The following is a 41,630-nucleotide window of genomic DNA, read 5'->3' as shown; positions in this document are numbered from 1 at the left end:
ACAAACGCCCATGTCAACACCCAATTTTGCGAAATAATCCGTTTTGATGTTAAGAGTCGCGTTCGCCCCACGCGACCAGCAGCGGCTGCAATTGCCGCCCCGCGAGGGCCGCCCCCGCCGCCTCCTGTAACCGCGATGCGTGGAACACCATCGAACTCGGCTTGGCCGCCGGGTCATCCTGACCAAGTGGGATAAAATATATCTGTTTGCGCGCCATCAGCACGCCCATGTTGCGCGCGCCGGCCGCCAGCGCGTCGTTGGTGGCCAGGCCGATCAGCACCGGCCGCTGGTTTCTGAGCTGTGATTTGCAGGCCATGGTCACCGAGGTGTCGGCGATACCCAGCGACAGCTTGGCGCAGGTGTTGCCGGTGCAGGGCGCGACGACGATCAGGTCGAACATCCTTTTTGGCCCGATGGGTTCCACCTCGGGAATCGTAGTCAGCGCGGCCCGCCCGCATATGTCCTCGATCGTTTCGCGCACCTTACGCGCGGTAAAGAACCGCGTGTCCATGGTGACGACAGCGCCTGACAGAATGGGCGTGAGCTCGGCGCCCGCCGCCCGCAGCGCAGGCAACACGTCGAACACCGCCTGCAGCGTGCAGAATGAGCCGGTGAGCGCAATCGCGATGCGCGCACCCGACAGGTTACCCATCATACCCCTCTCCTTTCATCGCCCGGCGCACCGCGGTAAGCAACGCCGCGCCCGCGCTCTCGGGACAATGCCGACCGGGCAGCGCCGGCTCGCGCCAGGCGTCGACGCCGCGCGCCAGCGCCGCCTCCAGATCTACGCCGTAGGGCGGGCTAGACAAATCGACGAGCAGCGAATCCGGGCGCAGACGCTGAACACGCGCGCCGTCCAGCACCCGCTCGGGCGGCGTGGAAAACACCATGCGCGCGCCGGGCAGCAGCGCCTCCATTTGCATAAGGTCAACCGCCCGCGCGCCCGCCGTGCGCGCCTGCGCACGCGCCTCCTCCCGGCGCGCCGCAACGGTGACCAGCGCGCCGTAACCCGAGAGCATCTTATGTAGCGACCGGGCGATCCGCCCATAGCCCACGATCAGCACCGGACAGCCGTAAAGTTCGTAATCGGCGCGCCGGACGGCCGAGGCAATCGCCCCCTCGGCGGTCTGCCGCGCCAGCGCGCAGGTCAGCGCCTCGTCGCGGCACAGCCGCACGATCGGGTGGCGCGCGCGGATCGCCTCAGGCGCTTCGCCCGGTCCAAACAGCATAAGCGTCGTACCGGCGCGCAGGTGCCCCTCAAGCTCGATCCACGGAAAGACTCTGGCGGAAAACGGCAGCACCAACCCCTTGGCAAAGGGGTTGGGCATCACAATCGACGCGGCGCGTTCGACGTCCGCCCAATCGGCCGCCGGTACGCCGGTCACCTCCGAGCGCTCCAGTCCCAGCGCTTTTGCCTCCATCCCTTCTCGGCGCGCCAGGCGTACCATATGCGCGTAGCGCAAATCACCGCCGATCGCCACCAGTTCCATCGTTCTTCCCTCCCCCCGACGCGGCATCCTATGTCCGACGCGCGGAACGGGTGCCGCCGCGCGGCAAAACGAACGCCCGGCCGCGTAGGCCGGGCATAGGGGGTGCTTTTCTATGTTTATGAAAGGAATCCGGAAGCGGGCATGGGCCATCGGCCCTCGCGCTCAAAGGTGGCCGCCGATTCTTTGGCCTCGCGGACAATATCTCCCGCGAAACCCATCTGCTCGAGCAGCTTAAGGGCATTGCGGGTTGTTGAGGAGCCATGGTGCAACTGATAGGTGAAGACGATGCCCCGCTCAGTCACTTCCTCGCGGAAGTGCCAGTTTTCATAGACGTCGGCCAACATGCGCGTGAGTTCGATGTCGTGGGTGGCCGCCATGCAGAGCAAATTGTGATCGGCGAGGGCGCGCAGCACAGCGCTCGATGCGGCGACGCGCTCGACGGTGTTGGTGCCGCGCAGGATCTCGTCCACGAACGCGAGCAGCATGCCGCCCTCGGTCGCCGCGTCCAGCAGGCGCTTGATGCGCTTGATTTCGGCCACAAAATAGCTCTCGCCGTCCACCACGCTGTCGCACACGGCCATCGAGCTCATCACCCGCGCGCGCGGCAACTGAAAGCGCTCGGCAAAACAACTGTATATCGTCTGGGCCAAAATGCAGTTGATCGCCATCGCCTTGACGAAGGTGGACTTGCCCGAGGCGTTCGAGCCGGTGAGCAGTGCGCAGCCTTGCCAATCGACGTCGTTGCGCACCGGCTCTACGATCAGCGGATGCGCGAGCCCCTTTCCTTGAACGCGCAAGTCGGATGTGAATTCGGGAACGCAATGAACAGGCGTCACTTCGCGCAACTGCGTGATCGCGAGCGCGGCGTCCAGCTCGCCCACCAACTGGTACAGGTCGCGCAATGCCTGTTCATGGCGCTGAGTGCCGCGCGCGATGGCGCACAGGCTGACCATATCCAACAGGAACATGATCTTGAGGTAATTGGTCAGGAAATCCAGATCGCCCGCGCGCTCCATCGCAAACATCGGCAGCCAGAACCGCACCGCGCGCAGTTCGTGCACGCGCGCCTTGATGCGCGCGATGTCGGCTGCCAGCTCAGGCGCGTCGATCTTCGAGAGTTGCCGCGCGGCACTGAGCACCGAAGCGATGTGCTTGAGCGCGCACTTTTCCCGGCCCCAGCGCCGCTCGGTCGCGGCATAAACCGCTATATTGACGATGAGCAGCCCCATCATGGCCAGCAACGCCTGCGGAAAGAAGGGACTGGCCGCGATCAGCAGCACCATCGACAGCGATAGTGCGTAGTAGATGCCCCGACGCTCGGGCACCTGGAATCCGGCGCGAAACAGGTAGCGCGGCGCGCCGTGGAACGACGGCTTGAGCACGCGGGTGAGCGCCATCTGCACGCGCAGACGCAGGTTTTCGTCGCGGCCGAACGCCTGGGCGCGCACATCGCGCGCCTTGAGCGCCTCCGCCGAAGCGCCGGTATCGCGCAGTATGTCGTACAGCACCTCGCGCCCGGCCGCGCTCATCGTGCGGTTGAGGCGCAAAAACAGCACGTCCATGTCGAGGTCGTCCCAGGTGGCGTCGTCTACCAAGGCGGTGTCCGGCATGGCCGCGCGCCGCATCCGGTGGTAGCCGGCTGCGTCCTCGAGGATGTCCCGCTCGAGCGGTTCGGCGTCCGCGCACCAGCGCAGTTTCAGTTGTTTTTCCATCCGCCGCCGCCGAAAAAAGCGCGCGCAGAGGGCCAGCGCGGGCAGGGCGATCAGGGCGAGAGGGAGCCATACGTGAACCGGCATGATGCTGCCTCCTTTGTTGCGTTACAGCTTCGCCGGGGGTAGTTGCCCCCCGGCGCATGTTATCCGCACGAATGCGATTTACACAAATTGACGGCGGTTTGCAGGGCGGCCGGTGGCCGCCCCTACGGCGCGCCCGCATCTCATGCCTTCACTCGGGCTCGTCCTCTACTTCATACCCTTTCTTCTCCGACCGGCCGTGCTGGCGGTCGAAGTTCTCCTGGTTCTTGCGCAGATAGCGTTCGTAGAGCTCGTCGGCGGTCATGCCGGCGCTCAGGCACATGCCGATGAAGAAGTGGAACACGTCGACCAGTTCTTCCTTTAAATTATCGGAATTGACCGGCCTCGGGTTTTTCCACCACTTGAAGTTGACCTCGCCCAGCACTTCGGAGAGCTCGGACATCATCGCCAGCACTTGTTTTTGAATCCACTGCTCGTCCGAAATGCCCTCCAGATGGCGGCGCGCGACCAGCTCTTCGTTGAATGCCTGCTGCCGTTCGAAAACCTTTTGTAAGCGGTCCATGTTACGCCTCCATTGCGTCCACACCGCGCCCGACCAACGCCAGCGCGGCCTCCCCGGAGAGCATCTCGAGCGCGACCGATTGCACCTGATCGTAGGTGATTGAGTCGATCTTGCGGATCACGGCCTGTTCATCCTGGGTGTCGTTGAGCAACAGCAACCGCCGGCCCATGGCGTTCATCCGGCTGGAGGTGGACTCGAGCCCCAAAATGTAGTTGCCCTTGAGCTGGTCGCGCGCCTTGGTAAACTCGTCCATGGTCATGCCCTCGCGCGCCATGCTGTCGGCCTCACGGCGGATCAGCGACAAAACCTCGGGGCCGTTTTGCATGCTGGTGCCGGCATATACGATCAGGATGCCGGTGTCCTTGTAAGACGTCGGATATGAGTAGACCGAGTAGACCATGCCCTTTTCCTCGCGAATCGTCTGGAACAGCCGCGAACTCATCGCGCCGCCGAATACGCTGTTGACGACCGAGGCCGGGTAAAGCATGTCGCTGCCCTGATTGGCGCACGGATAGCCCACGCACAGGTGCAACTGCTCGATCTCCTTCTCGCGCCTGAGCACCTGCGGCGCGGGCGGCAACGACAGATAGGTGGGCAATGCGCCCTCGGGCCGCGCCCACGCGCCCAGATACCGCTTTGCCAACTCGACCAGCGCCTGCCAGTCGTAGTTGCCGGCCACCGCCAACACGCAGTTGTCGGGCCGGTACAGCTTGTGATGGTAATCGAGCACACCTGCCCGCGTGAAGGCCGACACGGTCGCCGTCTCCCCCAGGATCGGGCGAGAAAGCGGCTGATCGCCGTAGCGCGCCAGCATGATAAGCTCGCTGACCACGTCTTCGGGCGTGTCCTCAGCCATGTTGATCTCCTCGAGCACCACGCCCTTTTCCTTTTCGAGGTCGGACGGATCGAATGTGGAACCCAGCACCAGGTCGCTGAGCACGTCCATCGCGAGCGGCAGGTGCTCGTCGACCACTTTGGCGTAGAAGCAGGTGCACTCCTTGGCGGTGAAGGCGTTGAGCTGACCGCCGACGGCGTCCATCACCTCGGCGATCTGACGCGCGCTGCGCTTCTCAGTCCCCTTAAACAGCATGTGCTCGATGAAGTGGCTGATGCCTCCCTGCTCGAGAGTTTCGTACTGCGAACCCGCGCCCAGCCACAGCCCGACCGACACCGAGCGGAAATGGGGAATGCGCTCGGCGACGATGCGCAGTCCGTTGTTCAGGGTCAATTGGTCAAACATTGAAAATCGCTCCAAAATGCGCGAGGAATGAGCCTTGCCCACTTCCTCGCGCGTAATGATCTACCGATTATCTGCGGAACCCGCCGGGCCGACCGCCGCGATCCCCGCCCGGACGCGGGGGCCGGCGCACCGGCATGGCCTCGTTGTCGTACTGGATGTCGTTGCGCACTAGGTTGATGCGCCCCTGGCCGTCAACCTCGGCCACGCGGCACTCGAGCGTGTCGCCGATGCCGACTACGTCCTCTACCTTCTCCACGCGCTCGTTTGCGAGCTTGGAGATGTGGATCATGCCGTCCTTGCCGGGCGCGTACTCGACGAACGCGCCGAAGGGCATGATGCGCACGACCGTGCCTACGAACACGTCGCCGATCTGCAGCTCCTTCGCGATGCCCTCTACGATGCGCTTGGCCTTGAGCGCGGCGGCCTCGTCGCTGGTCGCGATGTACACGCTACCGTCGTCCTCGATGTCGATCTTGACGCCGGTCTGCTCGATGATCTTGTTGATCGTCTTGCCGCGCGGGCCGACCACCTCGCCGATCTTCTCGGGGTTGATCTTGAAGGTGATGATCTTGGGCGCGTACTTCGACAGGCTCGGGCGCGGCGCGGGCAGCGCTTCGAGCATCTTGCCGAGTATGTGCATGCGCCCGTCGAACGCCTGGGCCAGCGCCTGGCGCAGGATCGGCTCGTCGATGCCCTTGATCTTGATGTCCATCTGGATCGCGGTGATGCCGAGCGCGGTGCCGGCCACCTTGAAGTCCATATCGCCCAGGAAGTCCTCGAGGCCCTGGATGTCGGTCAGCACCGCCACCTTGCCGCTGCCCTCGGCGTCCTTAATCAAGCCCATCGCCACGCCGGCGACCGGGCGCTTGATCGGCACGCCCGCGTCCATCAGCGACAGCGTCGATCCGCACACCGAGGCCTGCGAGGTGGAGCCGTTGGACGAGAGCACCTCGCTGACCAGGCGCAGGCAGTAGGGGAACTCCTCGGTCGAGGGGATCATGGGCTCGAGCGCACGCTCGGCCAGCGCGCCGTGGCCGATTTCGCGGCGGCCGGGGCTGCGCATGGGCTTGGCTTCACCGGTCGAGTAGCCGGGGAAGTTGTATTGATGCATGTAGCGCTTGGTCTCCTCGGGGCTGATGCTGTCAAGAATCTGCTGCTCGCTGACCGGGGCCAGCGTGGTCACGGTCATGACCTGGGTCTGGCCGCGCGTGAACACCGCCGAGCCATGCGGGCGCGGCAGGATGCTCGTCTCGCACCAGATCGGGCGCACCTCGGTCAGCGACCGGCCGTCGGGGCGCACGCCCTCGTCGAGGATGCGCCGACGCATGACTTCCTTATTCAGCGCGTACAGCGCGTCGCCGATCTCGCCTTCGCGGCCGGCGAACTGCTCGGCGAAGCGGGCGATCGTCTCCTGCTTGACCGCATCTTCGCGCGCCTGGCGCTCCTGGCGGTCGAAGGTTTCAAAGCAATAGCGCACCTTTTCAAGCGCGAATTCGCGCACGGCGGCCTTCACGTCATCGCCCGGCAGCGTCAGCGGGAACTCCTGCTTGGGCTTGCCGATCTCTGAGACGATCTTCTCCTGGAGCGCGACCAGCTTCTTGATCTCCTCGTGGGCGAACAGGATGCCGTTTAGCATGACCTCTTCGCTGACTTCCTTCGCGCCTGCCTCGACCATCAGCACGGCTTCCTTGGTGCCGGCCACGGTCAGGTCGAGCGTGGATTGCTCCTTCTCGCGCGTCGTGGGGTTGACGACGAACCGTCCGTCGATGTATCCGATATTGACCGCGCCGGTCGGGCCGGCGAACGGGATCTGCGACACGCACAGCGCCGCGGACGAGCCGATCATCGCGGGGATGTCGGGGCTGTTGTCCTGATCGACCGACATCACGGTGGCCACCACGTTCACGTCGTTGCGCATCCCCTTGGGAAACAGCGGGCGCAGCGGGCGGTCGATCAGCCGACTGGTCAGAGTGGCCTTCTCCGACGGGCGGCCCTCGCGGCGGATCCAGCCGCCGGGGATGCGCCCGACCGAGTACAGCTTCTCCTCAAAATCGACGCCGAGCGGGAAAAAGTCGATGCCGGGGCGCTGAGACGCCGATACGGTCGCGTTGACCAGTACGCAGGTGTCTCCGTAGCGGACAAAGCAAGAACCGGACGCCTGGTCGCAGTACTTGCCGAACTCCAGCACCAGTGTCCGTCCGCCGAGCTCTGTTTCGTAGCGATTCATGTCATTCCCTCCTTCGTGGGCATTCTCTATCTTCATTTTAATTGCTACCAATTCATTATGCGCCAAAATAGCGCCACGCAAACGCCGCCGCTTGGGCTTTCCCCAAGCGACGGCGGCCAATTCATCTCTGGGGTCCGGATGAAGGTGACATTACTTGCGCAGACCCAGCTTGGCGATCAGGTTACGATAGCTCTCGATGTCGGTGCTCTTCAGGTAGTCGAGCAGGCCGCGGCGCTGACCGACCATCAGCAACAGCCCCCGGCGCGAGTGGTGATCCTTCTTGTTGAGCTTGAGGTGCTCGTTTAGGTGGTTGATGCGCGCGGTGAGCAGCGCGATTTGAACCTCGGGCGAACCGGTGTCGCCCTCGTGGCGGCCATATTCGGCCATGATTTCCTGCTTGGTCTGCATGAGTATCCCTCCATACGTCTTATTGCCGCAAACCAGGCGAGCCGTCGGAGCGTCGGCAGACCGAGCAAGCGGTTGAACGGCATTTGCCGTAACAATTATATTACCACAACCCTCGCGCATTGTAAATGAGGTTTTGGCGGTTTTGTGTGAATTTTTGGCGATCATTCGATCGGCTCGTTGAGCTTGGGCAGTTCGATGCGTATGCGCGGGTCGATCGGCTGGTCGTTCTCGCGCATTTCGAACAGCAGCCCCACCGAGCCGGTCGAGCCGGTCGCGCCGGATCTTCCGATCATGCTGCCCTTGCGCACCGTCGCGCCCGCCTCGACATAGACCTCACTGAGGTGCGCGTACAGCGCGGTGATGCCGCCGCCGTGGTCGATGACCACATAGTTGCCGAGGCTCGCCCGGTCGGTGGTGCAGGGATCGGCAAAGCCGCCCTGCGCGGCCGGCCGCTTGGGGTCGTCGTGCGGGCAGGTGTCCACCGCCTCGAGCACCGTGCCGCGCGCCGCCGCCAGCACGAACGTTCGCCGGCCGTTGGTCTCGAACCAGATGCCTTCCTGCCCGGCCGCGTCACCGTGCTCGCGGGCGATATAGCTCATGCCGTCGCTCGGCAGCGGGCGGTCGAACGCGTCGGCGTCTTTATCCACCTTGACCAACACCCAGCGGTCGAGCCGCTCGAGCTCGTCGAGCATGGCTTCCACCCGCACGTTGTTGCCGGCCTCAAGCGGCTCGGCCCCCAGCGTAAGCTCCGGGGCGGCCCGGGGATAGATGATGTAGCTGCCGTCGGGCACGTAGATCGCGCGCCAGTACTGCGAGGTGCGGTCGCGCTTTTGGTGGGTCTGCACATTGCCGCCCACCTGCAGGCCCTGCTTGCCGCGCCGGATGTCCACGTACCACTTGCGGTCCTTGAGCGGGTGCAGCATAAAGGTCTTCTTGCCCACGGCGCCGAGCAGGAACTTCTGCGCTCGCTCGCCGGCGTACGGAGCCGCGACCAGGTTATCGCTCTTCTTGGTGAGCCGGCGGCCCACGGTCAGCGCCCGGTCGGTGCCGTGCAGCCGCAGCGTGTACAGCCCCTCGGGCGGCATCGCGCCCTTCTCGCACACCAGCGCCCAGACGTCCACCACCCGGCCCTTTTTTGATCGCACGCGGATGCGCGCCGCGCCGACCGATATTCCGTTGACATTGCCCGCGGCGTCGACGGTGGCGACCGAGGGATTGTCGCTCGCAAAGCTTTGCTCGGATCCGTCGAACAGGTTGACCGCCAGGCGGCGGCTGTCGCCCTCAAACAGCAGCAGCTCCTTGGCCGACACCTCGCAGGTGATGCGCCTGACCGCGCGCGAGCGGTACATCGTAGCTTTGCGTTCGCTCGGCTTTGCGACTTGCTGCTCGTTGTACCAGCCGCCCTCGTACAGCGGCCGGCCGTCCTGCTCGCCCACCGCCTTGAGCGGGGCCGCTTCCTCGCGCTCGGCCCAATGCCCGCTGCCTGCGCGCACGTGCGCGCCCGCCTGCTCGGTGGGCGCGGCGTACGCCTTCCCCTCGAGCTCGTTGAAGTACTCGTAGCGGGTATAGCGCCAGGCCGGTTTGTCCTCATCCGCGGCGCGCTCGGCGGCCTCCACCTCGGCGCCCTCCGCGGGCGCGATCATATCTTCCCGCCACGCGCTCCACGCGCCGTATTCGGTCGCCAGCGTCGACTGCATCGCCTCGCCCGCCAGAACCCGCGAACAGGCGCAAAGAAGGAGGGTCACCAGCAGCGCAAGCGTCCGCTTCGCCAATCGGTTCCCCTCCCATCTCGCCAGGATTAGACCAGTAACATGGCGCGAAAGCGCAGCTGTCCCTGATCGCCGACCTCGCCGATACCGGCGAAGGCGTCCTCCAAGTAGACGCGCACGACCGTCCCGGGGTTCAATCCCTCGGGCGCGGGCACGGGGTTGCCGTTCTTCACGGCATGGGTGTGTGTCCTGTCCAGGCGCACCGCGCTCAGATGCTGAAGCGGCGCGTCGAGCGGCTTCAGCAGCGGCGCGGCGCCGGTCTGTGCAATCTCTTCCAGCGTGGAGGCGCGCGCGATGTCGAACGCGCCCGCGCGGGTGCGCAACAGAAACGACATGTGCCCGCCGCAGCCGAGCAGCGCGCCCAGGTCGTGCATCAGCGTGCGCACATACACGCCCTTTCGACAAATGACGCGCATACGGTATCGATTATACCCCGCCGGCCCCAGGCAGTCAAGCGCCTCGACGCGCACGGGCCGCCCCTCGGCCTCGGGCGCTTCGCCCCGGCGCGCCAGCTCGTACAGCCGCACGCCGCCCCGCTTGATCGCCGAATAGGCGGGCGGCACCTGTACGATATCGCCCGTCAAGCGCGCGCATGCCGCGCGCAGCTGCGCCTCGGTTATGCAAACCTCTCGCACCTCAAGCACCCGTCCGGTGGCGTCCTGGGTATCGGTGACCACGCCCAGCGTGAGCTCCGCCAGGTATTCCTTTTCCTTGTCGATGAAATAATCGAACAGCCGCGTCGCGCGCCCCACGCACACCGGCAGCACGCCCGCGGCATCGGGATCGAGCGTGCCGCCGTGGCCCACCCTGGTGCCGCGCGCAAGCCCTCGCCGCACGGTCACCACCACGTCGGACGAGGTCATGCCCGGCGGCTTGAGCACATTCAAAAAACCATCCATGCCGGATAGCGCTAAGGCAGCGCGCGCCGGACGGCCGCGAGCGCCAATTCGGCGGCCTCGTCCAGCGGCCCGTCGATGCTCATGCCGGCCGCGTTCACATGCCCGCCGCCGCCGAACGTCTCCGCGATGGCCGAAACGTCTACCGCGCCGAGCGAGCGCAGCGAGAACTTGGTGCTGCGCCCGCCGTCCCTGGCCTCGGCGGTCAGCGCCACCTCGACGCCCTCCATCTCAATCAGGAAGTTGATGATGCCCTCGGAATCGGGATACTCCGCCCCGCACTCGTCGATCATCGCCTGCGGCAGCCGCGTCAGCGCCACGCGCCCGCCCGAGTACAGCTCGAACCCCGCGAGCGCCTTGCCGAGCAGCCGCGTACGCGCCACCGTGCGCATCCTAAACAGCCGCAGGTTGGCGTCCGCGATGTCGAACCCGGTTTCGAGCAACCGCGCCGTCGCCCTGAGCGCCTCGCCGGTGGTGTTCGAGTAGGCGAAGTTGCCGGTATCGGTCGAGATCGCCGCGTACAGCAGCGTGGCCATGTCGCGGTCGATCGGGACGCCCAATTCGTCCAGCAGCCGGAGCGCCAGCACGCCCGAGGCCGGGGCCTCGCTGTCGATCATCGACACGGAGGCGAAGCCGTCGTTGGTCTCGTGATGGTCGATTTGGGCCCAGTCGCCGACGCGGCCGGTCAGTTGACCCCGGTCGCCCGCGCGGTCGAACGAAGCTACGTCCACGAACAGCAGACACTTGGGATTAAAGCCCAGCGCGCCCGGCCGGCGCACCCAATCGAGCCCCGGCAGGAAGTGGTACATGGCGGGCACGCGGTCGGCGCTGGCCACGGCGGCGCGCTTGTGAAGTTTATGCAGCCCCAGCGTCAGCGCCAGGGTCGCGCCCAGCGCGTCACCGTCAGGCGACACATGCGGCAAAACGGCGATGTCATCGCGCGCGCGGATCCAGTCGGCCAGTTCAGCGATCGTCGCCTTCATGTACGCTCTCCTTCAGCAGCCGGTCGATCCGATCGGCGTACTCGATGTTCGTATCCAGCTCAAAAATCAGCTCGGGCGTGTAGCGCAACTCGACGTGCTGGCCGAGCGCGCGCCGGATGAACCCGGCGGCGCTCTTGAGCGCCTTCATCATGTCCGCGCGTCGTTCCTCCTCGAGGATGCTCACGCGCACCTTGCAGTACCGCAGGTCGCGCGTGACGTCGGCGCGCACGATCGACCAGGTGCCGCCGATGCGCGGATCGTTGGTCTCGTCGCGGATCACGCGGTCGAGCTCCCGGCGCACCTCCTCCGAGATGCGGTCGATGCGGTCAAAACTCCCCATGTGTATCTCCTTCACCATCATTTAGAGGCGGCGGTATCACCCGCCGCCTCGTCCATTTTCCCTAGAGTGCCACGCCAGGCCGCGCGGTATCCAAGCATGTTTGATTTATACCCATACGCGACAAAAACGAATCGCCCGCCGCCCGGGAGGCCCGCAGGCCGACAGGCGGCCCCGTTCCTCGTGCCCCAACGGCTTCGGCATCTTTCCGATCGGCCGGCAGCGAGCTGCAACAGGCCGATCGGAAAGATTCGAGGCCCAGCGCGTCAGCGCTCAATCTCCTCCATTTGGAAGCACTCGATGACGTCGTTTTCTTTGACATCGTTGTAGTTCTCAAGGCCGATGCCGCACTCGTAGCCGGTGGCCACTTCCTTGGCGTCGTCCTTGAAGCGCTTGAGCGACTCGACCTTCGACTCGTGCACCACCACATTGTCGCGCAGCAGGCGCGCCTGGGCGTTGCGCACGATCTTGCCGTCGGTGACGTAGGAGCCCGCGATCATGCCGACGCCGGTCACGCGGAAGGTCTGGCGCACTTGGGCGTGGCCCAGCACCACTTCCTTGAACTTCGGCGCGAGCATGCCCTTCATGGCGGCCTCGATTTCCTCGATCGCCGAGTAGATCACGCGATACAGCCGGATGTCCACCTTCTCGCGCTCGGCTATGTCGCGCACCGAGTTGTCCATGCGCACATTGAAGCCGATGATGATCGCGCCGGACACCGAGGCCAGCATCACGTCGGACTCGTTGATCGCGCCCACGCCGCCGTGGACGCACTTGACGCGCACCTCGTCGTTGGTCAGCTTCTCGAGCGATTGCTTGACCGCCTCGACCGAGCCCTGCACGTCGGCCTTGATGATCAGGTTCAAATCCTTGATCTGGCCGGCCTGTATCTGGCCGAACAGGTCGTCGAGCGTGGTCTTGGTCTGGCTCTTGACCAGCGCCGCGCGCAGCTTGTCCTTGCGCTCCTCGGCCACCTGGCGGCTGAGCTTGTCGTCATCCACCGCGCTCATCAGGTCGCCCGCGTCCGGCACGTCGCCGAAGCCGATGACCTCGACCGGATCGGACGGTCCGGCCGACTTCATGCGCTCGCCGCGGTCGTTCACCATGGCGCGCACGCGCCCGTAGGCGGTTCCGGCCACGATCATGTCGCCCACGTTCAGCGTGCCGTTCTTGATTAAAATCGTCGCCACCGGGCCGCGGCTCTTGTCCAGGCGCGCCTCAATGATGATGCCGCGCGCCTTGCGGTTGGGGTTGGCGCGGAAGTCGTTCATCTCGGCCACCAGCAGGATCATCTCGAGCAGCTTGTCAATGCCCTCGCCGGTGACCGCGGACACCGGCACCATGATGGTGTCTCCGCCCCAGTCCTCGGCCACCAGGCCGTATTCGGTCAGCTCCTGGCGGATCTTCTCGACATTGGCGCTCGGCTTGTCTATCTTGTTGATCGCCACGATGATCGGCACGTCGGCAGCCTTGGCGTGGTTGATCGCCTCGATGGTCTGCGGCATGACGCCGTCGTCGGCCGCCACCACCAACACCGCGATATCGGTCGCCTGCGCGCCGCGCGCGCGCATGGCGGTGAACGCCTCGTGGCCCGGCGTATCGAGGAAGGTGATCCGCTGCCCGCGTACGTCCACGGTGTAGGCGCCGATGTGCTGCGTGATGCCGCCGGCCTCACCCGCGGTCACGCGGGCCTTGCGGATGTGGTCGAGCAGCGAAGTCTTGCCGTGGTCGACGTGGCCCATGATGGTCACGGCGGGCGCGCGCGGCTCGAGGTTCTCTTCCTTGTCCTCGAAGCCCTCGTTCGTCAGCACATCCTCCGCCGTCTGCGTGAGCTTCATCTCGAGCTCAATGCCAAACTCCTGACACACGAGCAGCGCCGTGTCGTAGTCCAGCTCATTGTTGATCGTGGCCATGATGCCCAAGAGCAGCAGCTTCTTAATGATCTCGCCGGCCGGCTTGCCGATGCGCTCGGTCAGGTCCTTGACCGTGATCGTCTCCGCGGTCATGAAGGCCTTCTCGATCTTGATGGGCTCGGGCCGGAACGAAAGCGCGCTCTTCTTCTTGCGCTTGCCGCGCACGAACTCGTCGTCCATGCCGTAGCCGCCGCGCCCCTTGATCGCGCGGCTCTTGTTGCGCTCGGGGTCATTCTGGCGCTGGTACTGCTTCTTGTTCGGGTCGTAGTTGGAGACGCGCTCCTTCTCGACCGTGGGCGTGAGTTCCGGACCCTTGCGCCCGCCAAAGCTGCGCCCCGGGCCGCCCGGACGCGGCGCGCCCCCGCCCATCGGCGGACGCCCCTGGCCAAAGCCGCCCTGCGCGGGCCGATTCATACCGCCCATCGGCGCACGGCCATACGGACCCTGCTGCCCGCCCTGCGGCGGACGGCCATACGGGCCCTGCGGCGGTCGGCCGTACGGACCCTGCTGTCCGCCCTGCACCGGACGGCCGTACGGGCCGCCCTGCTGTCCGCCCTGCACCGGACGGCCATACGGGCCCTGCTGTCCGCCCTGCACCGGACGGCCGTACGGGCCTTGCTGCCCGCCCTGCACCGGACGGCCGTACGGGCCTTGCTGCCCACCCTGTACCGGACGGCCATACGGGCCCTGCTGCCCGCCCTGCACCGGACGGCCGTACGGGCCCTGCTGTCCGCCCTGCACCGGACGGCCGTACGGGCCCTGCTGTCCGCCCTGCACCGGACGGCCGTACGGGCCCTGCGGCCGGGGCTGCGGCGCGCGAGGCGGCATATCGCTCGGAGGGGCCTTGGGCGCCGGCGCGCTCTGCGCCGCCGGCGGGGCATCCGCGGCTGCGACCGGTGCAACCGGCGCAACCGGTGCGACCGGCAGGGCGGACTGTTCGGCCACCGGCTGCGGAAGATCGACCGGCTGAGGCACCTGCTCGGTCGAATAGGCGGTCATGAACTGGGCCGCTTCCTCATACTGCTTCGAAAGCGCCTCCCGCTCCGCCTGCTCCCTCTGTTCCCGCTCTTGCCGGTTCATGTCATCCGACAGTCGCTTGAGCGCGCGCAACGCCTCAAAGGCTTGCTTTCTGGACTGCGACACCGCACCCAACAGCTTATCCGCGCCTTCGCTCAATTCCCTGGTAGCATCCTGCACCCTGACTTTGGTCATTCCCTACATGCACCCCCGCAATCCCTCTGTTGATCCAACCGTTCGACAATCTTGTCGGCAAATCCCCCGTCCATGACCGCTGCGGCCATCCTGCCGTCCTTGCCCGTCGCCGCGCCCAGCGCCCCTTCGGGCAGGTTCCTCACGCGGACGCCCGCATACTTCCCCGCGTCTTCGATCGCCTTGCGCGCGTTCGCCGACGCGCCGCCATCCAGCAGTAAAAGCTGCGCTCCGCCGCGCTTGGCGGCATCTTCGGCGGCAGAAAGCCCCGTCACTAACCGCCCTGCGCGCATGCACAGCCCGATCAGGCCAAGGATCCTTTGCATAATGCCTCCAACCGCTGCGCGAGCAGCTCGTACACCGCATCCGTGATCTCAGCTTCGAGCGCGCGGGAGAGCGATTTCTGCTTGCGCGCCTTTTTGAGGCAGTCGGCGCTCACGCATACGTACGCGCCCCGGCCCGGCTTCTTGCCCACCGGATCGAGGGATATCTCCCCCTCGGGCGACTTGACCACGCGCATCAGTTCCGGCTTGGGCTTCATCTCGCGGCAGCCCACGCACATGCGCATGGGCACCTTGCGCTGCTTCACTCGGACTCACCCTCCGCCTCTACCGCGGCCATCAGATGCGCCTCGGCCTGGCTCTGGCTCTTGATGTCGATCTTCCAGCCGGTAAGCTTGGCAGCCAGGCGCGCGTTTTGGCCCTCCTTGCCGATCGCCAGCGACAGCTGGTTATCGGGCACGATGATGCGCGCCGCCTTTTCCTTCTCGGCCACGAACACACCCGTCACGCGCGCCGGGTTGAGCGCGTTGGCGATGTACTCGGCCGGGTCGCCCGACCACTTGATGATGTCGATCTTCTCGGTCTTGAGCTCGCCCACCACATTTTCCACGCGCATGCCGCGCGGGCCGACGCAGGAGCCGACCGGGTCGATCATCGGGTCGGTCGAGTGCACGGCCATCTTGGTGCGGAAGCCCGCCTCGCGCGCGATCGACTTGATCTGCACGATGCCGCTTCGGATCTCGGGCACCTCGATCTCGAACAGCCGCTTGACCAGGCCCGGATGCGTTCGTGACACCAGCACCTGCGGCCCGCGGGCCATCCGCGAGACCTCGAGCACGTACACCTTGATCCGGTCGCCGGGCGCGTATTCCTCGCCGGGCATCTGTTGGTTCTGCTCGAGCAGGCCCTCGGTGCGCCCGAGCTCCACCATCACCTGCCGATTCTCCACACGCTGAACGATGGCGGTCAGGATCTCGTTTTCCTTTTCGATGTACTCCTCATAGATCACGCCGCGCTCGGCTTCGCGGATGTGCTGCACCACCACCTGCTTGGCGGTCTGCGCGGCAATGCGCCCGAAGTCGCGCGGCGTCGCGCTGATCTCGGCCAAATCGCCGATCTCGTAGCGCGGATGGATGGCGCGCGCCTCGGCGAGGCTGATCTCGGTCTGCACGTCGAGTACTTCCTCCACCACGGTCTTGCGCGCGAGGATCTCGACCTCGCCGCTCTGGCGGTCGATCGCGGCGCGCACGTTGGCGTTCTTGCCGAAATTCTTCTTATAGGCGGAAATCAGCGCCGACTCGATCGCGCCGTACAGCACTTCCTTGTTGATGCGCTTTTCCTTGGCCAACGCTTCGAGGGCGGCGATCACTTCGCCCGAGTTGATGACTCCGTTCATGTGCCCTGCTCCTCCTCATCCAGCGCGTCCAGCATGCGCTCGTCAAATTCGAACACCTTCTTGACCAGCGCGACCAGCTCGCGCTTGAACGACAGCTGCTCGCCTTGGGCGCCCTCGATCGTGACAATCCCGTCTTTCAGGCCCACGAGCGCGCCGGTGAACAACTTGACGCCGTTCAGCGGCTTGTACAGGCGCACCTCGACCGCCTGGCCCGCGGCCTCGTCGAAATCGCGCTGCCGCTTGAGCGGCCGATCGACGCCGGGCGAGGACACCTCCATGTAGTCGTAGTCAATGTGCTCGACCGAGGGGATCACCCGGCGGTGGAACGCCTCGCAGTCCTCGAGCGTCACCCCACCCGGCTTGTCGATATAAAAACGCAAAAAGCGGCCGGTTGCCTCTTTCACCAGCTCCACATCCTTAAGCGTATAGCCCATCTGTTCACAGGTTGCTTCGGCAATCCGTTCCGCCAGTCCCACACCCGTAGGTTTTGGCAAGCAAACACCTCATTACACTTGATCAAGCAGAAAAAGCAAAGAGTGGGCAATCCCACTCCCGCGTGCCCCCGCAGACATATCGCACCGATATGCCATTCACGGATCATTATAGCACATCAGGCGGGCGATTACAACCGCCCGCCGCCATGAGACACAGAAATTTACCTTGTCATAAATTACGCATTCTTTTTGTCAAACGAGGCGACCTCCCGGCCGGTCAGGTCGATGGCGCCCACCCTGTCCTCGCTTTCAAAGAGCAAGAGTCCCGACGGGTCCAGCACCATATGACCGTAGGCGCGCGGCTCGATCACGCGATTGCCGCCTGCGTCAATCACGGTGGTCGTGCGCGTTCCGGGCGCCTCGGAGGCGTCCTCGCCCTCGCCCGACACCTCGAAGCTGACGGCGGCGAACAGCGCCCGCCCGCCGATGCGGCCCAGCCCGTACAGTTCCCGGTAAGGCCCGGCGACCGGCCTGCCGTCCTCGCCGTACAGCCAGACGCCGTCCATCGCCCCCACATCGGAGAACCGCGCCACGATCCGACCGTCCATGTCCGCCCAGGTTTCCAGCGTCGCCCCGAATCCGGCCTCGAACCGAGTCTCGCCCTGCGCGTCGATCAGCAATGTGCGATCGTCCAGGGTGATCTGGGCGCGGTCGACGCCTACCTGCGCCGCCGCGTAGATGTCTTCTCCTTCGAAGCGCTTTTTCACCTCGTAGCTATCGGGGTCGAGCAGCAGCACCTGGCGGCTGTCCTCCTGCGCGAGCAGCAACCGTCCGTCCGCGCCGCCCTGTTGAACCCATGCGTACTTGGGTTCGACCAGCCACTTACCGTCCCGGCCGATCAGCCCCGCGCCCGTGCCGAGTGCCGCCACCGCCGTCCCCCCGCGGAACGCGCCCGCGTAGTCGTACTGCGCCCCGATCGCCCATTCGCCGCGCGCGCCCAGGTACCCCATGCGCCCATTTGCGTCCATCGCCGGCATCAGCCCCTCGGAGAACGCGTTCAGACCATAGAGCACCGTGATGCCGGTCGGCGTCTCCCCTCCGGCCTCATCGATCAGGAAGACCCCGTCGGGCCGCTCGTCGTTGGGGTCGGCGTTGAGCGCGAGAAAGCCCTCGCCGCTGCCCGCCAGTTGCGTGTACTGGCAGGGGATCCGCTCGCCCAGCGCCGCATCCAGCAGCCCGGTCAGCCCGTCCGCGACCGCGTAAATCAGCCCGTCCGCGCGGTAGACCGCGTCGTAATCGGGCCCGGTCAGCGCCTGCCCGGTCGCATTCAGCAGCACGCATTTTTCTTGTTTATTTTGCTTTACATAGGCCGCGAACAGCGCCTCGCCCGCCGGCGCTTCGGGCGGCGAGATGCGCTCGATCCGCTCATATGCGCCGCGCTCGGTCAGCACACGCCCGTCCAGCCCCACCAGCAGCGCGCCGTCGCCCGCCTTAAGCACAAAGGCCCCCTCGGCCGGTGCAGGCGATGCGGTCGGTGCAGGCGATGCGGCCGGCGCGACCGGCTCGGCCCATCCGCCCGCCGCCAACATCAGCGCACACAGCACCGTCACCAGCGCCGCCCAACGGACGCTCCGTCTTATGTCCATCCTCAAAGCTCCACCGCCAGCATCAACATGTCGGTCAGCAATTCGCCCTTGTCATAGATCGGCTCCGAATAATTGTCCGCAAAAAACCCCGGAAGCGTATGCGAATACCGGAATCCCAGCCGCTCATAGAACCCGGTCGCCCCCTCGCCGGTGCCCACGTACATCACGCGCGCGCCCTTATACAATTCCATCATATGCCTGACCAGCGCGCTGCCCAAGCCCCGACCCTGCTCGGATGGTTCAACCGCCAGGCTCTTTAGCTCGCATGTCCCGTCCGGCAACATCACCATGACGGCCTCGGCCACCGCGCGCCCACCCTCGAACAGCACGTACATCTCGCCCGCCTCGAGGTATTTGTCGATCATGGCTTCCTCGGGATCGGCCTCGAGCAGCAAGGACAGGAACCGCTTCTTGTCCGCGTCGACGCGCCGGATCTCGCGCGCGCCCATGTCGCCCGACTTCCAGTGCCGGCGGCACAGGCTGACGTAGCTCTCGTTGCCGCCCAGCACCACCTGCTCGCCCTCCTTGACCACGCGCCCGTCCACGACGCGCGCGTTGAACGTGGCCTTGCGCCCGCACCAGCACACGGTCTTCACTTCCTCGATGGCGTCGGCCCAGGCCAGCAGCGCCTCGCTCCCCGGGAACAGGTCGCCCTTGAAGTCCGCGCGCAGCCCGTAGCAGATGACCGGCACGTCCTGCGCATCCACGATGTCGGTCAGCTTTTTCACCTGCTCGCGGCTCAGGAACTGCGCGTCGTCCACGATCAGGCAGGCGTACTGCTTGACGTCGATCCTGTCGATGTCTTCCATATATTCACAGGGCGCGGAAAAGCCCGAGCGCGAGCGCACCTGATGATCGCCGTCGCGCCCCTCGACGCGCGACTTGAGCATCAGCGCGCGCTGCCCGCGTTCCATGTAGTTGTAGCGCACCATGATGGCGTTCGCCGTCTTGCTCGACCCCATCGCCCCGTATCGAAAGTAAAGCTTCGCCAAGGGTAGCCCTCCCCGTTTGTCAGTGCGAACAGTATAGCACAGCGCCGCGCTTGGTTTCAAGCGCAGCGGCAAATACGGCGGATGGCAGTCCGTTCTCCTTTTGGTCTCCCGATCAGCCGCAGCAGCACGTACGCCAGCGTGGCCGCGCCCTGCAAATTCGACGAAATCGCGATGGCGTTGACCGGCGAAATTTTGAGCTTCCTCGAAATGGAGATGGCGATCGGCGCCATCGTGGATTCAATGAACAGCGAAACCGCGCCCATCGTGCCCGCGGCCATCATGATCGCGTTCCAGTTTACCGCACACGGCGCCTTGCCCACGGGCAAGATGCCCGGCACCACAAACAGAAGCGCCGACGCTGGGGCGATGTACGCCCGGTACCTCGAGAAGACCGGCAACAGCGCATACGTTCCGAGGAGCAAGCCCCATGCCATATGCGCGTCATCCTTTCGCCGCCTGCTTATGTGGTTCCAGCAAGAGCCTATCCGACGCGCGGAGCGCTGTCAGCCGAAGGATGCGGTCTAACAGAAAACATATGCAGTCGCTTGCCTTTGCCCGCAACGGCGCCCGTTCGCGGTGAAGTAAGCGTCCCGCGTTGCGGGCGTGGGATGCTTATGGTATAATGTGTGGGTTATCCATCCGCAAGAGGCAGGCCCCCTGACCCCACACAAAGGCGAGAGGTGCTTTCATGGCTTCTTTACACAAGGACTTCACCCGCGGCAATATCCTCGGCCACCTGATCCGCTTCGGCGCGCCGTTCCTGCTGTCCAGCTTCCTGCAGGCGCTGTACAACGTGACGGACATGGCGGTGGTGGGCAATTTCTCCACGAAGGAGGCGCTGGCGGGCGTCACCAACGGCGGCCAGATTACCAACGTCGTGGTGATGGTGGTGGCGGGCCTGACGGTGGGCGGCACGATCCTTGTGGGCCAGTACTTCGGCGCAAAGCGGGAAAAGGACGTCTCCGAGACCATCGGCACGCTGTTCACGGTGCTGGCGCTCTCAGCGGTGGCATTCACCGCGCTCGTCATCGCACTGGCCGGCCCGATCCTTGCGATGATCCAAACGCCCCCCACCGTCATGGACGAAGCCCGCGCGTATCTGGACATCTGCATGCTGGGCAATCTATTCGTGTTCGGCTACAACGCGGTGTCGGCGGTGCAACGCGGTCTGGGCGACGCCCGGCGCCCGCTGATCTTTGTGGCAATCGCCGCCGCGGTCAACGCGGTGCTGGACGTATGGATGGTCAGGGACTTGGGTATGGGCGCGGCGGGTGCGGCCTGGGCGACCGTCATCGCGCAGGCCGTCAGCGTCGTGATGGCGGCGGCGTACCTTGCCAGGAGCAAGTTCCTGTTCGACTTCAAATGGCGCAGCTTCGCCATCCACCCGGAGAAGCTGCGGCAAATCTTCAAAATCGGCCTGCCCAGCTCCGCACAGTCGCTGGTGGTCAGTGTGTCGTTCCTGGCGATGACCGCGCTCACCAACGGTTTTGGCGTATCCGCTTCGGCGGCGGGCGGCGTGGTGGGCAAGCTCAACAGCTTCGCGATCCTACCGATCCTCGCGATCCAGCAATCGATCTCGTCCATCGCCGCGCAGAACATCGGCGCGGCGCAGCACGACCGCGCGCTGGAGGTGCTCAAAAAGGGCATCCTGTTTTCGCTGGCGCTGGGCGCGACCGTGTTCGCCGCCGTGCAGCTGTTCCCGGCTCAGTTGATTTCGCTGCTGACGGACGACTCGGGGGTGATCGAGGCGGGCGTCCGCTACCTGCGCGCCTTCAGCTTCGACTACCTGTTGGTGCCGTTCGTGTTCTGCTTCGGCGGCCTGGTGATCGCTTCGGGCCACACGGTTTTTTCGCTGATTCTGGCGTCGCTCTCCTCTCTCGTGCTGAGGATCCCCGCCGCATGGCTGCTGTCCCGGACGATGGGCCTCGCCGGCGTAGGCCTGGGCGCGCCGATCGCGACGCTGGGCTCGAGCTTCCTCGGCCTGTGGTTCGTGCTTTCGGGCCGCTGGCGTGAAAACCGCACGGGCATCCGCGCGGCGTAGGCGGCAGCCATTGAGGAAGCCACCGCGCTCCACGTTGCCGGCAACGGCGGCGTGGCGCAATTATATTGAAATGCTGCGAAGGAGGACGAAAGCATGTCCGTCGAGCGTGTCCGGGCACATCTTGCCCAGTGGAGTCTTGCCGACCGAATCATGGAATTTGAGGCGTCGAGCGCGACCGTCGCGTTGGCGGCGCGATCGGTCGGTTGCCCGCCGGCGCAAATCGTCAAAACGCTGTCGTTTCGCGCACCCGAGGGGGATGGGTGTTTGCTCGTGGCCTGCGCGGGCGACGCGCGCATCGACAATCCGAAGTTCAAGCAGACCTTCGGCGTCAAGGCCAGCATGCTGTCGCCCGAGCAGGCGGTCGAACTGACCGGCCACGCGGTGGGCGGCGTGTGCCCGTTCGCTTTGAAGGCAGGCGCGCGCGTGTGCCTCGACCGCTCGATCGCGCGCTTCGATTGGGTATTCCCCGCCGCCGGCAGTGCAAGCAGCGCCGCGCGGCTGACGACCGAGGAGCTCGAAATGACGACCGGCGGCGAGTGGGTGGACGTGTGCAAGGACTGGTCGGGCGCATAACACGGGCAAAAATAACCCGTGCTACCTTGAGAAAGCACGCATTGGGCGATATAATCAACAAAAAATACCGTTGAGGCAAGGAGGATTCCCGGCATGCTGCAATACGACGCCGTGCGAAAGGCCGACCCCGAAATCTTGGACGCGATGGAGCTGGAGCTCAAACGCCAGCGGGAGCACATTGAACTGATCGCCTCGGAGAATTTTGTCAGCGAGGCGGTCATGCAGGCCTGTGGCTCGCACCTGACCAACAAATACGCCGAGGGGTATCCCGGCAAGCGCTACTACGGCGGATGTCAGTACGTGGACGTGGTCGAGGATCTGGCGCGCGAACGCGCCAAGGCGCTGTTCGGTGCGGATCACGCGAACGTCCAGCCCCATTCGGGCGCGCAGGCGAACCTTGCGGTCTACTTCGCGCTGCTCGAGCCGGGCGACACGATCCTGGGCATGAATCTGGCCCACGGCGGCCACCTGACCCATGGCAGCCCGGTCAACATGTCGGGCAAGTACTTTAGCATCGTGCCCTACGGCGTGCGCGAGTCGGACGAGACGATCGACTACGATGCGCTGCATAAACTGGCGCTCGAGTGCAAGCCCAAGCTGATCGTGGCGGGCGCGAGCGCCTATCCGCGCGCGCTCGACTTTAAGAAATTCCGCGAGATCGCCGATGCCTGCGGCGCGCTGTTCATGGTGGACATGGCCCACATCGCCGGCCTCGTCGCGGCGGGCGAGCACGAAAGCCCGGTGCCCTATGCCGACGTCGTGACCACCACCACCCACAAGACGCTGCGCGGCCCGCGCGGCGGCATGATCCTGTGCCGCGAGGCGCTTTCCAAGCAGATCGACAAGGCCATATTCCCCGGCACCCAGGGCGGCCCGCTCGAGCACATCATCGCCGCCAAGGCCGTGTGCTTCAAAGAAGCGATGGAGCCCGAATTCAAGGTCTACCAACACCAAATCGTGCTGAACGCGCGCGCGCTGGCGAAGGGGCTCACGGACGCCGGCCTCAAGCTGGTGTCGGGCGGCACCGACAACCACCTGATGCTTGTGAACCTGACCGGCACCGGCGTCACCGGCAAGGCGCTCGAGGCGCTGCTGGGCGAAGCCAACATTACCGTCAACAAGAACACCGTGCCGTTTGAGACACTGTCGCCGTTCGTGACGAGCGGCGTGAGGCTGGGCACGCCCGCGGTCACCTCGCGCGGCATGAAGGAAGCCGAGATGGCGCAAATCGCCCGTTTCATCGCGCGCGTGGTCGCCGAGGGCGAGGCCTGCGTCCCGGCGGTGCGCGACGAGGTGCTCGCGCTCTGCGCGCGGTTCCCGCTGTACCCGTAAATCGGACATGGGGCGATTGGGAGGGATTCGGCTTGCGGTTCATCAAGATGCACGGCATCGGCAACGACTACGTCTTTGTCGACTGCTTTCATGAGTCCTTGCCAAAAGAGCCGGCCGAGCTGGCGGTCGAGGTTTCGCGCCCCCACTTTGGCGTGGGCGCGGACGGGCTGATCCTGATCGGACCCGGCCGCGACTGCGACGCGCGGATGCGGGTGTTCAACGCCGACGGCAGCGAGGCCAGGATGTGCGGCAACGGCATCCGCTGCGTGGGCAAGTATTTATACGATTCCGGGCTGTGCAGAAAGCCCACGCTGACGATCGACACGCCCTCGGGCGTGAAGGCGCTTCAGTTGACGATCGAGGGCGGCCGGTGCACCGGTGCGACCGTGGACATGGGCGAACCCGTGCTGAACGGCGCGGTGACGGTCCATGCCGCCGGGCGCGCGTGGACGCTCGAGCGCGTCTCGCTGGGCAACCCGCACGCGGTGGCGGTGCTGCCCGAGCTGCCGGAGGATGCGCTGTTTGGCGCGGCCGGGCCGGCCATCGAGCGCGACCCGGCCTTTCCCGATCGCGCCAACGTGGAGTTCGTGCGCGTCGCGGCGCCGGATGCGCTCCAGATGCGGGTCTGGGAGCGCGGCTCGGGCGAGACGCTGGCCTGCGGTACGGGCGCATGCGCGGCGCTGGTGGCCTGCGCACAGGCCGGCCGGAGCGCGCGCGCGGCGCGGGTCAACCTCAAGGGCGGCGCGCTCGACATCGAATGGAAGAGAAACAATCACATTTATATGACCGGCCCCGCCGTGACCGTGTTCACCGGGGAATGGGTTATTTAAAGGAGGAAGCCGCATGAACAGGATCTGCGTGCTGGGCAGCATAAATGTGGACATGACCGTGACGGTAGAACGCTTCCACGCGCCGGGCGAGAGCATGATCGCCGAGAAGTTCGAGACCTTCACCGGCGGCAAGGGCGGCAACCAGGCGGTGGCCTGCGCGCGGCTGGGCGCGGACGTCATGATGATCGGCTGCGTGGGCGAGGACTCGAACGGACGGATGTACCTGGACGCGCTCGAGCGCGAGGGCGTGGACACCGCGGGCGTCGTCCGCACCCCGGACGCGCCGACCGGCGTCGCGCTGATCGAGGTGGACAAGCACGGCGAGAACCGCATCCTGGTCGCGCCCGGGGCCAACTTCGCACTGACCTGCGACATGGTCAGCGCCAAGGCCGACGCCCTGAAGCGCGACGTGTGCCTGTTCCAGATGGAAAACCCGCTGCCGGCGATCACCCACGGCATGGCGCTGGCCAAGCAGGCCGGCGCGCTGGTGGTGCTCGACCCCGCGCCGGTGCCCGCCGCGCCCGTATCGGACGCGGTGTTCGCGCTGTGCGACTACGTGACGCCCAACGAGACCGAACTGCATCTGCTCACCGGCATGCCGGTGGACACCGTCGAGCAGGCCGCCGAGGCCGCGGCCCAGCTGATCCGCAAGGGCGCGAAGGCCGTCATCAACAAGCGCGGCGGACAGGGCGCGCTGCTGGTCACCGCGGCGGGCTACCGCCTGTTCCCCGGCTTCAAGGTCAACGTGGTCGACACCACCGCGGCGGGCGACTCGTTCAACGCCGGCCTCTCGGTCGGCCTCGCCAAGGGCTACGCCACCTCCGACGCGGTCGTGCTGGCCAACGCCGTGGGCGCGCTGTCCACCACCGCCCGGGGCGCGCAAGCCGCCATGCCCACGTTCGAGCAAGCCGCGGGGCTGATCGCGGGAACCGATTGATGTGTGGATGGCCTCAAAGGACTTTGCGTGCAAAATCCTTTGAGGCCATCTTGGAGATTTCGTTTGCAAGCGCGTTTGCTTGTTCGCCCGCCGCGATCATCGCGGCGGGCGAAAGGGCAGCGCCCTCTTTATGTAGTTCTTCCATCCGCACAAGAATGGCCTGATATTTAGCAATCAACGCCACCGGCGCAGTGCCATAGGCCGGAGGCTGGACACGCTCGCGTTTAAATTCTTCAAAGGTCATAAATTGCTTCCCCCTTTTATTGCGCTCCACGCACATGCGTACATTCCAAGAGCATTATACACAATCTTCGAAAATACGCAAGTGCATACACGCGATAGCGTAAAAGCCTCTATTCTTGTCATATAGGGGTGAGCACTATGGGGATTAAGGACGCAGTCGTACAGCGGTTTTCAGAAATCTGCGCGCAGAAAAACATCAAGATCAACGAATTGGCCAACCGCGCAGGGGTGACGCCCTCAACCGTATACAGCATGTTCGACGCACGGCGCAGGGAAGTATCGATCAACCTCATCAAAAAGCTATGCGACGGGCTCGACATGACGCTCGGCGAATTCTTTGGCGCCGAGGCGTTTGACGAATTGGAGCAGGAGATACGATAAATTTCATATGGCTCTTTCAATACCCTCGCGTCCCCAAAAGTTGAAGCCCTCGTTCGAGCAAGCGGCGAATCTGATCGCGGGGACAACCGAATCAATGATGGCCTTGGGGGGCTTGCGTATGCGCGCAAAATCCCCCAAGGCCTGTCGGCATTTACGGGGCTTTTTTGACGTACCGGAAGGAAGGCCGGACAAATTACGTCCGGCGCGCGTTCTCGGCCGTCATACAGTTCCTTATCCCAGGACAGCGTACTCGTTGCACAGCGGGTGCAATAGATCCTCATCCTCCTCAATGTCCGCAAAGCGCGAGGTGGGCTCGAGGAAGTAGTTGTCCGTATTGTCGTCATTTACCTTGGAGACTTCACCCACGATCAAGTCGCCTCCGCCGATCTTCGGCCCGAAGATATGCGCGATATGCGGCGCAAGGCTGATGCTATTGCCGGGCTGGATCAAAATCTCCTCACCGGCTTTGAAGGTGTGCTCGATGCCGTCCATGGATACCTTTACATCGGTGGCAAGCTGATTGCCGCCGGCATCGGTGTTCCACAGGTACACCGCCAGCACCCCGTTTGCCCGATTGATAATATCCTCGGTCTTGAACACATGATAGTGTTTGGGCAAGCGCTGGCCTTCCTTCATGATGATGTACTTCTCGCAATACGGTACGCCGACCGAAGCGTCGCTCATATCCCCGTTGCGGACGGTATAAAGCACCGCGCCAACGGTTGCGAAGTCATTCGTTCCGAAATCGGTGATGTCCCAACCGAGCATGACCTTCGAAATGGTGTCGATTGCGGACTTGTTTTGCATCCAGGTTTGCATATCCCAGTAGGCATACGCAGGCAATCGGATATTGTTCTTCTGCAAAAGCTCCTTGGCCCATATGATCGCGGCATTGATTTCCGACCTCTTCATGGTCTGCACCCCTTCATTCAAATCTTGGAAAGCGTATACGCCTGCGGGATGTTCTGCCAGAATGTTTCACCCTCCAGCGGTTCCTGGCATTCGCCGGTGACGCGCAGCCATTGCCGATAGGCGGCGTTTTCATACAGCGCCGCATTGTCCACCGATTCGTCTACCTCGTTATACTGGAAGAGATAGGTCCTTCCCGCAATCTCCTTGACGAAGATTTCGCACCTCATAAAGCCGTATTGTTTCAGCAGGTTGCGAATCTCCTCCGGTTGATTGTCGTGCAGCTCGATGTATCTCGCCAGCATACCGGGCTTCACCCCGATGATGCAACCGTTTTTAACGATCCTTGCCAAGCAATTTCCCTCCCGCCGCTAAATAAACGAGCCGGCGATTTCCGCGCTGATTTCCGCGCCGGTCCGCGCAAACAGTTCTTCTCCCTTGAGTTCGGCAACAATGCGCTTTTCCTTGAAGACCAGCAGGCGACGCGCAAGGCTGATGATCTCGTTCATATCGGAAGAAATCAGGATGACCGCCTTTTGCTCGTCCTTGGCGAGGCTCCAGATCAGATCGTGAATGTACTCCTTTGCGCCAACATCCACGCCAACGGTAGGCTCGTCGATGACCAGCACGTCGCATCCCACGGACAGCCACTTTGATATGGCCACCTTCTGCTGGTTGCCGCCCGACAGGCTTGAAGCCTTTAGATTCGAGGACGGCGTCTTGATCTCCAGTTTTTGAACGAACCGGTCCGCATTCTCCCCTTCCAGCCTCGGCTGAATCAGCGGCACCATCCGGCTCAAGCGGAACTTACGCAGGGTGTTCAGGTTGATGTTCATCTTGATGGTGTCGTCCAGGAACAGGCCCTCTTCTTTGCGGTTTTCGGTGATATAGCCGATGCCATGCTTGTGCAGGCTCTGCGCAAAGCTGCTGATCTCGATGGTTTGACCATTGAGCAGCACTTCGCCGCCGTCCATTTTGTCTATGCCGAGTACCGTGCGCGCCAGCTCGCTCCTGCCCGACCCCACCAGGCCGTAGAAGCCCAGGATCTCGCCCTTGCGCACATGAAAGCTCAAATCCTTGAAACCGTGCAGACGGGAGGAAATGCCGCGCGCCTCCAGCACGACGGGATTGTCCTCGGCGTCGAGCCGTCCGCGGTAGTGGATGTTCGACTCGCGCCCAATCATCATCTTCACGATTTGTTGCTTGGTCAAATCCGCGGTACTTCCCTCGCCGATGTATCGACCATCGCGAAACACCGTGACCTTATCGCAGATTTCCATGACCTCCTCCAGCTTGTGGGAGACAAAGATCATGATCACGCCCTTCTTTTTCAGCTCACGCACGAGGTCGAACAGCGTTTCCGCCTCGTATTGCGTAAGGCTCGACGTGGGCTCGTCGAGCATCAACACCTTTGCATTGGCCGAAAGCGCCTTTGCGATCTGAATCAGCTGCTTGTGGGCGGCGCTGAGCTTCGCCACGGGCGTCTTGGGATCGAAATCCAGCCGAACCATGTCCATATATTGGCGGGCGGTTTTGTTTATCTTGCTCCAGTCTACAAAGCCGAGCCTTGTAAACTGATCCATTTTATCCAGCACGATGTTTTCCGCAATGCTGCTCTCGGGGATCAGGTTGATCTCCTGATTGACAATGCTGATGCCGTTGTGAATGGCATCGTCATAATCGCGCAGTTTCAGGGTCTTGCCGTCCAGGAGCACATCGCCCTTGTCCGCGTGATAGATGCCGCAGACGATCTTCATCAGCGTAGATTTTCCCGCGCCGTTCTCTCCCAGGATGGCGTGAACCTCACCCTCATAGAACTGAACGGATACATCCTGCAGCGCCTTTACGCCTCCGAAAGATTTTGAAATATTCCTCAGCTCCAGCATAGCTTGCCTCCGATTCCCTTGCGCGTTGTGCCGGGTTTGCCGCTGTGCCGGACGGCGGGCTTTCGGTTCCGCCGTCCGGCCGTGCATCGATCGCGGATTTACAATCTGCGCTCGCAGAAGATTACGCTTCCGGACGCTTCAGCACTTCGGATTCGATGGACGCGATCATCTCCATGGCGGCCGCCTCGATATCGGCCTGCCAGGAATCCTGGTTTTCCTGCGTGATGAAGATGTAGCCGGTGTCGATGTGGGCGCCCCAGTTCTGCGGCTCCCATCCGTCCTTCAGGTACATCAGGATCAGCGGGGAGACGTAGCCCATCGCCCATCCGTTCTGCGCGACGGTGTGATCCACATAACCGCCGGCGATCCCGGCCATGACCTCGTCGCCCTGATCCATGGTGGCGCAGGCGATATGCTCCGCACCGGCATTCACGGCGTAGTAGTCGGCCATCGCGGTGGCCAGGCCCGCGGAAGCGGTGCCGCCGGTCGCGATGATGCCCTTTACACCCGCGTTCGCGGCCAGCGCGTCGGAGACCTTCTCGTGGCCTTCGGCCGCGGTGGTGATGTCCGCAAGGGTCTGAGCGATCGAAACCTTCTCATACTGGGCAACCGCATCCTCGACGCCTTTTTGGCGCTTCTGTGTGTTTACGTCGCCCAATTGCTCGAGCACGTTGATGATCGCACCCTCGCCGCCCATTTCCTCAATCAGCTTGAGGGTGGAGTTGTAGGCCTGCACATAGACGTTCGAGCACAGGGTCATCGCGGATTCCTGCGGATCGTCCATCAGACCCGCGTAGTTGATGACCTTCGCGCCGCTCTCGTAGAGCTCCTTGTAGAGCGCGTTGGCGCCAGCAGTATCCGCGCCGAAGATGTAGAACAGGTCGAAGCCTTGCGCGCGCAGGCTCTCACAGGTCTGGTTCTCAACATCCTGGGTCCATTCGGTGCCCACACGCCATTCGACATTCTGTCCGAAGTCGGCATTGAATTTTTTGATACCCTGCTGGACATAGTTGTCAAAGAACACGTCGGGCGCCGGCCAGTAACAAACCAGTTTGTACGCGTCTCCCTTGAATTCCCAGGTTAGATTGGTGCGGGCGGAGCCGGTGTCCACATTGACGGCGGTGCCTTCTTGGGCAAAGCAGGTTGCCGACAGCAGCATGGTCAGTGCGACGAGCAGGGATACGATCTTCTTCATGGGGGTACCTCCTTTTTTATCCTCTTTACGGCGCGCCGCGGATTTTGGAACCGGCGACGTCCGCGAAGCGCGGGTTTGTCAGGCGATCATGCGCCTTGCCACGCGGCTGCGCACGCTCTCTACCGACACGGCGATCAGGATAATGCTGCCTAAGAAAGCCTTTTCGAAGTAAATATCGACATTGAGCATGGTCAGGCCGTTGCGCACCATGGTCAAAATGCACGCGCCGCAAAAGAAACCAACTGCGGTGAAATTGCCGCCGCCCAGGGAAATGCCGCCGATCGCGCATACCGCGAATGAATACAGCATCCAGTCCGCGCCGGTTGTAGGCGATGCGGAGCCGGTTCGGGAGGTCCACAGCATGGCGGCCACCGCGGCCAGACCGCAGGAGAGCATGTTGCAAAGAACCGTGATTCGGTCAACCTTGATGCCCGAGAGGCGTGCCGCGGATTCATTTCCGCCGACAGCCAGCACGTTTCTCCCAAAGAGGGTAAAGCGGAACACGACAACCAGCACGAGTATCAGCAGCACAAACAGCACGAACATTTGGGAAGTGCCCAGGAAGCGGCCGCGGCCCAGCGCGGTAAAGTCCGCGTTGACATTGTAGGAGTAACCGTGGGAGACACCCGTGGCAATGCCGTCATACACAAAGGACATCGCAAGCGTAATGACAAACGGGGCCAGCTTCAGACGCGTAATCAGCAAGCCATTCAACCAGCCGCACAGCAAGCCGGCCATGACGGTAAGCGGCACCACCAAAATGGTTGGCAGGCCGAGATTTTGCATCAGCAGGCCCGAGATTACCGTGGCCAGCGCGCCGACCGCACCGACCGCCAGGTTCATGCCGCCGATGACCGCGACCATCAGCTGTGCCGACGCAATGAACCCATAGCTGGCGACCGTTCGAGAGATATTGAACAAATTGTAGGGAGAAAGGAATGATTCCGTAAACACCGAGAAGATCAAAATCAGCAACACACATGCGCTCACCGCGCTAGAATAGCTCCGAAGAAAGAACCGCTTCAGAATCGGTCCCCTTGTGGCGCCGCCCGTCTTTGCTCCGATATTCATAGCCTTCTCCTTTGCCTCGTTCGCGTATCCCGCGGGACTGCCTTGCGCTGCGCCCTTTGTCATATACGCCCGCCAGGTTCACTTAACTTAGGTAACATAACAATTCAAGTATAATCAAACGCCCCTATGTTGTCAATTGAAAGGCCGAATTTCGGCGCTATGCGAAGTTTCTATACACAAATTATAGCGTTTTAGATATTTTCAGGGGCGTGACTGGCTTCCCCTAACCGGGCGCACAAGCGCGTCAAGGCCGGTACTTTCATAGGGCAGGGCGCATCAGCGCATGAATGCCAGTGAGTCCTTGCTCCAGCTATATAGGGGAACGACCTGCGCCGCACCGCGCGCAACATTCCATTCATCGGGATCTCCTTGTAGAATCTCAACGCCGCGCCCCGCGTTGTGCATCTGCTTACGCAAGGTGGATGCCTTGATCTTCTTCAAAAATTCCGAATCGTTTTTCATCATGCCGCCGCAAAGGTAGATGCGATCCGGATCGAGCAGGTTAATGCTCGCGGCCAGCGCAATCCCAATGTACTCTGCCGTTTGGTCGATGATCAACTGAGCGTGCACATCCCCCGCCTTCGCGGCTTCAAACACCATCTTTGCGTCCAAGCGGCTGATTTCCCCGTCACACATCCGGGCAAGCGCCTCTCCCTTGCCTTGGTGGACCAGTTCGCGCGCTTTCCGAGCCAGCGCCGCACCCGAAGCCACCGCTTCGAGACAGCCGACATTGCCGCAGGAGCATTGCGCATCCGCATCGTGACAGACGAGCAGATGCCCGATCTCTCCGCTGGTTCCGCTCGCGCCATAATACAGCTTGCCATTTTGCAGCAGTCCCCCGCCGATTCCATAACCAAGGCCGATGCACAGAACGGTCAGGTTGTTGTTCTCCTGATCGCGCGAAACCTCCCAGCTCGCCTGCACACGGTTGGCGTTCTCCACAATCACCTCCATAGGAAGTATTTCGTTCATCCACGCTTGAAGCGACACATCCTCCCAGCCGAAGTTCGGAGAAAAGATCACCCGCCCGGTTTCCCGCTCAATCAGGCCCGGCATGGCGACGCATACGCCCACAATGCCGTCCATATCCACGCCGGAGCGCTGCGTCAGGCTGACAATCTCCGCGCAGATGCGCTCCACAAAGCGGCGTTCGCGCTGCACGCCCTCCGTCGCGTATTTCACCGTTGAGATGATGCCTCGGTCCAATCCCGTGAGCACAATACGAACGGTGGTGCGACCGATGTCCACGCCGATAAAACGATAGTGTTCACCGCATACGCGCAAAAGCTCCGGCCGCTTGCCTTGACCCTTCGCCTTTTTCATGCCTGTGACGACCATGCCATGCTCAATCAGCTGATCGGTGATTTCCATGACCGTAGGAATGCTCAACCCAACCATTTGCGCAATGGCGGAGCGGTTGATCGGGCCGTGATCGGAAATGCAGCGCATGACGTTTTGCTTATTGTGCATGGCCATCCTATGCTTGTCCATTCGCCTATACATATCCAAGTGTAATTCCCCTTCGTTAAAGCATCTTAATGAAGTATAACGCAAACGCGCGGAAAGATCAACGCTTAACTTAGATTACTTAATATAGTTGGAGGAAAGGTTTGATTGGTGGAGTGGATCGATGCGTGCCGTGACACGCTCGAAAAGATGGATGATGCGCGCATGTCAAGGACAGTTTCCGGTCAAAGATCGGTGTGAAAAACAGACTCCTCGATCTCCTCGCGGAACAGCGCATAGGTGTTCCCATGGCAGAGCCCATCGAAATGGGACTTGATGTCAAATACCGATTGCCACTTCCTGATCGTGTAGTCGTTGAAGCCATGCCGCATCGCGACGTCCATCAGGCGGGCATCGACGATCGTCACGCCGCTCGGCAGGCTCATGGCGTCGCACAGTTGGATCAGCTTGTCATAATCGTCGTATTCCGCCCGTTCGAGAAACCGCTCAATCTGTGCAAGCTCGCGCTCAGAGCAATCGAAGTTCTTCCCGCTGTACGCCCCCAGATGTTTGTAGGGAAACGAATGCGTCAGGCATATCCTGGCGGATACGTCGTATCCCTTGCCCGTCATGAGCTCATAACCCGCGATCACATGATGCAGGTCACGAACCCCTTCAAAGCGCCCGACATCATGCAGCAGGCCCAGGGCATACGCCTTATCCGCGTCGAGCCCGGCGGCCGACGCCACTGTTTCGGCAACCCTCGCGGCGTTCATGCTATGGTCGACCCATCGGCCGGGGTTTTGCTCGCCAGCCCACCGCAACATTGCCCCGGCTTCCCGCCTGGATGGATAACCCATATTGGCGCCCTCCAACAAGGTCGGCCTTCAAGCCGCAATTGGCTTATTTCATACGCATCATATCCGACGGGCGCGCAAATGTCAACGGCTACTTGTGTCCCCAAAAGTTGACGCGTATACGGGCGGGTTACAGAGCGCGATAGAAAGCAGAGATAGCGGATAGCCAAGGGAAGGGTGGAAATTTGCGAAGCAAATACGACCCGACCCTGACAAGCGGGGGAATGATACAATGTTGCGAAGCCTTAGCGGCAGACCTGTCCGCGAAGGCCTTGACCTCCTTACATCACCGCCAGGTAGTCTCCCAACGATATGTTTGCGCGAGGCGCCCTCGCAACCAGCGGTGGTTTGCCGCATCCCATGCCTAATACCAACCGAAACCATTCATGCGTTCATCAGGCGCGTGGATTTCCCGTCCTGGCGTAGCCTTACGCCGCAGGCGTAGCGGCACCGTTTATCCTTGGCTGGGCATGACGGCGGTACTACTCCCGTCTACCCTTGGCTGACGCGTTGCGCCGCAGTCTGTTGGGTGTGTCATCTTCCTCGCTTCAACTTTTTTCCCGTCTCATTTGGGCCTTGACTTTTTATTTGCAGGTTATCCAGACAATCCATCTTTCATGGTCCGCGTCTTTTCGCAGATTCATTGTACTGCGTCGGTTCTCTGTTTTCGTCCCCTTCTGTTGCCTATGTACGGTATCTCAACAAGATTTCCCGCGAGCTTCTTCGTCTGCGCCTTGACTTTCACGACGCAGCGTGGCATAATACTAGCGTTTGCTTAATTCCGTAGCTCAGCAGGACAGAGCGGTCGCCTCCTGGGAGAACCTACTGTGTTCGCTTTCAGGCGAGCGGGACAGACTCAAAATTCCATATGTTCCCGTAGCTCAGCAGGATAGAGCGGTCGCCTCCTAAGCGACAGGCCGTGAGTTCGAATCTCGCCGGGAACGCCATCAATACCGACATTAGTTGGTGCAAATAAGCTCGCCGGTTGCGGCGGGCTTTTTTGTATGCCTGCAAATTTTCTGTGAATACCGGCCTTTCGGCGCTCATTTTGCAGGAATACACGGGCGGGCGCGCACGCGGTATATCGGGGCTAGTGGTCGGCTGAAAAATGCGCCTCGGAGAACTCAAAAATTACACGATCTCCAAAGGCTCTCGTGTAATCGTGTACTGATGCACCCACCCGCGATTGCCGCCATTCCCCCGTAGTGTCGCGGCGATTGGTACCATTGGGATCGTCATTGGAACCTATATATAGGTAAACGGCATAGTATGTGGTGCGGTGAAATCCCGCAAATCGTCCGCGGGCGGTGCTCTGCACTATACCGCTCATAATCGGAAAGGACGGATTCTATGAATCTAGAGGAAATAAGAGCACTCTCGGTTCACTATATGAAGAGCCGAAAGGGCTTGAACACGTATACCAATACGAGTGACCGAAAGTATTTCTTCGGAAAGCCTCATAATCAAGCCGGGAACACGACGGAGAAGGGATATTCGGACTGCTCCAGCGCATGTCGCGCCGCTATTCAGGCTGCGGCAGACATCAATATTGGCTCTAACACGCACCATCAGCTCCTCAACCGCACGAACGGGCTCATCGTAGACGCGACGGAAGGTTACCAGCCGGACGAGTCGCACCTCATGCCCGGCGACCTTCTCTACTTCAAGGGAAACAAGTACCACATTATGGATGTGGGTCACGTCGAGATGTACGTGGGAAACGATACCTTATATGGTCACGGTAGCGGAAAGGGACCTCGGGAGACGGGAATGAAGAGCTATTGCGCATCTCGCGCCACGCCGGAGAAGCGCTATTTTATGGCAATTCGCTGGATTCCCACCGAAGGTTATCCCACTCTCTCCGTCGGCGCAAGCGGTGTATTCGTCGTGAAGATGCAGCAATACCTGATCGAAGCCAGCTACCCGCTCCCCATATATGGCGCGGACGGCGACTTCGGCTCGGAAACCGAGGAAGCGCTCCTCTCGTTCCAGAAGGATGCGGGCTTGCCTGAAACCGGCGTCTGCGACCAGGCCACTTGGAACGCACTCATGAAAAAAGCCGCGGAAGCGGACGTCGAGGAGAACGTAAATCCGTATCTCATGCCGACAAAGAACCTTGCGCGCGGCGCTAAGGGCAAGGGCGTCAAGTGGGTTCAATGGGAATTAACCGATGCTGGCATTTCTTGCGGCGCCTACGGAATCGATGGTGACTTTGGGAAGGATACGCAAGCCGCTGTGGTGCGCTTCCAGACCCTTGTGTTTCCGACGGAGCAAAAGGAATGGGATGGAATCGTCGGCCCAAAGACGCGCGCGAAGCTCATTGAGGCGACCAGCCCTGAGCTCATCACTGCGACAGCAGACTAAACCAGAAGGTTCATGTGTGCCCCCTATCGAGGCGGCAATCCGCACCTGATGGTGTGAGGTTAAGAAGCTACGGGTTAGCTTTGCACCTGTAGCTTCTTTATCCATAGGTTCTTATTAATGCTGTTTTTCATCATTCAAAGTCCGTAGAAAAGAAGTAAAAACCTTAGCCAATGGCAACCTGGCCACTGGCCAGGCTTTTTACTGTACTGGGATTGCTTTTTGTTCCCCTATACCTGGTAAGCGCATATACAGCTGATTGCTGGGATGGGGTGAGGTGGGGCTACGAAGTGGCGGAGCGGCCCCCGCTCCGATCGTAAATCAGCGCTACCGGCACATTGAGCAAGAACCAATACATCGTAAAGCGCGGGCAGATTTGGCCCCACAGATTGAGCCAGCGGTCCGAATAATCCCACACGTTCCACTTTAGGAGCCGGTTGACGGTTAGCCCGACCGCCAACTCGGCAGCCGTGACCAGCCCGGCACCAGCGGCGCAGCGAGCCAGCAGCGGCCAATGAGCGGCGCGGCGGTGGATGTTCACCATGCCCAGCAGGCACAGCCCTCCGGTCAGGCCCATCGTCCAGTGGCTGTGGCCGCGCGCGAGTACCTCGATGCCCATGTAGCCCAGCGCGCCTACGGAAAACAGCGAAACAGATTGCTTGATGCACAATGCGCATTGCCTCCTTTTCAGGAAGTATGCGAATTTTTGCGCCGGAAAAACCCGCGAATTTCAGCGGTGGGTCAGCACGCCCACCTCGATGGCTTGATGGTACACCCTGCAAGTATTCGAGCATCAACCGGCGGACGCGCTTGCGGCCGACTGTCCAGCCCTCCCGCCGGAGCAACCGCCGGATCTTCCTCGCGCCATAACGGCGCTTGCTCTCGTAGAAGATGTTCTTGATCTTCGCCGTCAGCACCTCGTCCTGGCGGAACCGAACGGGCCGCTCCCGTTCACGCGCTGCCCACTCGTAATACCCCTGACGGCGTACGTTCAGGGCTCGGCACGCCTGGCTCAGGCGCAATTTCCCCGCATGTTCCCGGATCACCGCGTACTTTACTGCGGGTGCTTCGCAAAGTACGCCGACACTTTTTTTGGAAACGCTACCTCGTTCTCAAGCTCCCGGATTCGCCGCTTCAGCCGCTCCGTCTCGTCTGGCGGCGTTTCCCCGTTCTGCCCGCTGAACGCCAAGTCCGGGTTCGTCTTGTACTGGCGTTTCCACTTCATGATCGTGTTCTCGTGAACCCCGTACTCGTTCGCCACGCTCAGTACCGTCCGGCCTCCATCCGTCGAGCCGCACCGCGGCGATCTTCTCCTCCCGGCTGTACTCGCTTTTCCTGCCCATAGGTACATCTCCTCCGCGTGTCTTATTCTACCACACTCTGGAGTTGTCCATTCGACCGGGGCCAGGTCAGAATCATTGCAGGCCAAGCTGGAGGTCGTGACCGGCCTCATGCAGCGACACATCCGCGCCAATGCCCACTCCGCACTGGAGCAGGCCGAATACCAGCGGCAGTATAATGAAATATGCCGCACGGTTCGAGGCCGCCAGGGGCCGGATCAGCGAGGTCAGTGAGCAACGCGAGGCGCTCATCGCAAAGCGCGGGCTCCTACAGACCTACCTAGAAACGCTGAAAAGGCAAGCACTGATCACCGAATTCGACGAGGTACTATGGTACGGCACGGTGGATCAGGTACGGGTGACACATGATGAGAAGCTGCGGTTTATCTTTAAAGATGGTGCGGAAATCGAAGCATAATTGAACGCAATAGCAAACGGCCACATTACCAGAATCAGGTAATGTGACCGCTTTTATATAGAGTGTTCCGTTCTCGCCACCCGTTGTGTTAATTTTCTGATTCACATTGACAAAATTGGATTTGGCGCATATTATGATCATATCCAGTATTCTTGATATGAGGTGATGCTATGAAAGAGACATATGCAAAAAACGCAATGGTTTTCAAAGCGTTTTGTGATGAAAGACGACTACGCATCCTGGATCTTTTGAGGGGAGGCGAGAAGTGTACTTGCGTGTTGATCGAGGAAATGGATATGCCTCAGTCCTCGCTCAGCTATCACATGAAGATTTTGTGCGAGGCGGGTATCGTGGAGGGGCGTCAGGAAGGAAAATGGACGCATTACAGCATCAGTGAGAAGGGTAGTCTCGAGGCAGTGGAACTGCTGAAAGAACTCACCGTGTCTGAACCGACTGCAAAACGCGTGGCCTGCTGCGCAAGTAATTCCCCGCAATAAGTATCTGGGGCCTTGGGGATCGTTATCGAAAGTGAGGTATTGGCAAAGTGCAAGTTATGAAAACTGCCTGGGATTTTTTTCAGAATCAAATCCTCGGCATGAGGTGGCTGAATGATGTCCTGGGTTCCGGCTTATCCGCTTTAAGGCTCGACCCAACCAACCGCTGGGTAGGGAGCATACAGTTTTTCCTCTACGATGTGATCAAGATTGTGGTCTTATTGTGCGTCCTGATCTACCTGATCAGCTACATTCAGAGCTATTTCCCGCCTGAACGGAGCAAAAAAATCCTCGGCAGGTTCCACGGAATCTGGGCAAACTGCATCGCGGCGCTGCTCGGAACGGTGACGCCGTTCTGCTCCTGTTCGTCTATTCCACTGTTCATCGGCTTCACCTCGGCGGGCCTGCCGCTGGGCGTCACGTTTTCATTTCTGATTTCCTCACCAATGGTAGATCTGGGATCACTCGTGCTCTTGATGAGCATCTTTGGTACCAAGGTCGCAATTCTCTACGTGGTGCTTGGTCTGGTCATTGCGGTGATCGGTGGCACATTCATCGAAAAACTCCATATGGAAAAGTACGTAGAAAGCTTTATTCTTTCGGCGGGCAGCGTAGATATCGAATCGCCAGATCTTACAAAGCGCGACCGGCTAACGTATGCGAAGGAACAGACGCTCGCCACATTCAAAAAAGTGTTCCCGTACATCCTCCTCGGCGTGGGTATTGGCGCGCTGATTCATAACTGGATTCCGGAGGAATGGGTGGCCAATGTACTTGGCAGCAATAATCCGTTTGGCGTGATACTGGCGACGGTGATCGGCGTCCCGATGTATGGCGATATTTTCGGAACCATCCCGATCGCGGAAGCGCTTCTTGGCAAGGGGGCGCTGTTGGGTTCGATCCTATCGTTCATGATGGCGGTTACAACGCTCTCGCTGCCGTCCATGATCATGCTCCGCAAGGCTGTAAAGCCAAAGCTGCTGGGGCTGTTCATTGCGATTTGCACCGTCGGAATCATCATTGTCGGATATTTCTTCAACTTGGCACAGGGATTCATTCTATAGGAGGCATTCTCTATGGCTAAGGCATGGTACCCCGTAGTCGACTATGTGACCTGTCTAGAGTGTGGAAATTGCGTCGCGATGTGCCCGCACGGCGTCTACGACAAGGCAAAAGCACCAACGCCTGTGGTGAAAAACCCGGACGAATGCGTCGATCACTGCCACGGCTGCGGTAACCGCTGCCCGGTCGGCGCGATTACCTACGTAGGCGACAACACGGGCTGGACGCCTCCGAAAGGCAACACGAAAGCTGAGGAAGACGAGCTTACCACATGCGGATGTGGCGGCGAATGTGGCGAGACAGTCGAGAAGAAGGTTGCCGTGGAATACCTGTATCTTGATTTGAACACCTGCGACCGCTGTGTTGGGACGGATCATGAACTCGATGAAGTCATGATGGTGCTGACGCCCGCTTTGGAACTCGCCGGATTCGACGTCGAGTACAACAAAGTTGAGATGGCGACGGCGGATATAGCGAACCAGTATAAATTCTTCTCTTCCCCGACGATCCGCGTGAACGGCGTTGACATCGGAGGACCGGTTCAGGAGAACAGCTGTGGGTGTTGCAGCGAAATCAGCGGCGCGGACGTTGACTGCCGCGTATTTGAGTACGAAGGCCAATCCTTCGAGGTGCCGCCCAAGGAGATGCTCGCAGAAGCCATCCTACGCATCGCGTTTGGCGAATCCGAGGGCGGGTGCGCGTGCGGGGATTACCAACTACCGGAGAACCTGAAGACGTTCTACGAAGGGAAAAGCCACAAATCATGCTCGTGCGGAGGGAACTGCTGCTGATGGATACGAAGAAGGTAATCCGAATCGTTGTCCCGGCACTCATCGTTCTCGTTGTCGCTGGTGTCTGGTTCGTAAAAAACGCAGCTACAGTCGTGAATGGCCCAGCCGAGCTTAAGAGCAATATGACGGATAATGCCCAGGCAGAGGACGACCCGAACTTCGCGCTGGAAGCGGAGTCGATCGACACAGAGACGCTTACTGCCTACGGACTACCCCTTATCGTTGACTTTGGTTCGGATTCCTGCATTCCCTGTCAAGAGATGGCGCCGGTCCTGAAAACCATGAATGCCGAGATGCGCGGTAAAGCCATCGTCAAGTTCGTTGACGTATGGAAACACGCGGATGCAGCCAACGGTTTCCCGGTCCAGGTCATCCCAACGCAGGTATTCATTAACGCTGACGGTACGCCGTATGTGCCGAGTGATTCGATGCAAGACTCCGGAATTGAGTTCACCATGTACTCCAGCAAGGAAACCGGTGAGCACGTATTCACCACGCATCAGGGTGGACTGACGGAAGCACATATGCGCAGAGTCCTCACGGATATGGGGGTGCTAGAATGACGGCCCTGCTGGACGGACTGGCCAACATGATCGAGCAGAGCGGCTATCTCGCGCCGCTTCTCGCCGTGGTCGCAGGCGCGCTGACATCTTTCACACCTTGCTCGCTGTCCAGCATTCCCTTGATCGTCGGATACGTGGGCGGAGCCGGACAAGGGAACGCGAAACGCGCGCTTGGGTTGTCCCTCGCCTTCGCCTTGGGTTCGGCCATGACGTTTACCGTGCTGGGCGTGATTGCGTCGCTCGCCGGGCGGCTCATCGGTGCCTCGGCGTCCTGGTGGTACATCGTGTTGGGTGTGCTGATGGTCTTGATGGCGCTTCAGACTTGGGAGATTTTCGAGATCATCCCGTCCAGCTACCTGCTCGCGAAGAACAAAAAGCGCGGGTATGCAGGCGCGTTCATAGCAGGAATCCTGGGCGGCGTGTTCTCCTCGCCTTGTTCAACGCCAGTACTGATCGCGCTGCTCACGATCGTCGCAGGCAAGGGAAGCATCCTATGGGGTATACTGCTATTGTTGATGTACTCCATTGGTCATGGCATTCTCGCGATCATTGCAGGTACATCGATAGGCCTTGTGCAGAAGCTAACGACCAGCGAGAAGTACGGACGGGCAAGCAACGTTCTCAAAATTGTGATGGGTTTTCTGATGCTACTCATTGGGTTTTATATGTTTTATCTTGGTTTCTAATAATGCATAAAGGGGATTTGAAGATGGCACTGTTTGGCAAGAAGAAGAATAATGATGCTCAAGGAAACTGTGATTGTGGAGGTGCCTGCACTCCGGCGCTCGAGCAGGGAAAGAAGGGAAACTGCTGCTGTGGGGATGTAAGCGCCCAGAGCATGGCGAAGGCGGAGACTGCAAAGAGCGAAGGCGCATCCATCAAGGTGCTGGGCAGCGGCTGCGCGAAGTGCAATCAGCTTGAGGCCGCTACGAAGGCGGCGCTGGAGCAACTGGGCATGGACACAACGATCGATCACGTGACCGATTTTGCTCAGATCGCAGCCTATGGCGTCATGACGACGCCCGCGTTGGTGGTCGATGGCAAGGTCGTCTCCTATGGCAAGGTCCTTAAGACCGATGAAGTGATTAAGGTGCTACAGAAGGTCAGGAGTTAAACCGGACTATGTCACGTCGTATGACATCTAGGCAACCAGACCGTAGATCCTGATAGGCTATTACCTACGCACCAGCGAGGCCGATTGCAAGGCTTCCCTGTACAATACAATCATTCGCCGCTTGGAGATTCCAAGCGGCGTTTTTCATGGACAACGCTTGCGATTTTTGTAAAATCTCTCGGATACATTGACAATCTTCGATACGATACATACAATGATTATATCGATGTTCTTCGATGCGAGGTGATA

General features: G+C 61.6%; 44 protein-coding genes, 1 tRNA gene and 1 pseudogene. 15 read left to right on the top strand and 31 right to left on the bottom strand.

The features are described 5' to 3' along the window. Positions 1–49: 49 nt before the first annotated feature. The 19 genes from ACH6CV_RS14065 to ACH6CV_RS13975 all read right to left on the bottom strand — a co-directional run bounded on the left by ACH6CV_RS14065 (position 50) and on the right by ACH6CV_RS13975 (position 19,971). Positions 50–655: a dipicolinate synthase subunit B gene (locus ACH6CV_RS14065; protein WP_456358838.1), complete on the bottom strand. Its 606-nt coding sequence runs from the start codon at positions 653–655 to the stop codon at positions 50–52. After that, positions 645–1,490, bottom strand: a complete 846-nt coding sequence (locus ACH6CV_RS14060; protein ID WP_456358837.1) for an NAD(P)-dependent oxidoreductase — start codon at positions 1,488–1,490, stop codon at positions 645–647. Before ACH6CV_RS14060 ends, ACH6CV_RS14065 begins: the two co-directional genes overlap by 11 nt. A 116-nt stretch (positions 1,491–1,606) precedes the next feature. Continuing rightward, positions 1,607–3,286 carry a MutS-related protein gene (locus tag ACH6CV_RS14055; protein ID WP_456358836.1) on the bottom strand — a complete coding sequence of 560 codons (1,680 nt, stop codon included), beginning with the start codon at positions 3,284–3,286 and terminating at the stop codon, positions 1,607–1,609. A 148-nt stretch (positions 3,287–3,434) separates the two neighbouring features. Beyond that, positions 3,435–3,806: a dUTPase gene (locus ACH6CV_RS14050; protein WP_456358835.1), complete on the bottom strand. Its 372-nt coding sequence runs from the start codon at positions 3,804–3,806 to the stop codon at positions 3,435–3,437. A 1-nt stretch (position 3,807) separates the two neighbouring features. Then, a complete protein-coding gene (locus ACH6CV_RS14045; RefSeq protein WP_456358834.1) occupies positions 3,808–5,046 on the bottom strand; it encodes a M16 family metallopeptidase in 1,239 nt (412 codons plus the stop codon). A 67-nt stretch (positions 5,047–5,113) separates the two neighbouring features. Next, positions 5,114–7,273, bottom strand: a complete 2,160-nt coding sequence (locus tag ACH6CV_RS14040) for a polyribonucleotide nucleotidyltransferase (RefSeq protein WP_456358833.1) — start codon at positions 7,271–7,273, stop codon at positions 5,114–5,116. A 150-nt stretch (positions 7,274–7,423) separates the two neighbouring features. Further along, a complete protein-coding gene (gene rpsO / locus ACH6CV_RS14035; RefSeq protein WP_456358832.1) occupies positions 7,424–7,681 on the bottom strand; it encodes a 30S ribosomal protein S15 in 258 nt (85 codons plus the stop codon). 161 nt (positions 7,682–7,842) lie between these two features. Then, a complete protein-coding gene (locus ACH6CV_RS14030; RefSeq protein WP_456358831.1) occupies positions 7,843–9,453 on the bottom strand; it encodes a peptidoglycan DD-metalloendopeptidase family protein in 1,611 nt (536 codons plus the stop codon). A gap of 26 nt (positions 9,454–9,479) precedes the next feature. Further along, entirely contained in the window at positions 9,480–10,337 is an 858-nt protein-coding gene (truB, locus tag ACH6CV_RS14025; protein ID WP_456358830.1) for a tRNA pseudouridine(55) synthase TruB, read from the bottom strand. Positions 10,338–10,360: 23 nt separating this feature from the next. After that, positions 10,361–11,329 (bottom strand): DHH family phosphoesterase, encoded by a 969-nt coding sequence (locus ACH6CV_RS14020; protein ID WP_456358829.1) that lies wholly within the window; start codon positions 11,327–11,329, stop codon positions 10,361–10,363. Next, complete coding sequence (gene rbfA, locus ACH6CV_RS14015; RefSeq protein ID WP_456358828.1) at positions 11,310–11,669, bottom strand: 30S ribosome-binding factor RbfA; 360 nt, start codon at positions 11,667–11,669, stop codon at positions 11,310–11,312. The genes ACH6CV_RS14020 and rbfA overlap by 20 nt, the downstream gene beginning before the upstream one ends. A 263-nt stretch (positions 11,670–11,932) precedes the next feature. Further along, positions 11,933–14,791 (bottom strand): translation initiation factor IF-2, encoded by a 2,859-nt coding sequence (gene infB / locus ACH6CV_RS14010; protein ID WP_456358827.1) that lies wholly within the window; start codon positions 14,789–14,791, stop codon positions 11,933–11,935. Then, positions 14,788–15,114, bottom strand: coding sequence for a L7Ae/L30e/S12e/Gadd45 family ribosomal protein (locus tag ACH6CV_RS14005; protein ID WP_456358826.1), 327 nt, complete (start codon positions 15,112–15,114; stop codon positions 14,788–14,790). The genes infB and ACH6CV_RS14005 overlap by 4 nt, the downstream gene beginning before the upstream one ends. Beyond that, positions 15,093–15,377, bottom strand: a complete 285-nt coding sequence (gene rnpM, locus ACH6CV_RS14000; RefSeq protein WP_456358825.1) for an RNase P modulator RnpM — start codon at positions 15,375–15,377, stop codon at positions 15,093–15,095. The genes ACH6CV_RS14005 and rnpM overlap by 22 nt, the downstream gene beginning before the upstream one ends. Then, the gene (gene nusA / locus ACH6CV_RS13995) at positions 15,374–16,465 is read right to left on the bottom strand and encodes a transcription termination factor NusA (RefSeq protein ID WP_456358824.1); all 1,092 of its coding nucleotides are present in this window, start codon (positions 16,463–16,465) and stop codon (positions 15,374–15,376) included. The genes rnpM and nusA overlap by 4 nt, the downstream gene beginning before the upstream one ends. Beyond that, positions 16,462–16,959 (bottom strand): ribosome maturation factor RimP, encoded by a 498-nt coding sequence (locus ACH6CV_RS13990; RefSeq protein ID WP_456358823.1) that lies wholly within the window; start codon positions 16,957–16,959, stop codon positions 16,462–16,464. Before ACH6CV_RS13990 ends, nusA begins: the two co-directional genes overlap by 4 nt. A 176-nt stretch (positions 16,960–17,135) precedes the next feature. Then, complete coding sequence (locus ACH6CV_RS13985; RefSeq protein ID WP_456358822.1) at positions 17,136–18,545, bottom strand: WG repeat-containing protein; 1,410 nt, start codon at positions 18,543–18,545, stop codon at positions 17,136–17,138. A 2-nt stretch (positions 18,546–18,547) separates the two neighbouring features. Continuing rightward, entirely contained in the window at positions 18,548–19,537 is a 990-nt protein-coding gene (locus ACH6CV_RS13980; RefSeq protein WP_456358821.1) for a thymidine kinase, read from the bottom strand. A 56-nt stretch (positions 19,538–19,593) separates the two neighbouring features. Beyond that, a complete protein-coding gene (locus tag ACH6CV_RS13975) occupies positions 19,594–19,971 on the bottom strand; it encodes a hypothetical protein (protein ID WP_456358820.1) in 378 nt (125 codons plus the stop codon). A 254-nt stretch (positions 19,972–20,225) separates the two neighbouring features. On the opposite strand from ACH6CV_RS13975, the gene ACH6CV_RS13970 reads away from it, so the two are divergent. The 5 genes from ACH6CV_RS13970 (at position 20,226) to rbsK (ending at position 25,250) form a co-directional block, all read left to right on the top strand. Further along, positions 20,226–21,578 carry an MATE family efflux transporter gene (locus ACH6CV_RS13970; RefSeq protein WP_456358819.1) on the top strand — a complete coding sequence of 451 codons (1,353 nt, stop codon included), beginning with the start codon at positions 20,226–20,228 and terminating at the stop codon, positions 21,576–21,578. A 93-nt stretch (positions 21,579–21,671) separates the two neighbouring features. Beyond that, positions 21,672–22,151, top strand: a complete 480-nt coding sequence (locus ACH6CV_RS13965; RefSeq protein ID WP_456358818.1) for a YbaK/EbsC family protein — start codon at positions 21,672–21,674, stop codon at positions 22,149–22,151. A gap of 93 nt (positions 22,152–22,244) precedes the next feature. Further along, positions 22,245–23,483, top strand: a complete 1,239-nt coding sequence (gene glyA, locus ACH6CV_RS13960; protein ID WP_456358817.1) for a serine hydroxymethyltransferase — start codon at positions 22,245–22,247, stop codon at positions 23,481–23,483. Between the two features lie 32 nt (positions 23,484–23,515). Then, positions 23,516–24,313, top strand: a complete 798-nt coding sequence (gene dapF / locus ACH6CV_RS13955) for a diaminopimelate epimerase (protein ID WP_456358816.1) — start codon at positions 23,516–23,518, stop codon at positions 24,311–24,313. 13 nt (positions 24,314–24,326) lie between these two features. Next, complete coding sequence (gene rbsK / locus ACH6CV_RS13950; protein WP_456358815.1) at positions 24,327–25,250, top strand: ribokinase; 924 nt, start codon at positions 24,327–24,329, stop codon at positions 25,248–25,250. Between the two features lie 13 nt (positions 25,251–25,263). Here rbsK and ACH6CV_RS13945 read toward each other — a convergent pair whose 3' ends face one another. Beyond that, positions 25,264–25,494, bottom strand: coding sequence for a hypothetical protein (locus ACH6CV_RS13945; RefSeq protein WP_456358814.1), 231 nt, complete (start codon positions 25,492–25,494; stop codon positions 25,264–25,266). A 137-nt stretch (positions 25,495–25,631) separates the two neighbouring features. On the opposite strand from ACH6CV_RS13945, the gene ACH6CV_RS13940 reads away from it, so the two are divergent. Continuing rightward, positions 25,632–25,874 carry a helix-turn-helix domain-containing protein gene (locus ACH6CV_RS13940; protein WP_456358813.1) on the top strand — a complete coding sequence of 81 codons (243 nt, stop codon included), beginning with the start codon at positions 25,632–25,634 and terminating at the stop codon, positions 25,872–25,874. A gap of 231 nt (positions 25,875–26,105) precedes the next feature. On the opposite strand, the gene ACH6CV_RS13935 is transcribed toward ACH6CV_RS13940, so the two are convergent. The 7 genes from ACH6CV_RS13935 to ACH6CV_RS13905 form a co-directional block, all read right to left on the bottom strand. After that, positions 26,106–26,786 carry a D-lyxose/D-mannose family sugar isomerase gene (locus ACH6CV_RS13935; protein WP_456358812.1) on the bottom strand — a complete coding sequence of 227 codons (681 nt, stop codon included), beginning with the start codon at positions 26,784–26,786 and terminating at the stop codon, positions 26,106–26,108. Positions 26,787–26,803: 17 nt separating this feature from the next. After that, the gene (locus ACH6CV_RS13930) at positions 26,804–27,136 is read right to left on the bottom strand and encodes an L-rhamnose mutarotase (protein WP_456358811.1); all 333 of its coding nucleotides are present in this window, start codon (positions 27,134–27,136) and stop codon (positions 26,804–26,806) included. 18 nt (positions 27,137–27,154) lie between these two features. After that, positions 27,155–28,669 (bottom strand): sugar ABC transporter ATP-binding protein, encoded by a 1,515-nt coding sequence (locus tag ACH6CV_RS13925; protein ID WP_456358810.1) that lies wholly within the window; start codon positions 28,667–28,669, stop codon positions 27,155–27,157. A 121-nt stretch (positions 28,670–28,790) separates the two neighbouring features. Beyond that, positions 28,791–29,864 (bottom strand): sugar ABC transporter substrate-binding protein, encoded by a 1,074-nt coding sequence (locus ACH6CV_RS13920; protein WP_456358809.1) that lies wholly within the window; start codon positions 29,862–29,864, stop codon positions 28,791–28,793. A gap of 78 nt (positions 29,865–29,942) precedes the next feature. Further along, positions 29,943–30,935, bottom strand: a complete 993-nt coding sequence (locus ACH6CV_RS13915) for an ABC transporter permease (RefSeq protein ID WP_456358808.1) — start codon at positions 30,933–30,935, stop codon at positions 29,943–29,945. 276 nt (positions 30,936–31,211) lie between these two features. After that, on the bottom strand, positions 31,212–32,405 hold the full coding sequence (locus tag ACH6CV_RS13910; protein WP_456358807.1) for an ROK family transcriptional regulator: 1,194 nt from the start codon (positions 32,403–32,405) through the stop codon (positions 31,212–31,214). A 221-nt stretch (positions 32,406–32,626) separates the two neighbouring features. Then, a complete protein-coding gene (locus ACH6CV_RS13905; RefSeq protein WP_456358806.1) occupies positions 32,627–33,241 on the bottom strand; it encodes an HD domain-containing protein in 615 nt (204 codons plus the stop codon). Positions 33,242–34,108: 867 nt separating this feature from the next. On the opposite strand from ACH6CV_RS13905, the gene ACH6CV_RS13900 reads away from it, so the two are divergent. Then, positions 34,109–34,185: transfer RNA gene (locus tag ACH6CV_RS13900), tRNA-Arg, on the top strand. Positions 34,186–34,645: 460 nt separating this feature from the next. Continuing rightward, on the top strand, positions 34,646–35,602 hold the full coding sequence (locus ACH6CV_RS13895) for a peptidoglycan-binding protein (RefSeq protein ID WP_456358805.1): 957 nt from the start codon (positions 34,646–34,648) through the stop codon (positions 35,600–35,602). A gap of 280 nt (positions 35,603–35,882) precedes the next feature. Here the strand turns inward: ACH6CV_RS13895 and ACH6CV_RS13890 are convergent, their stop codons facing one another. The 3 genes and pseudogenes from ACH6CV_RS13890 to ACH6CV_RS13880 all read right to left on the bottom strand — a co-directional run bounded on the left by ACH6CV_RS13890 (position 35,883) and on the right by ACH6CV_RS13880 (position 36,950). Then, positions 35,883–36,269: a putative ABC transporter permease gene (locus ACH6CV_RS13890; RefSeq protein ID WP_456358804.1), complete on the bottom strand. Its 387-nt coding sequence runs from the start codon at positions 36,267–36,269 to the stop codon at positions 35,883–35,885. Positions 36,270–36,396: 127 nt separating this feature from the next. Beyond that, positions 36,397–36,516: pseudogene (locus ACH6CV_RS13885) on the bottom strand (IS3 family transposase); the annotation flags it as partial. A 137-nt stretch (positions 36,517–36,653) separates the two neighbouring features. After that, positions 36,654–36,950: a transposase gene (locus tag ACH6CV_RS13880; protein WP_456358839.1), complete on the bottom strand. Its 297-nt coding sequence runs from the start codon at positions 36,948–36,950 to the stop codon at positions 36,654–36,656. A 167-nt stretch (positions 36,951–37,117) separates the two neighbouring features. On the opposite strand from ACH6CV_RS13880, the gene ACH6CV_RS13875 reads away from it, so the two are divergent. The 7 genes from ACH6CV_RS13875 to ACH6CV_RS13845 all read left to right on the top strand — a co-directional run bounded on the left by ACH6CV_RS13875 (position 37,118) and on the right by ACH6CV_RS13845 (position 41,381). Further along, on the top strand, positions 37,118–37,357 hold the full coding sequence (locus ACH6CV_RS13875) for a hypothetical protein (RefSeq protein ID WP_456358803.1): 240 nt from the start codon (positions 37,118–37,120) through the stop codon (positions 37,355–37,357). A gap of 170 nt (positions 37,358–37,527) precedes the next feature. Continuing rightward, positions 37,528–37,854 carry an ArsR/SmtB family transcription factor gene (locus ACH6CV_RS13870; protein ID WP_456358802.1) on the top strand — a complete coding sequence of 109 codons (327 nt, stop codon included), beginning with the start codon at positions 37,528–37,530 and terminating at the stop codon, positions 37,852–37,854. 56 nt (positions 37,855–37,910) lie between these two features. Further along, complete coding sequence (locus ACH6CV_RS13865) at positions 37,911–38,915, top strand: permease (RefSeq protein WP_456358801.1); 1,005 nt, start codon at positions 37,911–37,913, stop codon at positions 38,913–38,915. Positions 38,916–38,927: 12 nt separating this feature from the next. Further along, a complete protein-coding gene (locus ACH6CV_RS13860; RefSeq protein WP_456358800.1) occupies positions 38,928–39,704 on the top strand; it encodes a DUF2703 domain-containing protein in 777 nt (258 codons plus the stop codon). Further along, a complete protein-coding gene (locus tag ACH6CV_RS13855) occupies positions 39,704–40,267 on the top strand; it encodes a thioredoxin family protein (RefSeq protein ID WP_456358799.1) in 564 nt (187 codons plus the stop codon). Before ACH6CV_RS13860 ends, ACH6CV_RS13855 begins: the two co-directional genes overlap by 1 nt. Further along, entirely contained in the window at positions 40,264–40,953 is a 690-nt protein-coding gene (locus tag ACH6CV_RS13850; protein ID WP_456358798.1) for a cytochrome c biogenesis protein CcdA, read from the top strand. Before ACH6CV_RS13855 ends, ACH6CV_RS13850 begins: the two co-directional genes overlap by 4 nt. 23 nt (positions 40,954–40,976) lie before the next feature. Then, positions 40,977–41,381, top strand: coding sequence for a thioredoxin family protein (locus ACH6CV_RS13845; RefSeq protein WP_456358797.1), 405 nt, complete (start codon positions 40,977–40,979; stop codon positions 41,379–41,381). Positions 41,382–41,445: 64 nt separating this feature from the next. Here ACH6CV_RS13845 and ACH6CV_RS13840 read toward each other — a convergent pair. After that, on the bottom strand, positions 41,446–41,630 hold a 185-nt coding region (locus ACH6CV_RS13840; protein WP_456358796.1), incomplete at its 5' end, for a hypothetical protein.

This window comes from Anaerozeibacter quisquiliarum (genome assembly GCF_051162045.1).
Taxonomy (GTDB): Bacteria; Bacillota; Clostridia; order Christensenellales; family Aristaeellaceae; genus Anaerozeibacter; species Anaerozeibacter quisquiliarum.
Note: the sequence above shows the minus strand (reverse complement) of the source record. Positions and strands in the feature narration are given on the sequence as shown.

What these genes read in the sequence shown, in the direction of transcription:
- ACH6CV_RS14065 (WP_456358838.1), bottom strand. Translation starts at nt 655, where the DNA reads ATGATGGGTAACCTGTCGGGTGCGCGCATCGCGATTGCGCTCACCGGC.
- ACH6CV_RS14060 (WP_456358837.1), bottom strand. Translation starts at nt 1,490, where the DNA reads ATGGAACTGGTGGCGATCGGCGGTGATTTGCGCTACGCGCATATGGTA.
- ACH6CV_RS14055 (WP_456358836.1), bottom strand. Translation starts at nt 3,286, where the DNA reads ATGCCGGTTCACGTATGGCTCCCTCTCGCCCTGATCGCCCTGCCCGCG.
- ACH6CV_RS14050 (WP_456358835.1), bottom strand. Translation starts at nt 3,806, where the DNA reads ATGGACCGCTTACAAAAGGTTTTCGAACGGCAGCAGGCATTCAACGAA.
- ACH6CV_RS14045 (WP_456358834.1), bottom strand. Translation starts at nt 5,046, where the DNA reads ATGTTTGACCAATTGACCCTGAACAACGGACTGCGCATCGTCGCCGAG.
- ACH6CV_RS14040 (WP_456358833.1), bottom strand. Translation starts at nt 7,273, where the DNA reads ATGAATCGCTACGAAACAGAGCTCGGCGGACGGACACTGGTGCTGGAG.
- rpsO (WP_456358832.1), bottom strand. Translation starts at nt 7,681, where the DNA reads ATGCAGACCAAGCAGGAAATCATGGCCGAATATGGCCGCCACGAGGGC.
- ACH6CV_RS14020 (WP_456358829.1), bottom strand. Translation starts at nt 11,329, where the DNA reads ATGAAGGCGACGATCGCTGAACTGGCCGACTGGATCCGCGCGCGCGAT.
- rbfA (WP_456358828.1), bottom strand. Translation starts at nt 11,669, where the DNA reads ATGGGGAGTTTTGACCGCATCGACCGCATCTCGGAGGAGGTGCGCCGG.
- infB (WP_456358827.1), bottom strand. Translation starts at nt 14,791, where the DNA reads ATGACCAAAGTCAGGGTGCAGGATGCTACCAGGGAATTGAGCGAAGGC.
- ACH6CV_RS14005 (WP_456358826.1), bottom strand. Translation starts at nt 15,114, where the DNA reads ATGCAAAGGATCCTTGGCCTGATCGGGCTGTGCATGCGCGCAGGGCGG.
- nusA (WP_456358824.1), bottom strand. Translation starts at nt 16,465, where the DNA reads ATGAACGGAGTCATCAACTCGGGCGAAGTGATCGCCGCCCTCGAAGCG.
- ACH6CV_RS13985 (WP_456358822.1), bottom strand. Translation starts at nt 18,545, where the DNA reads ATGGACATAAGACGGAGCGTCCGTTGGGCGGCGCTGGTGACGGTGCTG.
- ACH6CV_RS13975 (WP_456358820.1), bottom strand. Translation starts at nt 19,971, where the DNA reads ATGGCATGGGGCTTGCTCCTCGGAACGTATGCGCTGTTGCCGGTCTTC.
- ACH6CV_RS13970 (WP_456358819.1), top strand. Translation starts at nt 20,226, where the DNA reads ATGGCTTCTTTACACAAGGACTTCACCCGCGGCAATATCCTCGGCCAC.
- ACH6CV_RS13965 (WP_456358818.1), top strand. Translation starts at nt 21,672, where the DNA reads ATGTCCGTCGAGCGTGTCCGGGCACATCTTGCCCAGTGGAGTCTTGCC.
- glyA (WP_456358817.1), top strand. Translation starts at nt 22,245, where the DNA reads ATGCTGCAATACGACGCCGTGCGAAAGGCCGACCCCGAAATCTTGGAC.
- rbsK (WP_456358815.1), top strand. Translation starts at nt 24,327, where the DNA reads ATGAACAGGATCTGCGTGCTGGGCAGCATAAATGTGGACATGACCGTG.
- ACH6CV_RS13945 (WP_456358814.1), bottom strand. Translation starts at nt 25,494, where the DNA reads ATGACCTTTGAAGAATTTAAACGCGAGCGTGTCCAGCCTCCGGCCTAT.
- ACH6CV_RS13940 (WP_456358813.1), top strand. Translation starts at nt 25,632, where the DNA reads ATGGGGATTAAGGACGCAGTCGTACAGCGGTTTTCAGAAATCTGCGCG.
- ACH6CV_RS13935 (WP_456358812.1), bottom strand. Translation starts at nt 26,786, where the DNA reads ATGAAGAGGTCGGAAATCAATGCCGCGATCATATGGGCCAAGGAGCTT.
- ACH6CV_RS13925 (WP_456358810.1), bottom strand. Translation starts at nt 28,669, where the DNA reads ATGCTGGAGCTGAGGAATATTTCAAAATCTTTCGGAGGCGTAAAGGCG.
- ACH6CV_RS13920 (WP_456358809.1), bottom strand. Translation starts at nt 29,864, where the DNA reads ATGAAGAAGATCGTATCCCTGCTCGTCGCACTGACCATGCTGCTGTCG.
- ACH6CV_RS13915 (WP_456358808.1), bottom strand. Translation starts at nt 30,935, where the DNA reads ATGAATATCGGAGCAAAGACGGGCGGCGCCACAAGGGGACCGATTCTG.
- ACH6CV_RS13910 (WP_456358807.1), bottom strand. Translation starts at nt 32,405, where the DNA reads ATGCACAATAAGCAAAACGTCATGCGCTGCATTTCCGATCACGGCCCG.
- ACH6CV_RS13905 (WP_456358806.1), bottom strand. Translation starts at nt 33,241, where the DNA reads ATGGGTTATCCATCCAGGCGGGAAGCCGGGGCAATGTTGCGGTGGGCT.
- ACH6CV_RS13880 (WP_456358839.1), bottom strand. Translation starts at nt 36,950, where the DNA reads ATGTACCTATGGGCAGGAAAAGCGAGTACAGCCGGGAGGAGAAGATCG.
- ACH6CV_RS13875 (WP_456358803.1), top strand. Translation starts at nt 37,118, where the DNA reads ATGAAATATGCCGCACGGTTCGAGGCCGCCAGGGGCCGGATCAGCGAG.
- ACH6CV_RS13870 (WP_456358802.1), top strand. Translation starts at nt 37,528, where the DNA reads ATGAAAGAGACATATGCAAAAAACGCAATGGTTTTCAAAGCGTTTTGT.
- ACH6CV_RS13865 (WP_456358801.1), top strand. Translation starts at nt 37,911, where the DNA reads ATGAAAACTGCCTGGGATTTTTTTCAGAATCAAATCCTCGGCATGAGG.
- ACH6CV_RS13860 (WP_456358800.1), top strand. Translation starts at nt 38,928, where the DNA reads ATGGCTAAGGCATGGTACCCCGTAGTCGACTATGTGACCTGTCTAGAG.
- ACH6CV_RS13855 (WP_456358799.1), top strand. Translation starts at nt 39,704, where the DNA reads ATGGATACGAAGAAGGTAATCCGAATCGTTGTCCCGGCACTCATCGTT.
- ACH6CV_RS13850 (WP_456358798.1), top strand. Translation starts at nt 40,264, where the DNA reads ATGACGGCCCTGCTGGACGGACTGGCCAACATGATCGAGCAGAGCGGC.
- ACH6CV_RS13845 (WP_456358797.1), top strand. Translation starts at nt 40,977, where the DNA reads ATGGCACTGTTTGGCAAGAAGAAGAATAATGATGCTCAAGGAAACTGT.